This is a genomic window from Nostoc sp. CHAB 5836, assembly GCF_020829445.1.
Taxonomy (GTDB): Bacteria; Cyanobacteriota; Cyanobacteriia; order Cyanobacteriales; family Nostocaceae; genus Nostoc.
On sequence record NZ_JAIVFV010000020.1, the window covers coordinates 1 to 57,671 of the forward strand.

At 42.9% G+C, this 57,671-nt stretch carries 41 protein-coding genes and 3 pseudogenes (1 of these 44 running past the window's edge); 19 read left to right on the forward strand and 25 right to left on the reverse strand.

Annotated features, from left to right (window positions below; translation table 11 throughout):
* From LC605_RS06340 to LC605_RS33265, 4 genes and pseudogenes are all read right to left on the reverse strand, one after another.
* Positions 1-111: pseudogene (locus tag LC605_RS06340) on the reverse strand (hypothetical protein); the annotation flags it as partial.
* A 1,012-nt stretch (positions 112-1,123) separates the two neighbouring features.
* Positions 1,124-2,095 (reverse strand): annotated as a pseudogene (locus tag LC605_RS33260) (filamentous hemagglutinin N-terminal domain-containing protein); the annotation flags it as partial.
* A gap of 51 nt (positions 2,096-2,146) precedes the next feature.
* The gene (locus tag LC605_RS06350; RefSeq protein ID WP_229546755.1) at positions 2,147-3,763 is read right to left on the reverse strand and encodes a ShlB/FhaC/HecB family hemolysin secretion/activation protein; all 1,617 of its coding nucleotides are present in this window, start codon (positions 3,761-3,763) and stop codon (positions 2,147-2,149) included.
* A gap of 919 nt (positions 3,764-4,682) precedes the next feature.
* A complete protein-coding gene (locus tag LC605_RS33265; RefSeq protein ID WP_306426847.1) occupies positions 4,683-7,664 on the reverse strand; it encodes a calcium-binding protein in 2,982 nt (993 codons plus the stop codon).
* 1,035 nt (positions 7,665-8,699) lie between these two features.
* Here LC605_RS33265 and LC605_RS06370 point away from each other — a divergent pair.
* Positions 8,700-8,804: pseudogene (locus LC605_RS06370) on the forward strand (transposase); the annotation flags it as partial.
* A 77-nt stretch (positions 8,805-8,881) separates the two neighbouring features.
* Here LC605_RS06370 and LC605_RS32820 read toward each other — a convergent pair.
* The gene (locus LC605_RS32820) at positions 8,882-9,010 is read right to left on the reverse strand and encodes a hypothetical protein (RefSeq protein ID WP_267868433.1); all 129 of its coding nucleotides are present in this window, start codon (positions 9,008-9,010) and stop codon (positions 8,882-8,884) included.
* A 211-nt stretch (positions 9,011-9,221) separates the two neighbouring features.
* Here LC605_RS32820 and LC605_RS06375 point away from each other — a divergent pair, with 211 nt between their 5' ends.
* Positions 9,222-11,243 carry a tetratricopeptide repeat protein gene (locus LC605_RS06375; protein ID WP_229546718.1) on the forward strand — a complete coding sequence of 674 codons (2,022 nt, stop codon included), beginning with the start codon at positions 9,222-9,224 and terminating at the stop codon, positions 11,241-11,243.
* 100 nt (positions 11,244-11,343) lie between these two features.
* Here LC605_RS06375 and LC605_RS06380 read toward each other — a convergent pair whose 3' ends face one another.
* Positions 11,344-11,862, reverse strand: a complete 519-nt coding sequence (locus LC605_RS06380; RefSeq protein WP_229546719.1) for a COP23 domain-containing protein — start codon at positions 11,860-11,862, stop codon at positions 11,344-11,346.
* A 141-nt stretch (positions 11,863-12,003) separates the two neighbouring features.
* Between LC605_RS06380 and LC605_RS06385 the strand changes: the two genes are divergently transcribed.
* The 3 genes from LC605_RS06385 to LC605_RS06395 all read left to right on the forward strand — a co-directional run bounded on the left by LC605_RS06385 (position 12,004) and on the right by LC605_RS06395 (position 20,171).
* Entirely contained in the window at positions 12,004-14,640 is a 2,637-nt protein-coding gene (locus tag LC605_RS06385; RefSeq protein WP_229546720.1) for an S-layer family protein, read from the forward strand.
* 584 nt (positions 14,641-15,224) lie between these two features.
* The gene (locus LC605_RS06390) at positions 15,225-17,000 is read left to right on the forward strand and encodes a ShlB/FhaC/HecB family hemolysin secretion/activation protein (RefSeq protein ID WP_229546721.1); all 1,776 of its coding nucleotides are present in this window, start codon (positions 15,225-15,227) and stop codon (positions 16,998-17,000) included.
* 477 nt (positions 17,001-17,477) lie between these two features.
* On the forward strand, positions 17,478-20,171 hold the full coding sequence (locus LC605_RS06395) for a CHAT domain-containing protein (RefSeq protein WP_229546722.1): 2,694 nt from the start codon (positions 17,478-17,480) through the stop codon (positions 20,169-20,171).
* A 203-nt stretch (positions 20,172-20,374) separates the two neighbouring features.
* On the opposite strand, the gene fni is transcribed toward LC605_RS06395, so the two are convergent.
* The 3 genes from fni to LC605_RS06410 all read right to left on the reverse strand — a co-directional run bounded on the left by fni (position 20,375) and on the right by LC605_RS06410 (position 24,643).
* On the reverse strand, positions 20,375-21,430 hold the full coding sequence (gene fni / locus LC605_RS06400) for a type 2 isopentenyl-diphosphate Delta-isomerase (protein ID WP_229546757.1): 1,056 nt from the start codon (positions 21,428-21,430) through the stop codon (positions 20,375-20,377).
* Positions 21,431-21,701: 271 nt separating this feature from the next.
* Positions 21,702-24,485 (reverse strand): TIGR02921 family PEP-CTERM protein, encoded by a 2,784-nt coding sequence (locus LC605_RS06405; protein WP_229546723.1) that lies wholly within the window; start codon positions 24,483-24,485, stop codon positions 21,702-21,704.
* Entirely contained in the window at positions 24,482-24,643 is a 162-nt protein-coding gene (locus LC605_RS06410; protein WP_229546724.1) for a hypothetical protein, read from the reverse strand. Before LC605_RS06410 ends, LC605_RS06405 begins: the two co-directional genes overlap by 4 nt.
* A gap of 810 nt (positions 24,644-25,453) precedes the next feature.
* Between LC605_RS06410 and LC605_RS06415 the strand changes: the two genes are divergently transcribed.
* From LC605_RS06415 to LC605_RS06440, 6 genes are all read left to right on the forward strand, one after another.
* On the forward strand, positions 25,454-26,221 hold the full coding sequence (locus tag LC605_RS06415; RefSeq protein ID WP_229546725.1) for a sirohydrochlorin chelatase: 768 nt from the start codon (positions 25,454-25,456) through the stop codon (positions 26,219-26,221).
* Complete coding sequence (cobA, locus tag LC605_RS06420) at positions 26,218-26,997, forward strand: uroporphyrinogen-III C-methyltransferase (RefSeq protein WP_229546726.1); 780 nt, start codon at positions 26,218-26,220, stop codon at positions 26,995-26,997. The genes LC605_RS06415 and cobA overlap by 4 nt, the downstream gene beginning before the upstream one ends.
* A gap of 511 nt (positions 26,998-27,508) precedes the next feature.
* Positions 27,509-27,928 carry a DUF1636 family protein gene (locus LC605_RS06425; protein WP_229546727.1) on the forward strand — a complete coding sequence of 140 codons (420 nt, stop codon included), beginning with the start codon at positions 27,509-27,511 and terminating at the stop codon, positions 27,926-27,928.
* Positions 27,928-28,665, forward strand: coding sequence for a cobalt-precorrin-6A reductase (locus tag LC605_RS06430; RefSeq protein ID WP_229546758.1), 738 nt, complete (start codon positions 27,928-27,930; stop codon positions 28,663-28,665). Before LC605_RS06425 ends, LC605_RS06430 begins: the two co-directional genes overlap by 1 nt.
* Before the next feature lie 724 nt (positions 28,666-29,389).
* Positions 29,390-30,847, forward strand: a complete 1,458-nt coding sequence (locus LC605_RS06435) for a sorbosone dehydrogenase family protein (protein WP_229546728.1) — start codon at positions 29,390-29,392, stop codon at positions 30,845-30,847.
* A 193-nt stretch (positions 30,848-31,040) separates the two neighbouring features.
* Positions 31,041-32,036 (forward strand): 2-dehydropantoate 2-reductase, encoded by a 996-nt coding sequence (locus LC605_RS06440; protein ID WP_229546729.1) that lies wholly within the window; start codon positions 31,041-31,043, stop codon positions 32,034-32,036.
* 56 nt (positions 32,037-32,092) lie between these two features.
* On the opposite strand, the gene LC605_RS06445 is transcribed toward LC605_RS06440, so the two are convergent.
* Positions 32,093-33,364, reverse strand: coding sequence for an ABC transporter permease (locus LC605_RS06445; protein ID WP_229546759.1), 1,272 nt, complete (start codon positions 33,362-33,364; stop codon positions 32,093-32,095).
* A gap of 270 nt (positions 33,365-33,634) precedes the next feature.
* Positions 33,635-35,194 (reverse strand): efflux RND transporter periplasmic adaptor subunit, encoded by a 1,560-nt coding sequence (locus LC605_RS06450; RefSeq protein ID WP_229546760.1) that lies wholly within the window; start codon positions 35,192-35,194, stop codon positions 33,635-33,637.
* A 220-nt stretch (positions 35,195-35,414) separates the two neighbouring features.
* Between LC605_RS06450 and LC605_RS06455 the strand changes: the two genes are divergently transcribed.
* Positions 35,415-36,323 (forward strand): tetratricopeptide repeat protein, encoded by a 909-nt coding sequence (locus tag LC605_RS06455; RefSeq protein ID WP_229546730.1) that lies wholly within the window; start codon positions 35,415-35,417, stop codon positions 36,321-36,323.
* A gap of 287 nt (positions 36,324-36,610) precedes the next feature.
* Here the strand turns inward: LC605_RS06455 and LC605_RS06460 are convergent, their stop codons facing one another.
* The 4 genes from LC605_RS06460 to LC605_RS06475 form a co-directional block, all read right to left on the reverse strand.
* On the reverse strand, positions 36,611-37,825 hold the full coding sequence (locus LC605_RS06460) for an ATP phosphoribosyltransferase regulatory subunit (protein ID WP_229546731.1): 1,215 nt from the start codon (positions 37,823-37,825) through the stop codon (positions 36,611-36,613).
* Complete coding sequence (locus tag LC605_RS06465; protein ID WP_229546732.1) at positions 37,825-38,769, reverse strand: J domain-containing protein; 945 nt, start codon at positions 38,767-38,769, stop codon at positions 37,825-37,827. The genes LC605_RS06460 and LC605_RS06465 overlap by 1 nt, the downstream gene beginning before the upstream one ends.
* 217 nt (positions 38,770-38,986) lie before the next feature.
* The gene (locus tag LC605_RS06470; protein WP_229546733.1) at positions 38,987-39,799 is read right to left on the reverse strand and encodes an inositol monophosphatase family protein; all 813 of its coding nucleotides are present in this window, start codon (positions 39,797-39,799) and stop codon (positions 38,987-38,989) included.
* 297 nt (positions 39,800-40,096) lie between these two features.
* Positions 40,097-40,918: a sulfurtransferase gene (locus tag LC605_RS06475; RefSeq protein ID WP_229546734.1), complete on the reverse strand. Its 822-nt coding sequence runs from the start codon at positions 40,916-40,918 to the stop codon at positions 40,097-40,099.
* 85 nt (positions 40,919-41,003) lie between these two features.
* Between LC605_RS06475 and LC605_RS06480 the strand changes: the two genes are divergently transcribed.
* From LC605_RS06480 to LC605_RS06500, 5 genes are all read left to right on the forward strand, one after another.
* Positions 41,004-41,177, forward strand: coding sequence for a hypothetical protein (locus tag LC605_RS06480; protein WP_229546735.1), 174 nt, complete (start codon positions 41,004-41,006; stop codon positions 41,175-41,177).
* A 318-nt stretch (positions 41,178-41,495) separates the two neighbouring features.
* A complete protein-coding gene (locus LC605_RS06485) occupies positions 41,496-42,716 on the forward strand; it encodes a two-component system response regulator (RefSeq protein ID WP_229546736.1) in 1,221 nt (406 codons plus the stop codon).
* A gap of 387 nt (positions 42,717-43,103) precedes the next feature.
* A complete protein-coding gene (glmU, locus tag LC605_RS06490; protein WP_229546737.1) occupies positions 43,104-44,456 on the forward strand; it encodes a bifunctional UDP-N-acetylglucosamine diphosphorylase/glucosamine-1-phosphate N-acetyltransferase GlmU in 1,353 nt (450 codons plus the stop codon).
* Between the two features lie 47 nt (positions 44,457-44,503).
* Complete coding sequence (locus LC605_RS06495; protein WP_229546738.1) at positions 44,504-44,713, forward strand: type II toxin-antitoxin system HicB family antitoxin; 210 nt, start codon at positions 44,504-44,506, stop codon at positions 44,711-44,713.
* Positions 44,714-45,103: 390 nt separating this feature from the next.
* On the forward strand, positions 45,104-45,526 hold the full coding sequence (locus tag LC605_RS06500; protein ID WP_229546739.1) for a DUF29 family protein: 423 nt from the start codon (positions 45,104-45,106) through the stop codon (positions 45,524-45,526).
* On the opposite strand, the gene LC605_RS06505 is transcribed toward LC605_RS06500, so the two are convergent.
* From LC605_RS06505 to LC605_RS06530, 6 genes are all read right to left on the reverse strand, one after another.
* Positions 45,517-46,470 carry an isoaspartyl peptidase/L-asparaginase gene (locus LC605_RS06505; protein ID WP_229546740.1) on the reverse strand — a complete coding sequence of 318 codons (954 nt, stop codon included), beginning with the start codon at positions 46,468-46,470 and terminating at the stop codon, positions 45,517-45,519. The two genes, LC605_RS06500 and LC605_RS06505, sit on opposite strands and share 10 nt — an antisense overlap.
* A complete protein-coding gene (locus LC605_RS06510) occupies positions 46,470-46,664 on the reverse strand; it encodes a DUF2256 domain-containing protein (RefSeq protein WP_229546741.1) in 195 nt (64 codons plus the stop codon). The genes LC605_RS06505 and LC605_RS06510 overlap by 1 nt, the downstream gene beginning before the upstream one ends.
* Before the next feature lie 475 nt (positions 46,665-47,139).
* Positions 47,140-47,763 carry a hypothetical protein gene (locus tag LC605_RS06515; RefSeq protein ID WP_229546742.1) on the reverse strand — a complete coding sequence of 208 codons (624 nt, stop codon included), beginning with the start codon at positions 47,761-47,763 and terminating at the stop codon, positions 47,140-47,142.
* Between the two features lie 38 nt (positions 47,764-47,801).
* The gene (locus tag LC605_RS06520; RefSeq protein ID WP_229546743.1) at positions 47,802-48,368 is read right to left on the reverse strand and encodes a hypothetical protein; all 567 of its coding nucleotides are present in this window, start codon (positions 48,366-48,368) and stop codon (positions 47,802-47,804) included.
* A 56-nt stretch (positions 48,369-48,424) separates the two neighbouring features.
* A complete protein-coding gene (locus LC605_RS06525; RefSeq protein WP_229546744.1) occupies positions 48,425-48,967 on the reverse strand; it encodes a hypothetical protein in 543 nt (180 codons plus the stop codon).
* 220 nt (positions 48,968-49,187) lie between these two features.
* Complete coding sequence (locus tag LC605_RS06530; RefSeq protein ID WP_229546745.1) at positions 49,188-52,109, reverse strand: GAF domain-containing protein; 2,922 nt, start codon at positions 52,107-52,109, stop codon at positions 49,188-49,190.
* A 371-nt stretch (positions 52,110-52,480) separates the two neighbouring features.
* On the opposite strand from LC605_RS06530, the gene LC605_RS06535 reads away from it, so the two are divergent.
* On the forward strand, positions 52,481-53,626 hold the full coding sequence (locus tag LC605_RS06535) for a quinone-dependent dihydroorotate dehydrogenase (RefSeq protein ID WP_229546761.1): 1,146 nt from the start codon (positions 52,481-52,483) through the stop codon (positions 53,624-53,626).
* 11 nt (positions 53,627-53,637) lie between these two features.
* Here LC605_RS06535 and LC605_RS06540 read toward each other — a convergent pair whose 3' ends face one another.
* Complete coding sequence (locus LC605_RS06540) at positions 53,638-54,366, reverse strand: hypothetical protein (protein WP_229546746.1); 729 nt, start codon at positions 54,364-54,366, stop codon at positions 53,638-53,640.
* Positions 54,367-54,924: 558 nt separating this feature from the next.
* On the opposite strand from LC605_RS06540, the gene LC605_RS06545 reads away from it, so the two are divergent.
* On the forward strand, positions 54,925-55,386 hold the full coding sequence (locus LC605_RS06545; RefSeq protein ID WP_229546747.1) for a hypothetical protein: 462 nt from the start codon (positions 54,925-54,927) through the stop codon (positions 55,384-55,386).
* Between the two features lie 171 nt (positions 55,387-55,557).
* Here the strand turns inward: LC605_RS06545 and LC605_RS06550 are convergent, their stop codons facing one another.
* The 3 genes from LC605_RS06550 to folK form a co-directional block, all read right to left on the reverse strand.
* Positions 55,558-56,367: a prohibitin family protein gene (locus LC605_RS06550; RefSeq protein ID WP_229546748.1), complete on the reverse strand. Its 810-nt coding sequence runs from the start codon at positions 56,365-56,367 to the stop codon at positions 55,558-55,560.
* Positions 56,368-56,943: 576 nt separating this feature from the next.
* Positions 56,944-57,492: an NUDIX hydrolase gene (locus LC605_RS06555; protein WP_229546749.1), complete on the reverse strand. Its 549-nt coding sequence runs from the start codon at positions 57,490-57,492 to the stop codon at positions 56,944-56,946.
* Between the two features lie 67 nt (positions 57,493-57,559).
* Positions 57,560-57,671 carry the final stretch of a 2-amino-4-hydroxy-6-hydroxymethyldihydropteridine diphosphokinase gene (gene folK / locus LC605_RS06560; protein WP_229546750.1) on the reverse strand. Its footprint extends 404 nt past the window's final position, so 112 of the gene's 516 nt are visible here — the last part of the coding sequence; its start codon lies beyond the right edge, outside the window; it ends in the stop codon at positions 57,560-57,562.

Below are 57,671 nucleotides of genomic sequence, written 5' to 3' on the forward strand. Positions count from 1 at the left end.
AAAGCCTTGGTCGATAAACACGCAAGTTAGTTGCTCACCAATGGCTTTATACAGCAAGAAGGCCAAAGTAGAAGAATCCACTCCACCAGACAGCGCCAACAGCACCCTGTTCCACTTGGCTGAATACTGTACTACGGAAATTTTTTTCAGATTCGCCATCTACCAATACGCGATCGCGGGCATTAATGCTGATTTTACCAGCATTTCCCTGTCCTAAAGTACTGGCGCTGAGTTGAGCGCCGTTGGTGATGGCTATACTACCTGCGTTAATCTCAATTCCATCTGATTTACCTACACCCCCCTGTTCCACTTGGCTGAATACTTGACTCAGAAAATTGTTCCCAGATTCGCCATCTAGCAATACGCGATCGCGGGCAGTAATGCTGATTTTACCAGCATCTCCTTCTCCTAAAGTACTGGCGCTAAGTTGAGCGCCGTTAGTAATGGCAACATTACCTGCGTTTGCGTTAATCTCAATTCCACCTGATTTACCTACAGCCTCCTTTCCTACCTGGCTGAGTGCAGAACTGCGAAATCCTAAAGAAGATTCCCCGTCAAACACGACATTATCAGTGGCAGTCACTCGGATTGTACCCGAATTTCCTTTTCCGACAGTATTGGCTTCCAGATAACCGCCATCAGTCACCTCAACGGTACGTGCGTTAATCTCAATTCCACCTGAGTTACCTACAGCCTCCTTTCCTACCTGGCTGAGTGCAGAACTGCGAAATCCTAAAGGAGCTCCGCTAAATACCACCTGATCAGTGGCAGTCACTCGGATTGTACCCGAATTTCCTTTTCCGACAGTATTGGCTTCCAGATAACCGCCATCAGTTACCTCAACGGTACGTGCGTTAATCTCAATTCCACCTGAGTTACCTACAGCATCCTTTCCTAGTTGGTTGAGTGCAGAACTGCGAAATCCGAAAGGAACTCCGCTAAATACCACCTGATCAGTGGCATTTATTTCGATATTTCCCGCCTGAGTTCCAGGTGAACCCAAGCCTGGGTTTATTCCAGCTAATAACTGACTTCCTCCCAAAACATTTACGTTACGACCGTTAATCGCAATACTACCGCCACTCCTATTCTGAACAACTGCTTCCTCAGAGAGTGCAACATTCACCACTGCTTGGTTAGAGAGGGATACATCAGCTCGTTCAACATCATTGGGAAAACTTAAAGAAGCTACTCTTGGGATTCCTTGGGACTCTTGGACATTTAAACCGACTATTCCCGCACCAGTCAATCCTCCTAACTCAATGCGACCCCAAGCTACCTGCGACTTTCCACCATCAAGGATGACATTTCCACCGACCAGCGCCAAAGTGTTCTCCGGGAGTAAGGCAAGAACAGCAGATGATTGATTGACAATGCTTGCTGAATTCTCTCTCAAGCGCAATCCTACAGGAATATTCACTGTCAGCAGTGGCGGGGAAAGGGGGTTTGTGGCGCTAAACTCCAACCCATTATCAAACACTAGGCTATTTGCGGTAGAAGCTACAAAGGAACCTCCCATATCCAAACGGGCATTGGGGCCAAAGACAATTCCATTAGGATTAATGAAAAACAGGTTGGCTGGGCCCAAAACCCCCAGAGTTCTTAGAATATTCGAGGCATTACCTCCTGTCACCCTACTCAAAATATTCGTAATTCCGCCTGGATTTGTAAAATAGGCTCCTTTTTCAACAACATTAAATTCTTTGAAGCTGTGGAATAAGTTGTTTCCTTGAATTGCTCCCCCATTAATCTGGTCAATAGGACTGCCATAAAGAGTGCCTTCTACTACAACTGAACTTTTATCGCCTAGAGTTCCATCAGGTGTAATTTCTGCTTTTGCTGGACAGGGAGCAATACAAGACAATAAAGCCAACACAAAATTCACCCCTATAGATAGCTGACAATTCAGGTCATGTGGAAAAGCTAACACGAAACCTAACCCCCCAGCCCCCTTCCCTACAAGAGTTGGGGGAGAACTCAAAGCCTCTCCCCTTCCAGGGGAGAGGTTTGGAGAGAGGTTTTTGATATGACCTGAATTGTCAGCTATAGATAGAAGTAAAGTATTGGATAGGAGCGATCGCTTGGGATGTTGCATAATTTTTGACTTCTAAACCTTTGTTAATCAGAGATTTTGTGGCAAAAAATTTTAAAAAGGATTCGCAACTATTGAGAAATAAATACCGTCTTCCTGCAAAGTCCTGCCTCTGTCTTGAATATCTGTCAATGGAATGCCATAATCAAGGCGAACATTCAGGCGATCGCCCATTTGCCACTGTAAACCCAATCCCAACCCCAGCAAAGTATTCGGATTTGGGTCTGCATTGCCAGAACTATTCCAACCCACACCAAAATCAATAAACGGCACTACTTGCAAAACTCCTCCGACGTTTTTTAGCCGCAGTACTGGTAATTGTACTTCTGCTGATGCAAAAAAGCCGTTATCTGTCAAGAGAATATCTTGTCGATAACCCCGAACACTACCCAGACCACCCAGCCCAAATTGCTCTAAAGGCACAAGGGCACGGGTTGAGAATTGCAGGTCAGAACGGATCACCAGTAAAGTCTGCGGTGCTAAAAGTCGCACGTATTGTCCTTGCCCCCGCCAAGAAAAAAACCGACTATCAGGAGCCTCATTGTTGACGGTAGCATTGAAAATATCTAAACCCAGGTTAAATTGAGAGCGCAGGCCTAAGGCTTCTTGAAAATTCCGCTGCTGATATTCTTGGAAGAATTGTAAAGCAAAGATGCGGGTTTCTCCCTGTTCATTAGCACCTGCTGACAGGGGAAAACCGCTACCTCGCAGTTGAGATTTGCTTTCTTGTCGTAACGCGGATAGACCCACAGCAAATTCTCTGTTGGGAGATAAGATTAAAGGTTGACGAAAACCTAACTCGAAGTAATTGGAATTACCAATGATATCTAGGCGGTCAAAGGGTGGTTCGACAATTTCAGTACTGGTCAACCCACCTCTAAGGGTAATTGTGCCATTCCTAGGATTAACAGGTATATTGTAGCGCAAGTCAAAGGTGTTGCTACCATCAGTATTGATATATTCCAGATTCAAGCCATCGCCAAAACCGAATAAATTTCCTTCGTTAATGCGGACACCGCGTCGTAAGCTGCCAACACTAGGCGCACGACCATTATCTAGAAAAAATTCTGTATTAAAGGAGTCGGCTTCTACTACCTTGACTGTGAGTAAACTTAATTCCGGACGCGATCCAGCAGACAATTCGGCTGATATATTCTGAATTAGGGGGTCAAGTTGCAATAGTTGCAAAGCTGACAGTAAACGCTTTTGATTTAAGGGTCTAGCGGTGGCAATAGCTAATCGGCTACGGATGTAGTTCGAGTTCAACCGTCGTGTACCCGTCACCGCAATTTCTTCTAGCCCACCTTCAATAATCTGGATTTTGACAACAGATCCCTGTTGAGATAAGGTTTGACCAGCCGGAATCACAGCACCACAATTAATATACCCTGCATCGGTATACAGTTTGGCGATCGCAGCCTCAACTTGTAGTAATTCTACAAAGGTTAGCGATCGCTTAGTAAATTGGGCAGTAACTTTAGTTAACTTTTCGTCGCTAAATGCCGTGTTCCCATCAAACTCAAATTTGCTAACGACGATACTTTCAGGAAGGTCTAAGGGTTCTTCAGAGGAGGGAAATGTTTGAGGAGGAAGTTCAAGGAAAGGTTCTGGTGGTGGCTGTGGGATTGGGATTGGCTGTTTTGGCTTTGAGTCGAGAACCTGAGACAAAATTGGGTCTAATCTTAGTTGCTTCAACTTTGATAAGCCTGTTGTCAGTACAGGAATCCGACGGAATTGATCCTGGTTCGTCAACAGACGAGTTTCTGACAAAGCTAAGGTTTCAATTTTTTCAACAGACTTTCTCTGACTTTTAATAGCCAAGACATCAGCCAAGGCACTACCCTCGTTCAAAGCAACTAACACTCCTAAAATTCTGGCAAATTTTAGAGCTAGTGTTAAATCCCAGAAGCATACACAGCATATTTTCCCCATTTTTATGAAAAAGATGACTATTTTTTAAATCATTCTGCCACCACCATAGTCAGACAAGCAAAGAACTCTAATTTACAGCAATTTATCACCTCTTTAACCCAATACGCTTGGGATAAGACTAAAACCGTTGTCCAGTGGACAGTGTAGAGACGTTGCAATGCAACGTCTCTACAGGCCTATGGTTCTCGAGAAAATCCTTAACCCAACCGTATTGCTCTTTAACCCGGATTTCTCATGAGCGATCAAAAGTTAATACCAATTCTTTGTGAAGTTGCATAGAATTTGACCCCACACGCCGGATGCACAACGAAGGGGAGACCCCAGACGCTCTCTACGAGACGCTAAAAGCGAAGGCAGACTCGCTCTCCGTGGCGCTATGCGCTAGCCTCTACCCTTGGGAGAAGGGGAGAGGCTAGCGCCAACTCTTAGGAGACACTACGTGAACGCGGAGCGTCTCCTAAGAGTTGGCAGAAGACCACACTGGCTCCCGAAAGTCGCCTCACGAAGAGCGAAGAGGGGAAAATCCAGTTCCCTCCCCGAAATCGGGGAGGGTTAGGGTGGGGTTCTTTATTATGCAGCTTCATATTAAATTGGTATAAGTGCTAAAGAAACACCTCACAAACCATACCGCCTGGGGATGGTAGAGCGCTAATCACGATTAAACAACTATAAAATTGTCTTCGGTTAGTGGCAGTCCACTCTTGATTTGTGCAAATTGTACCTGAGTAAACTTGCTTTCACTGCCATCAAGGTCAAAGTATAGCGCACCTGTAGTATCGTCATAGATAAATCTTTGAGCCCTCGTTGTTGCAGATACTCCAAGGGTAAAGTCCGTATCAAAGTTTAAGTCGCCACCAAAATTATCAGCTGATAGCTGAATGAAATCATAAATGGGGCTGAAGTTATAAAGAGTATCAGTGCCTTGATTGTAACTATCGAAAACAAAGATATCAGTACCATCCCCTCCATAAAGGCCGTCATTTCCGTTGCCACCATTGAAAATGTTATTACCTAAAGCCTCAGAAGCACTAATATAATCATTGCCATCGCCACCATTGACTAGGCTATCCCCTGTTGAAGAAACAACCAAGAAATCGTCACCTGTCCCCCCATCTATGGTATCATTACCACCACCACCACCGTAGAGAGAATCGTCGCCACCTCTGCCTACAATATTGTCATCGTAGTCTGTACCACTGACATATAATCGTTCAATATTCTTGTAGCTAACCCGATTCGTGCCTAGGGTAATAGAACCACTGTTATTGATGGAATTGAAAGTCGAAACTATCCCCTCGCCCTCCGCAGCTTGGTAGTTAGAGAACAACAACAAATCGTTACCTGCACCCCCGTCGATGGTATCTTTGCTGCCACTACCGCCGCCCCCGTAGAGGGAATCGTTGCCATTGCTTCCTACAATATTGTCATCGTAGACAGTACCGGAGATATCTAATCTTTCGATATTCTTGTAGCTAACGACATTTGTGCCTATCCTCATTGAGCCAATGTTAGTAGTAGCATTAAAAGTCGAAGTGATTCCCTGGGTACTTTGATAGTTAGACAACCATAACAAATCGTTACCTATACCCCCATCGATGGTATCATTGCCATCTATGCTCCCAGTGATGGTATCATTACCATTGCTCCCCACAATATCGTCATTGTAGACAGTACCATCTATGTTTAATCCTTCGATATTCTTGTAGCTAACCAAAATCGTATCCGCCCTAATCGAGCCTTGATTAGTGATACTATTGAACGTCGAAGTGATTCCCTTGGTAGCATAGATATACGAAACGCTCAACAAATCTTGACCTGTATCCCCATCTACTGTTTGAGTCAGTAAATCAGAGGGAGAAGTATATAGGACGAAAGAGAGAGAATCATCGCCATCCCCTCCATTAAGAGTGTTATTGCCAAAAACTTCATCAGGGCTTCCGGAGTAATCATAGTAGCTAGAGATGGAGAGATTATCATTGCCATCGCCACCATTGAGTAGGTTATCGCCTGTTGAATAATTAGCACTTAAAGTATCGTCACCAGTACCACCGTTGAGGGTGTTATTGCCAGAGGTGGCAAATCCGTATCTGTCACCAGAATTGCTAGAGGTGGAGAGATAATCATTGCCATCGCCAGCATTGAGTAGGTTGTCGCCTGTGGAATAATCAGCACTTAAGGTATCGTCATCAGCACCACCGTTGAGGGTGTTATTGCCAGAAGAGGCATTAGTATATCCCTCGAAGTCGTTGTGATCCCCAGAGGCGGAGAGATTATCATTGCCATCATCTCCATTGAGGATGTTATTACCTGTTGAAGAGCTAACAGTTAATTCATCAGTACCATTACCACCGTTAAGGATATTATCGCTTGTTGAATAATCAAGCCTCAACTCATCGTCACCTTCACCGCCAAAAATCCGATCATTGCCATAACTCGTATCATTGCCACTACTACCCCCAAAGAGATAATCGTTGCCATTAGTTCCTACAATATTGTCATTGTAGGTTGTACCATAGATATCTAATCCTTCGATATTGTTGTAGTTAAGCTCAGTCCTCCCAGCCGTAATCGATCCACTGTTAGTACCAGCATTAAAAGTCGAAGTTATTCCCTCCGTAGCATTGATAAAACTTACTGTTAAAAAATCCTCACCTATCCCTCCATCTACTGTTTGAGTTACTAAGGAAGACGGGGCAATATCTGGGATCATCAAAAAGAAGTCATCGTTGCCATCCTCTCCATTGAGGATGTTATTACCTGTTAAAAATTCAGTACTGAAGGTATCATCACCAGCACCACCATTGAGGGTGTTATTACCTGTTGAATAATTACCACTTAAGGTATCATCACCAGCACCACCATTGAGGATTTTATTCCCTGTTGAATCATCAGCATTTAAGTTATCATTACCACCACCACCAATCAGGGAATCATTCCCCATACCAGCAATCAGGGTATCATCGCCCACACCACCAATCAGAGTATCATTGCCTGCACCACCTCGCAGCAAATCGTTGGCACTCATGCCATCGATACGGTCATTGCCCCCCTGACCATTGATGACATCGCTGAAGCTTTCTAAACCCATAAAGTTGTTGTCGAGGTCATTGAGGAAAATCACCGTGTTCTTGATATCCAGGCTCGTTTGAGTCGAGTCGGCATCTAGGACATTAAAGCTGTTGGTGATGCTAGTTTGCCCTGCAAACAGGATATTGCCGATCGCTGGTCTTGCTTGAGAAACTCCCAGGTTTTTCAAGTTTTCTAATTGGAAGTTTTGCAGGATGACTGTTGTATCATCTGTATCATCTACTGTTTCAAAGCTGATTTCCAAATTGTTACCATTCTGGGTCAGCAGCATATTTCGGGCAGTTAAGTCATAGCTTTGGAATTGGATAGTATCCACTTCGGCAATGACTGCTGCTGAGGGATTGGTATCTTTACCCACTCCACTGAAGTCCGTAATGGTATCTGTGCCGTCACCGGAATTGTAAACAAATATATCCTTGCCATTGCCACCAGTCAGGGTGTCATTGCCCTCGTTACCTGTAATCGTATCGTTACCTGCTTTACCATTAATCGTGTCCGCTAAATTATCACCCACTAGGGTATTATTACCATTGGTTCCAATGATATTTGCCATAACTTTACTTACCTCAATTGATTTTTTCAGTAACTTCACTTTTCAATTTACATTTTGTGCTGTTTTAGGGCACAGAGAATTTGCCGACATTTGACGTTTTCGGCATACTTCATACATCACCATTGAGGCTCAGTAATATTTCTCTCAATACTGCGTAGGTTTTTAATATTTGTAGGTTGGGTTGAGCTCGTGTTTTACCCAACAAACCCCGCTCTTAGGTTGGGTTTCGTTCCTCAAACGCCACGTGCTTCAAGTCGGGGAACCCGCCCAACGCAGTGGCTCCCCAACCTACACATTTTTTATTTTTTTGCCAAAACCTACGCAGTATTGATATTTCTCTAAGACTTACCCCTGGACTGACTTCTATGTAAAAATTCTCTTAGCTGTCTCAAACCATTTAATAACCTTAAAATAACTGTACAGTTAATATCTTACTTAGATGTCTATACTTAAAGAGGCGTCTTTGCATACTCTTCACATAATTTGCCGATAAGTGTATAAATATAACTACTGAGCTTTGTGTGTTCTTCATATTCTTCTATGCGCAGGTCAGGGAACAGGGAAAAAAGCAATAAAGGTGTACTGAGTTTTTTTCAAAAATCAAGTAGGAGTTTTATATATACTAAAAACGGTTTAGGGCTTTACTTTTAAAATCGCTAAGACATAAAACTGAACAAGGTAGGACTAGCCTTTTCAAGGTGAGTAAAAATTTTGGTCAATAAATTCCTCTTTCAGATCTATCCCCGTGTGGAGTGGAACTTCTAGTCAGATAAATTACTCTTAGTCTTCAAGGGCACGGAGAACCACGAGGGAAAAAAGAGATTTTACGAGTCACCTTGAAAGGGGTAGTCCTACAAGGGTATTCTGACGACTCAGGTCTTTATTCTGTTTCGACAAATACAATACTTCACAAGCAACCTGCATAATTTAGATTTAATTATATGTATAGTGAACAGACTTGTTTGAAAACTTGACAGAGTAAGAATATAGCCGACTCTCAGAGAATTAAGGAAATATCTTGTAGAACAAGTAGCAAAAGGAATTCATCATCAACTCAAGTTAATTAAAAGACTAGGATATGGCTTTCGTAACTTTAGCAATTTTCGATTACGCAGCTTATTCAACTGGAATTTTACTATTATAGGACTTACGCAAGTGTCACAAAAAATCAAAGCTTTTAGTTGGGAGCATCTCACCTTTGCAAATATACCTGGCGATTAGAAATCACGGCTATACAGACAAAACCCACCGACCTGGGTTTCAAATTCTTTGAGTTTGCGTAGGCGGACGAAAGTTTGTGTAGCCGCGAATTCCATTGGCCAGATCAAGCGTGTTTTTACACTCATTGAGATGCTCCCCTTTTAGTTTGTAGTGAGGACTTTAGTCCTCACTACAAACTAAAAATAATATGCCAGTTGCGTAAGTCCTATATTAACTATCCATAAAAGTAGCCGAAGAATCCAAAAATGTTACATGAATGATAAAATTGGACTTGGATAACTCAAATAAAAAAATAATCTGTTTTACTTTGATAACTTATATATATTCCCTTTGATTATGAAACTTCTGAAGCCCCTTGGTAAAGTTTTACAACAGGCTGACCTCATTTCATCTGAGCAGCTAGAGATTGCTCTCAAAGAGCAATCTCTAGCTGCTAAGTTGAAGCTTGGTGAAATTCTAGTGTTGCATGGATGGCTTAAACAAGAAACGGCTGATTTTTTCGGAGAGGAGTGGCCGGCTTTAATGGAGCATAAATCAAAACAGCCCTTGGGTATATATTTAGAAGAAGCTGGGCTATTAAATGAATATCAAATCAGAACTATTCTTGCTGAACAACCAGAGAATAAACTTGCCTTTGGCGAATTAGCAGTACTTAAGGGGTGGTTGAAACCTACTACAATTAAGTTTTTTTTGGAGCATTTTGCTTTAGAATCCCAACTGCACCAGCAGGAAGAAGTTTTAAATAATCACAGGTTAGCGCAGACAGGACAATCGCATTTGAAAATGGTATTGCCACAGCAGAACAATTTTCAAATCTCGAACCCCTTTGAACATTCAGCTTTTGCTTTCAATTCGGGAGAGCAGGAATCAGCACAGTTAGAACTGTTTAGCCTTAGTACTATAGAATTATTCAAATTAGATGAAAAAGCTAGTTGTCCGAAAGCTTTGCTGGCAGAAGTACAATTCTGGACAGATGGACAACCGATTCTCAGTGAAAAACTTTATCAATTGCTTGGGGAATCGTCAGATCATATTCCCGCAGGTGCAGAAGCAGCAACAGTGCAACAACTAGTACAAACCTGCTTGATTAACAATTGGGAAACTCAAGTCGCAGCTGAACATTTGCAAGGGATACGTGAAAGCATGATCAACAATCAGCAATGCGATCCGTTATTTTTGTTGGAACTGTACCAGCAAATTTGGCAAGAGGGCGAATCACCAACCAACGACAGTCCAGAACAGGCAGAATTGTTGCATATAGGATTGATAATCCAACAACAAGACAAGCTGAAACTTGGCAATCGCATTTACCAAGCAGTTTTTAATTGCAATTGGGTAAACCTGGAGTTAGAGAAAATACTTTGTGCCTCATTGGCAAATACAACCATCTCACCAACTAATAATTTGAATGTTAGCAATATCATTACTCCACCTAAATCTAAAGTAACTAAACGATTTTTGATATTGCTAGCAATAGCTGTTTTAATGGTCTGTGGTTCTGGCTTGATGTTTTTAGGTTTCAGTGTATTTAGATGGTTACAAGTAGAAATAACTTTCAAACGAGGTAATGTGTTATTGCAGCAAGGAGAGTATCAACAAGCGATTAAAAAATATAACAACCTTTTAAAAGTTGATAGCAACTACTACCAATCTTGGACTAACCGAGGCTATGCACTATCTGGACTCAAAGACTACAAGCAGATGCTAGAATCATGCACTACAGCAACGATCATTAAACCTGAAGCTGTTTATGCCTGGAATTGCAGAGGTGAAGCGCTATATAACCTCAAACAATATGATGAGTCGATCACGGCTTTTGATCAAGCGATTAGACTCAACTCCAAAGATCCTGTGTTCTGGATTAATAAAACTGAAGTACTACTAGTACTCAAGCAAGCAGATGCAGCCCTTACTACTATTAATCAAGCAATTGAGCTTTTAAAACAAATTGGGGAAGTTGAACACAAAGATGCAAATACCAAAGAGTTAGCCATTGCTTTTAGCTATCAAGGTAAGGTTTTATTGCAGAAACAAGAATATGAAGGCTCTCTAAAAGCCTATGAACAGGCCTTAAAATACAATGGTCAATACTTTGTGGCTTTACGGGGTAGAGGGATTGCGCTACAAGGCTTAAAGCGAGATGATCAAGCGATCGCACAATTTTATTTTCTTCTAGATCATCAGCAGCTGAGTGATAGTCAAAAAGTTGAGGTCTGGTACTATTTAGGGTTGAGTCTGTGTAATTTCCAGCAAACCGAAAAAGCGAAGGAGGCTTTCGATCAAGCCTTGAAACTCAAACCCAATTACCAACCCGCAGAACGAGGAAAAGAAACTTGTGACCAAATTACTAATTCGTAATTAAGTAGGTTGGCGCAATTAAAGTTAACTGGCTAAGGCTGTCACTTGTACTGCCCTTCTCTACGAGAGGCTGCGCCAACGACTACGCAGTTCGACTGAGTTAAAATGGCCACCAAAAAGGCTTGGTATCAGTGTACGTACGGCTAAGTGTCCGAGCATCGGAAGGCTGTGCTTGCTTAAAATCCCTACCCAACATTTCGTATAAAGCTTGAGAGGGGTTATCAACTGGTTTAAGAATAAATAAAACCTCAGCGCTGTAATGATTGCAACCGATGCCTCTGCGTTCGACAGCACACACCACAGGTTGATCCTTAAGCTTATCAGCCGTTAAATATTTAGAACTACCCGTATCATAGACAGTCTGTAAACTTTTAGCTGCATTCTGGCAATTTTGGACAGCATTCACCGCCGAGAAATATTTCGGGAGAAAATTCAACATCATGTAATCTTTAGTAGTTCCGTCTTTGGCTAAACTCAAAATCACCATTGGTGTAGTGCCGTTAGTGTTACAAGTTACTTGTACACTGTTAGCTCTACTGGGCGCAGAGACTGCTACTATAGCACCTAGAGCTAATATTGGGGCTGTTCCCATAGTTACCCAAGACTGCCACTTGTTCATATTACTTAACCCGTTTTCTTGACCAAAATTTCGGCTGGAATATAAACTCAATAATAATATCATTTTTAGTTAGATTTACTTAAATTCAACTAAAAAAACATTCAAGTAATTTTCCCGTGGGGTGATTTTCCCCTATGCAAAATGAAACAAGTCCTTCGCCAAATTTTAATTACTAGTAGTGCTTATATCTGCTGTCTAATTGCTTGTCTCCCTGTTGTAGCACAAATTTCTTCAGATGACACACTCCCCGATGGACAAACCGTAGTTTCACCCGGGACGACACCAGGGCTGGATTTTTTAATTACAGGCGGAACACAAGTCGGTAGCAACCTCTTTCATAGCTTTCGAGAATTTTCTGTTCCCACTAGTGGCGAGGCTTTTTTCAGTAACACCCCAGCTTTTAACAACATTAGTAACATCATTAGCCGAGTTACAGGTGGTTCAATTTCTAACATTGATGGCTTAATTAGAGAAAACTACGGTGCTAATTTTATCCTGATTAATCCCAGTGGTATTAACTTTGGTGCTAACGCTCAACTCAATATTGGCGGCTCGTTTTTGGCGAGTACGGCAAGTAGCCTCAAATTTGCTGATGGCGCAGAATTTAGTGCTACCGATTCAACTTCTTCCCCTCGGCTAACGATTAGTGTGCCAGTAGGCTTGCAATTTGGGCAGAATCCGCAAGGGATTCGCGTCCAAGGTCAAGGGCATAATATTAGTCTGGAAAGTGCGATATTCTCACCCTTCACCAGAGGAAACACCGCCGGACTAAAGGTGCAGCCAGGTAATACCCTAGCTTTGGTGGGAGGGGGAATTATTTCCGAGGGGGGAACGCTCACAGCCGAGGGCGGACGCATTGATTTAGGTAGTGTGGCAGGAGGTTTAGTAAGTCTCAATCCCAGTCCTCAAGGCTGGAATTTAGGTTATCAAGGGGTGACAAACTTTCAAGATATTGCCTTATCTCAAAAGGCATTAGCAGATACTAGTGGCCCAGGTAGTGGCTCAATTCAGTTGCAGGGGCGAAACATTTCCATCCGCGATGGCTCGATCGTGTTAATTCAAACCCAAGGAGCGCAATCAGCAGGGGGGATTAACGTCAATGCCTCTGAATCCTTATCCTTAGTGGGCACTACAACAGATGGGCAGATTTCAAGCAACTTATTTGCAGAAACTATCGGCGCTGGTAAAAGTGGAGATATTACCGTTAACACCCCTCGCTTAGTAATTGAGGATGGAGCAGCCATATCTGCGGCCACTTACACAGATGCTCGTGGTGGAAATATTGATATTAAAGCTGGTGATTCTTTACAAGTGTCAGGATTCTCACCATTTAATCCCAGGCGATTCAGTAATATTACGGCAGCAACTTTTGGGGCAGGGAATGCGGGAAGTCTTACAGTGTCAACCCAGCAATTAACTGCGCTTTCCGGAGGGAATATTGCCTCTATAACTGCTGCTACTGGCTCTGGTGGAAATGTAACTGTAAATGCCTCGAAGTTAGTAGAATTGATCGGTGTAACACCATTGGTTTTCACTCCTAGCCAAGTAACTGCTGGTACTGGCGGCCCAGGAAAAGCTGGCAGTGTTACAATTAATACTCAACGCTTGGTGGTCAAAGATGGTGGTAGAGTTGATGCTTCCACCTTAGCCAGCGGCCCTGCTGGTAGCGTCACTATTAACGCTCAAGATCGTGTAGAGGTAAGTGGCAAAGTCCCAGGCTCTGTAAATCCTAGTTTGATCATCTCCTCAGCCAACATAGTTGATCCGTCCTTGCAACAGCTATTAAGAGTGCCTCCAGTGCCCAGTGGAGCTTCTGGAGATGTGACAATTAATACTGGACAACTGCTTGTTAAAGATGGCGCAGAGGTTACAGCGAGAAATGACGGCACTGGGAATGCAGGAACGTTGCGGGTGAATGCTGGCTCTATTTTGGTGGAGAGTCAAGGTGGAATCACGGCGGCTACCAGAGGGGGTCAAGGTGGCAACATTGATTTACGAGTCCAGAATTCCTTACAGGTGTCGGGTGATAGTCAGATATCTAGCGACAATTTTGGTGTAGGAGCCGGTGGAAGATTGACGATTGAAGCGAGTCAGGTGATACTCAACGATCGCGCCTTGTTATCTGCTGCCACCACATCTGGTGAAGGTGGTAACATATCTCTGCAAACGAATTCCTTACTAATGCGCCGTAACAGTCAGATATCTGCCACTGCTAGAGGAAGTGGTAACGGAGGCAATATTAATATTGCTGGCTTTAGTCGGGCGAACTTTGTCACGCTTTTAGAAGGTAGTAAGATTACTGCCGATGCTGTTGAGGGTATGGGAGGAAATATCAGTATCAATACCAGAGGATTCTTTGTGTGTCCAACTTGTCAGATTACTGCTAGTTCGCAACTGGGAATCGCTGGAGAAATCAGCATCATTGCACCAGAGGCCGAAAATAATTTTGAGGTGATCGATTTACCACAAGAAGTAGCTAAACCAGAGCAAGTGGTAGCTCAAGCTTGCCCTGGGACAACAAGTCAGAATAGAAGCGAATTTACCATCACCGGACGTGGAGGATTGCCACCTCGACCGAGTGAACAGCTAAGTAGTGGAGCTTTAATTAGTTTTGAGCCTGTTAATAGCAGTGCTGCTACAGAGGTGAATAATACTTCGCAACTGCCACCTCCAGCTAGAGGTTGGTATGTTAACGCCCAAGGTGTGCTAGTTCTGGCCAGCGAAGCGCCTAATCCGACTCCCTATAGTTCTGGGTTAAGTTCATCTAATTGTCACTAAGTAGAGCGACGCAAATAAAGCTAACTGGCTAAGGCTGTCATTTGTCATTTGTCCTTCGTCATTTGTAAGGGTTTAAGGTGTATTTACGTTTTGTTACATAGTTTGGTTTATTCTTGCCGACTTACTTAAGTCTTTTTTATGAAAAAAGTAAAGGTTCAAAACCGGACTTCGTCCCGCTACGCGCTTTCGTCCGAAAGAGAAGAAAGAGAACAAAGAAATGTTTAACTGAACTGTATTGGGTTATAAGTCAATAGGGTTCACAAAAGGGCTGAAACTTTTTTTTTTACGAACCACAGAGGCGCAGAGAACGCAGGGAGAAGAGAGAAAGAGAAGGAGGAAATGCTTAACCCAAGTGTATTGGGTTATGAGTCTCCTTTTTTAAGGGGGTTGGGGGGATCTTCAAGGAATAAACACCTTAACCGAACCGTATTGCAACGCCATTTGCTTTAAGCCGACGAACCAGTTCAATGCAGTGGCTCCCCCAAGTGTCTGGCTTAATTCAATTACGAATTACGTAGCTTGCTTCTCGCTTCTCAAGGGAGTATTACGAATTATTTTGATCTCACGCACAGCCGCAGAGGAGAATGGAACAAGATCGTAGTCTAAAAATTGCTGGTAGGAAGATTGTGGGCGGGAGGTTAAGTGTTTGGCGACGGAGATTTTTTTTATCTCCTTGGGTTATCCTCATACTCTTGCTCGATCACACAAATTGTGCTTATGCGCAGCCGATTAATCCTGTCACCCCAAAGCCACCAGAACAACCCCCAGCTAATCCCCTACCACCAACAAACGTACCCATCCAAATACCGCCGACAGTACCGCCAACCCCGGAAGAAGCTCTAGATGTTCCAGGTAGTATCACTGTGGAAAAGTTCGAGTTTGTTGGTAATACCGCCTTCAGTCAAGGGGAATTAAACTCTGCGATCGCCAATTTTACCGGACAACCAATTACCTTTGCCGAACTCCTCAAAGCTGCCAATCAAATTACTGACCTGTATGTTCAAAAGGGGTACATTACCTCTGGTGCATACATTCCCAGTCAAGAGTTTCGTTCCGGTATCATCAAAATTCAGGTAGTAGAAGGCAGTTTAGAAGATATTCAAGTCAATGTCATTAAAGGACGGTTGAACTCAGATTATGTCCGCAGTCGCATTGCGATCGCTACTAACAAACCACTGAATATCAACCGCCTCAAAGAAGCTTTGCAACTGCTGCAACTCAATCCCCTAATTGAAAGCTTAGATGCTGAACTTACCGCCGGTACTAGACCGGGTGTCAATTCCCTCGCTGTGACTGTCAAGGGAGCGAGAACTTTTAATACCCAACTCCGGATTAATAATAACCGCAACCCCAGCGTTGGTAGTCTTGAGCGCGGTATCGCTTTCTCGGAAGCTAGCCTTCTGGGAATAGGCGATCGCTTGAGTTTTGCCTACAAAAATACCGATGGTAGCAATAGCTTTGAGGGCGGTTATAGCTTACCGGTGAATCCCCGCAATGGCACTATTGGCTTCAACTATCGGATTACTAACAATCAAATTATTGAACCTCCTTTTAATGATTTGGATATCGAAGTAAATTCTCGTGAGTTGGAATTATCTTTTCGTCAGCCAGTTCTGCAAAAAGCCACTCCAGAAGTCAGCCAAGAACTCACGTTGAGTTTAACCGCAGCTAGGCGGGTAAGTACTTCTTCGATTCAAGGAGTGGATTTTCCCCTGTTTCCTGGGGCTGATAATCAAGGAGAAACGCGGATATCGGAATTGAGTTTCGCCCAAGATTGGCTACAGAGGAGTCGTCAAGAAGTCTTAGCTGCTCGTTCGGAGTTTAATCTGGGGATTGGAGCTTTTAATGCCACGATTAATAACAGCGAACCAGATAGCCGATATTTTCTTTGGCGGGGACAACTGATCTATTTGCGCCTCCTCGGTCAGCCAAAAGGACAAACTGCGATCGCTCCTACTTTGTTGTTGCGTTCTAATGTGCAATTGACCAGTAGCTCTCTGCTTTCCATCCAGCAGTTTAGTCTGGGAGGTCAGGGAACAGTGCGGGGTTATCGCCAAGATGTTTTTCTCAGTGATAATGGCATTTTTGCTTCCGCAGAATTGCGACTACCCGTCGCCCGTTTCCCAGAACTGCAAGGGACTTTACAGGTTACACCATTTATCGATTTTGGTACTGTCTGGAACGCAGATAGCAAAAATCCCGACCCTAATACCCTAGTAGGCTCAGGGTTAGGACTACTTTGGCAAATGGGGGATAGATTCACAGCCCGCCTAGATTGGGGTATTCCTTTAATAAATATTGATAATAGCAAGGACACATGGCAAGAAAACGGTGTGTATTTTCAAATGGAATATAAGTAAGTCGGCACAATTAAAGCTAACTGGCTAAGGCTGTCATTTGTCCTTTGTCATTGCTCATTAGTAAGGGTTTTAAGCTTATTTACGTTTCGTAATATACTTGGTTTCAATACGGTTGGGTTAAGCCGTAAAAATAAATTTGCGTAGGTTGGGTTGAGGAACGAAACCCAACCTACAACGGGCATTTGTTGGGTAACACTAAAGTTCAACCCAACCTACAATTATCCACAAAGCCAAGCGTATTACTCTTAGAGGATGTTTGAAAAGTCTAATTTATTACTAGCCCTGGCACAGGTGCGGCTACACAAACTCTCACCCACCGACCTGGGTTAAAAACCTTTAATTTTCATGATTTCCACGGAGGTGGACGAGAGTTTGTGTAGTAGCGAATTCTATTCGCCCAATACTTTTCAAACATCTTCTCAGACCAAGCTTTCTTTAAACGCGAGAATAAATCTAAAATCTCAAATCCCAAATTGTATGATTTCTAAAAAGTACCGTCGTCTATTAATCTTGATCCTTTCAGCGTTATTGGGACTGTTATCTAGTTTCACTATGCCAGCTTGGTCAAATTTTCCCATACATACGAATGCTACTCCTTTGGCATTAGCAAGGGAAGGTGAACAACGGTATAATGCTGGAGAATTAGAAGCAGCAGCCAAGTTATGGCAAGCGGCGGCTGAGGCTTATCAAAAAATCGGCGATCGCCAGGGAAGGACTAAGAGTCTGATCAACAAATCCCAGGCTTTGCAAGATTTAGGATTGTATCCCAAAGCTTGCAATGCTTTACTCGAAGCTTTTGCGACCAAAAACCCCAACTGTAGCCAAACCGAAATTGAGCAACTCTACCAAACCTTGACTCAAAAGGGTGCTTCCCTGACCTTAACTGAAGCCATAGGCTTGCACAGCCTCGGTGATGTCTTACGCAAACAAGGGTTATTACAAAAGTCGCAAGAAATCTTGCAGTTAAGTCTGTCATCAATTGCGGAATCGCCGGAAAAAAGCTCAGTGCTACTGAGTTTAGGCAACACCGAACGGCTCTTAGGCAACCAAATCCGCGATCGCTGGGACTATGATGCAGTTACAGAAATTATTGATGCTAAATCTTTCTTGGATGCTCTAGCGCCTTACAATCAAGCTATTAATTACTATATCCAAGCAGCAAAGGTAGCATCAGCGCCACCAATGCCGAAAATTCAGGCACAACTTAATCACTTCCAGCTATTACTGGAGATGCAAAGATGGTGGGGTGAACAAACGCAACGCCGGATTGCTTCTTGGTCGAGATTGTCTGAATCTAAATTAATTCAACGGGCAAAAGATTTTGCCTCTGGGTTGGAGTTGCAGTTGAGTCAAGATGCTCAAGCATTGCAAAATCAAATTTTACCTAAGCTAGCCACTCTTACTCCCAGTCGTGCTGCCATCTATGCCCAGATTAACTTTGCTGATTCTTTGATGCAAAGTGGACAAATAAATCATGTTGAACCTTTATTAAAGAATGCACTACAACAGTCACGGTCTCTACAGGATAGACGAATCCAAACCTACGCTCTAGGGTATTTGGGCAAACTTTACCACAAACAAGGGCAGTTAAATCAGGCAACCAAACTGACTCAGCAAGCACTGATGTTAGCTCAAGAACAAAATATCAGTGGTGATGCTAGGGAAATTACTTATCTTTGGCAATCTCAGTTGGGAAGTTTACTGCGGAAACAGGGAGATATCAAAGGAGCGATCGCAGCTTACACCGCCGCCTTTAATACTTTGCAATCCCTACGCAGCGATTTAAACGCCAACAATCAAGATGTCCAGTTTGACTTTCTCCAAGAAGTCAAACCTGTCTATCTAGAATTAGCAGATTTGCTCTTGAAGTCAAAGTTGAGTGACAACGAATTAACTTCGCTAATAGTGTCTAATCCTACCATTAAGCAGGAAAAGTCGGAAACTAAAAACTCTCAAAAACGTCTAGAATTTGCCCGCCAGGTGATAGAATCTCTGCAATTAGCAGAACTGGATAACTTTTTCCAAGACCCCTGTTCTGAAACAGCAAATGTCGCGTTGCAAATTGATAATATTGATTCCAATGCAGCTGTAATTTATCCGATTGTTTTGCCAGATCGCTTAGAAGTCATCCTTTCAGTGTCGGGAAAACCCTTGCAGGAAGTAGTAATTCCGATCAGTGAAAAGGAAGTTAATGAGACTCTAGATCGGCTTTACGATAATTTAGACAACGTTAGTATCAATAACTCGGCACGAAATATTCTCTCAACTTCTAACCCCAATCCCAAAGAATTAAAGGAAAATCTTCAGACGCTTTTACCAATTTTTACAGAAGTTTATAACTGGCTAATTAAACCTTTCGAGATACAGCTAGATCCTAAGCAAATCAAAAGTTTAGTTTTTGTACTAAATGGGAGATTGCAGAGAGTACCAATAGCTGCGCTCTACGATGGACAAAATTATCTCATTGAAAAATATAGCCTTGCCTTGGCTCCGAGCCTACAACTGCTCGCTCCTAAACAATTGGAAAGGAAACAACTTAAGGTCTTAGCTGCTGGAGTTAGCGAGGAAATTAAGATACAAGGAGAATTTTTTGCTGCACTGGTTAATGTTCCCAAGGAATTAGACCAAATTAAACAAACTTTTCCTGCTTCCCAAAAGCTGCTCAATCAAGAGTTTACGGTCAAAACTATTCAAAAACAATTGAAATCAAATTTCCCTGTGATCCATCTAGCCACTCATGGGCTATTTAGTTCTAATCCTTTGAAGAATTTTATTATTACAGGGGATGGGGAAAGTATCAGTATTAAAGAGTTGAGTGCTTTGCTAAGAGAACCAGGCACACCCATAGAATTACTGGTGCTGAGTGCCTGTGAAACTGCCACTGGCGATGAACGAGCCGTCTTAGGCTTGGCAGGAATGGCTGTCCGTTCCGGGGCACGCAGTACCCTTGCCACTCTCTGGCCTGTAGGGGATGCTTCTACCGCCCAATTTATGGGTGAATTTTATCAAGACCTGAAAAAGCCAGGAGGGAAACAAGCAGATGCTCTCAAGAACGCTCAACTATCGCTGTTAGAATCTTTGAAGCTGAATCCACCTTTTCAGGAGTTGCAGAATTTACCACCTCATCCTTATTATTGGGCACCTTATGTTTTAGTCGGAAATTGGCAATAATAAGCTGTCGCGCATCTAATATCATGTGCGGTTGATTACTTACTAAGCCCCAAGAACCCCACCCCCAACCCCTCGCCGCTCTTCGGGCGTGTATACACAAGTCGGCAGACCTCTCCCCAAACCCCTCGCGATCGCAATTATGCCCTGAGTGTGGAGGGCGTTTTGTCTGGGTTGATTGGAGTCATGTTATGTTTGCGACTCATTTAAATCCGTTGCAATGCTCCAGAACTTCTTAGTTCTGCTAAGTTGGTATTGCCAGTACAAAATAAAGCTGTTTCAAGTTCAGCAATCAGAACTTCAACCAACTCATCAACGGCAACTTCCGATTTGACGGCGGCTTCTAAAAAAGGTCGGGCTAAACCTGCTAAATCGGCTCCTAAAGCGATCGCTTTGGCGACATCCAATCCGTTGATTAACCCGCCAGAAGCAATCAAGGGAATTGTCGAAGGTATGGCCCTGATGGAGTTGACACACTCTGCGGTTGGTAAACCCCAATCAGCAAAAGTTTGTCCCAAACGGCGCTGCTTATTGTGTGCAGCGCGTTGGCTTTCCACTTTTGCCCAAGAAGTTCCCCCTGCTCCAGCCACATCAATGGCTGAAACCCCTGCATCAATTAACTTTTGTGCGATCGCCGCAGAAATGCCATTTCCCACTTCTTTGACAACAACGGGAATGGGTAGTTGCTGACAAAGCTGGGTAATTTTACTCAATAGTCCCCGAAAATTTGTATCCCCCCGTGATTGCACACACTCTTGCAGAGGGTTCAAATGCAAAATCAGCGCATCAGCTTCCAAGGAATTTACAAGGTGCAAACAATCATCAAGCCCACATCCATAATTTAGTTGCACAGCCCCTAAGTTTGCTAACAACAGAATGTCAGGAGCAAAGGAGCGCACGGCAAAGGTAGAGGCTAAATGAGGCTGTTCAATGACAATTCGTTGGGAACCAACTCCCATTGCTAATCGGTAGCGTTGAGCAACAGTTGCTAAACGAGTGTTAACTAGCTGCGCCAATTCGGTTCCCCCTGTCATGGAAGAAATTAGCAGGGGAGCGCCGAGATTTTTGCCCAAGAAGGTTGTTTGCACATTAATCTCACTGCGGTTGATTTCAGGCAGACAATCATGAGTAAAGCGATAGCACTCAAATCCACTAGTTACGTGCTGAAACTGGACATCTTCTTCTAAGCAGACACGTAGGTGGTCGGCTTTGCGAGTCTCAATGTCAGTTACAGCATTCACTGATGGTACAGTAGTAGTCATAATGGTTTTTGTTGACGACGGGTTAGCTACTTGATCATTCTTAGCAAAATTATGACCCGTAGCAGCGAGAGAATATTGCATTGCTGTCGTCCAACTTCCACAAAATTTTTACACGTTCCTTTTCTTTTACTAAAGTCATTTCATTTTTTCCTACTTTTCATCATATCCATTTCGTTGTGTAATAGACATCTGGTGAAATTAAATATGCGTTACCCAGAACCCTTGTAGAGACGTAGCAGTGCTACGTCTCTACATTTTTGGAGATGTCTAATTAACGCTGACGCTTCACAAAGATGAATAGGGCGATCGCACTCACACCTAAAAGCCATCCCCCTGATGCTTCCGGGACGCTAACTTTCAAGGGATTAATGGGTTTAGAGAGATTTTCCTTACCATTCTCAACTTTCCGGTCAAAGCGATCGCTTTGGGCTTCTGCTTCTTTGAGTAACTGTCTTTGTTCATCGTTAACTAATACCAACATCGAAGAATAAGGGCTGACAATCTTGTACTTTTTGGCTACAGCGTGAATCGCATCCAAACCTTTGAGGTTGTCTAACTTAATTTTTTTACTCAAACCTAAAATTAATTGTCTGGCCGCTAATGGCAATAAATCATCTTGTTGGTTATTAGTTGCAATTGCTGTATCTAATGTTTGCAGATACCAAGCATAACCATTAACAACACTTACAACAGAGTCACTTAAAACTGATTTAGTAGCAATTCGTTGCAGCACCTCCGAAATATCAACACCAACTCCACCACCACTATCTTGTAATGATTTAATGATGCCATCGTTATAAGCCCCAGGTAATCCACCTAGATGTACCATCCACAAAGGTGCAGGCGTTTCGGGGACGGTTTTCTTGTTCTTCGACAATTCATAACTACCTTCATCACTCAACAGCAAAACGACATCATAAGCTGTATCTCCACGCAAGTTATTAAACTGCGTCAGCATTTCTTGGGGCTGAATTGTGCCGTAAAAGGTGACTTTTTCCGGTTGGAATTGCTGGAGATCATCTAACCGTTTGGGTGTCACTCCAGGAGTTACACTGATATATAAATCTGCATCGTTGTTTGTCAAATCATTATCTGCAAAGCCGTGTTTTTTCAACCATGATAATGTTTGCACCAATTCTTTAATATGTTCCCCCATGCTACGAGAGGTATCGAGAACTACAGCAACTCGCTGGTTTTTGGGTAAGGTATAATCTTGACGAGATAAAGGTTTAGCTAATATTTTGTAGCCTTCCTCTAAATTGACTTCATGCAATACAGGCTGAATTTTTCCACTCGCTGGGATGAATTCTTCTAACCAAGCATCGTTTTTCAAACTGATTTCTTTACCGTTGCGGATACGCTTGGTTTGATTAGTCCAGAATATATTACGTCTTTCCCCTAAATCGGGCATTTCCCAACCCAAGTCTTGTCCCAGCACTTTGTAACTTAACCATAGGTGCATTTCTGTGGGAAGTGGTGGTTGCCCTTCTATTTGTTGTACATTGTTAGGAGGAATAGGAAAAGCCCGTAAGCGATAATGTCTCGGCCCTACTTGTTCCAACAAAGCTGGATCTATAGGTCGTGAACGTCTAACTTGAGAATTATAAACTTTCTGGGCAGCACCGCGACTAGAGACAACAAAAGGAAAACGTTGGTCTAATTTATTAGTATCTCCCAACCATAAGCCAGTAATTACAGCGCTTTCTGGCAAAGAAAAGGAGTAAAAAACTTCCTGGACTTCTCGTGTTTGATTTTTATAAACTTCGTACAATTCCACATCAGCCCAATCACCATGTTCTTGAACTGTGACTTGTTGTGATAACAATAAAACTTTTTTTTCGTTGATATTTAATAAACCTGCTTTAACTTCTTGTTCGTTAAAAGTAGATTGTACTGCGTGACTAACTGCTGTTTTTTCTGCTTTTTGTAGAGGTGTATCAAAAAAATCGGCATAAAGTTTCTCTGCCTTGGCAGAATCTTTCTCATCACCATTATATAAAAATGGCGACATCAGAAAGTTATAAGTTGCTTGCAATCCATCAGCAGCCGATTTATCTAAGCCTAATACATGACGATACATAGCGCTGATGTGGTTATTTTCTTCCTTGCTGCTCAAGTAACGGTAAGAAGATAAATAAGCATTAACTAATCCTGTACGGATTTGTTCTGACTTGCCTACGAGGGTTTGGCGATCGCGATCATTTTTAGGTGTATTAGCTAAGAGTGAAAAAGCTAATACTTGGGGTTGTTGTTGTAAAGATACAAAAGTAACTGCAAAGGCCACAACAACTGCACCAGCACCAGCAAATGTTTTATTTTTACCATGTTCTAAAGCAAAAGCTCTTAAAATTTTTGCTCCCGAATGGACATACATTGCTGTTAATGCTGATGGCATAGCAATAAACAATGTGGCACTAAAACCAAGAATAGCTAGCCAAGTGACAATCAGTAATAACCCGCCCACAAAAGCTGAGTGATATAGTACATCCCATAATGATTTTACCCATGCAAATTTGATGAATTCTTGCAACAGAAATACTGCTAATGGCAAGGCATAAAATAACAACACCGCGCCCGCATAAATGCCAAATACCAGCATTAATGTATGGGCTAACATTTGTACCCATTGCAAACCACTTTTGCGTCGGTCAGCATAACCCCAAAATAATTGTCCAGCAAAAGCAGCTATACATATGCCCGTTGTTATGAGAATTTGGCTACTAGCTGATGTTAGTTCTCGAATCACAAATAACCGCAACAAACACAACACAAATAGCGGTGCTTCTACACCATAAAATAGGCGAATTAGTTGTAAAGGTTGTTTAATAAACCTCCAGCCACCGATAATACTGGAAATTGTGGGAATGGCAATTAAAGTAACTAGAGTCAAGGAAAACTCAGTTGGGATATCACCTGTTAAGGTTGCCTGAAATAATGGCACACCTACGTATGGTAATATCCCCACATAAACTAACATTAAAAATGTCAGGTTCCAGAGCCAAAAAATTCCGTAAAAACTTGTATTCCAAAACAATTTCACAGCTTTACTCCTCATAAAATTGACGTTCCTGCACCCATACCCCAGCTTTGAAAGAATGGAAACGGGGTTTCTAAGTAGGTCGGCGCAATTAAAGCTAACTGACTAAGGCTGTCATTTGTCATTTGTCCTTCGTCATTTACAAGGGTTTTAAGCTTATTTACGTTTCGTAACATATTTATGTTTTTTCGCGCCAACTTACTTAGTACCAGGGCTATTTCATTCTCATCTAGCCCGCCTCAGAATGAATTCTGAGTCTAAGGGACTTCCAAATAAAAATTCTAGTTCCCCCTCTCTCATGTTTGGGACAAGGGGTTAGGGCTATCAAAGTTTTTGCACATTTGGGATGCTCCCTTACGAAGAACTTGCCTACCCATCAATTTAAACTTGGGAGATGTCTAGTATACTTTATGACTTTTAAAACAACCTCTAAAAGAGCTAAGTAAGTCGGCGGACTGTTCGGTGTCGCTTAATTCCTCTATCCCCAGATTTCCTTACTCAGCACCCTATCCCAGTAAGCTGTTCCACATTTAAATTGCGTAACTAGGGCGCTCATGTTGCCCACCCCACAAGAGTTTGATTGAATCTGGTTATGCAATTTAGATGTTTTTTAGCTTAACCATGTCCTGTTGTCCGCCAGTGCATCCGCTCAAAGTCGCGGATGTCCTCTTTTATCCCGAATTTCTGACAAACAATAAAAAATCAATTTACATGACCTGAAGTAAGACTTGACAATTCAGGTCATTTGGAAAGCCGACTTTTCACGGTATGTGGAAAACCTCTCTCTAAATCTCTCTTCCTTTAAGGAGAGAGACTTTGAATTTTCCCCCTTCCCGAAACGAGAAGGGGGTTAGGGGGGATCAACAAGTGCCTAAAATCACAGTCAAATACTTTTAAAACATCCTCTAAGACATTTTTTGATCCATCATCAATTGAAATCTTAAGTAAGATATGAGAATTAGTAACCAAGAGTTCAAGCTTTGCCGATGTCATCTGCCTATCTGCTAGTGTCTCACGGAAGTCGCGATCGCCGCCCAGAAATTGCTATGCAGCAACTAGCAAAGCTGGTATGTAAAAAATTGCCGAAAAACCAGAACTCATCAAATAGCGAACATCTGGTTGGTATCGCTGCTTTAGAAATGAATCCTCAGCCTTTACACGAGCAAATTGTTGAATTTGCTCAGAGCGCTTTTGGTGATGTGTGCGGCGGGCTACGCCTACGCAAAGTGTCTGAAAACGAGAATTACCTCCAAATTTTACCGTTATTTCTGCTACCGGGAGTCCACGTAATGTCAGATATTCCAGCCGAAGTAGCACTAGCACAGCACACTCTTGGTCAAGATATCATGATTGAGTTGCAACCACATTTAGGCTCTCACCCCAAATTAGAGAAATTGCTGGCAAAGCAAATAGCTGCTATTAAAGCAGAAGCATGGATTCTATTAGCTCATGGTAGCCGTCGCCCTCTTTCTCAAGAACCTGTGGAAGCAATGGCGGCGAGTTTGGGAATGGTGAGTGCTTATTGGGCTAATCCTTTGAGTTTAGAATCACGCGTAAAAGAGTTGGTAGCTGCTGGTTATAAAGAAATTGCTATCTTCCCATACTTTTTATTCGCTGGTGGAATAACTGATGCGATCGCTGCCTCAATAGAGGAGCTAAAATTACAATTTTCTGCGGTGAATTTTCAATTGGCGCAGCCATTGGGAGCAAGTGCAGAATTAGTCGAGCTAATTTGGGATTTAACAGATAGATGAGCCGCAGAGAAAAACAGGATAACAAGTATTTGGGAAAGGTTTATTTAGTAGGTGCGGGGCCAGGTGATCCAGGACTAATAACCCTGAAGGCGAAAGGTTTGTTGGAATGTGCAGATGTAGTGATCTATGATGCCTTGGTGAGTCCGGCAATTCTGGCAATGATTAATCCCCAAGCAGAGCAAATTAATGCTGGTAAGCGTGCGGGGAGACATTCGCTGTTGCAAGAAGAAACAACTCAATTGTTGATTGATAAAGCGCAGGATCATCCAATTGTAGTGCGGCTAAAGGGTGGCGACCCGTTTATTTTTGGTCGCGGTGGCGAAGAGATGACAGAGTTAGTCAAAGCTGGAATATCAACAGAAGTTGTGCCAGGTATCACATCGGGGATTGCAGCAGCAGCCTACGCAGGTATTCCTTTAACTCATCGGCTATATAGTTCCTCAGTGACTTTTGTAACTGGTCATGAAGCTAATGCTACGTATAAACCGAGAGTGAATTGGAGTGCGATCGCTCACGGTTCCCAAACCATTGTAATTTATATGGGAATTCACAATCTGCCTTATATTGTCGAACAGTTAATTGCAGCTGGGTTGAGTTTAGAAACGCCCATTGCTTTAGTGCGCTGGGGTACGCGGCCAGAACAAGAAGAATTGATTGGGACATTAGAGACAATTGTCAAACAGGTAGAGCAAACTGGATTTGGTGCGCCTGCGATCGCAGTCATTGGAGAAGTAGTGAATATGCACAGTATTTTGTCTGCTTGTCGTCCAGTTTGATGGTTGACGCAAAGCTTGTTGTTTCGTATCTCTAGCAACCCCATGAGCAAGTGGCATGGATTTAGGGGGATCTAAAATGTTTTTTTACCAACAAGAGGACTTTTCAAACAACCTCTTACGCAAGTGTGACAAAAAATAAAAGCTTTTAGTTTGTAGTCAGGGCTTCAGCCCTGATTTCGAGGACTAAAGTCCTGACTACAAACTCCAAATAATATGCCAGTTGCGTAAATCCTAACCCTTTTATTTACCAAAAATCGCGGATCTCGGCAGTTGCGATCGCACAACATTTCGTATTTTCAGATGACCGTAGTGTATGATCAATAAGGTTATTCGGTTCTGGTGGAAGTCAGCTACCAGAGGTAACTCTTAAAGTTCGGTGCAAATCCGGCCCTTGGGAGCAACCGTGAACCAATTTGAGATTAACGAACTAAGTAATCGAAAATCGCAAATTGAGTGAGTCAGGATGCCCGCCGAAATAAATTGATCATTTCCACATATCTGCGAGGTACAGATGACTACGACTGTAAATATTTTGCCAACCAGTCCCTTGGGTATTGCTGAACATACTTTATTTGTTTGTAAAACCTGTGCCAGCGTTTGGCAAAATGGAAAACCCTTAGGTGAAAGTGGTGGTGAAAAACTTTTACAGCAACTTCAGCAGCTTGCACAGGATTGGGAGTTACGAGATCAATTCGCAATTCAAGAAGTTGAATGCATGAGTGCTTGTAATCATTCTTGTGTAGTCGCCTTTGCTGCCAAAGGCAAATTAACATATTTATTCGGTGATTTAGCCGTTGATGGTAGTGCCTCTGCGGTACTGCAATGTGCTAGTCAATACTATGGCAAAGCAGATGGTTTGCTGCCTTGGTCAGAGCGTCCAGAAGCAATGAAGAAGGGCATTTTAGCAAAGATTCCACCTTTATCTTCATGATGCGCGTTTTGATTCTGGGGGGGACGGGTGATGCAGCAGAACTAGCTGCTAAAGTTACCACTATCCAAGGGTTAGAAGTAATCACGTCCCTAGCTGGCCGCACCCGTGAACCGTCAATACCTTTGGGCGAAGTGCGGGTTGGAGGCTTCGGTGGTGTGGCTGGATTGGCTAGCTATCTACGAGTCATGGAAATCGACTTATTAATTGATGCAACCCATCCTTTTGCTACTCAGATTTCCTTCAATGCGGCAGATGCTGCAACGGAAGTTGGAATACCACGTTTAATGTTAATTCGTCCGCCTTGGGAAAAAGTCAGTGGCGATCGCTGGATTGAAGTTGACAGCGTTCAAGCCGCAGCCGCATCTGTAGCAAACCAGGCACAGCGCGTGTTTTTGACCGTTGGTAGGCAAGAACTCGCCGCTTTTGCTCACCTAGAGGAAATTTGGTTTGTGATGCGGATGATTGACCCTCCTACCGATGATGCTTTAGTGCCACCGGGGATCCTATTGTGCGATCGCGGGCCCTTTACCCTTAATAATGAAAGGCAAATCCTGATTCACAACAAGATTGATACCATTGTGAGTAAAAATAGCGGTGGCGATGCTACAAAGCCTAAGATTATCGCAGCGCGAGAACTGGGCGTGAAGGTTGTGATGATAAATCGTCCAGCCATACCGCCAGGGGCGCAGGTTAGTAATATTGATGCTGCTTTAGCATGGCTATTTAATCGTTGCTAAGATTGAATTATTATAAGATGACTGGCTGAAAACCCTTGATAGACCAATACGCTTGGGTTAAGGCTAAAACTCTGTTACAAAATCAATTTTTTAACGAACTGCCTTCTCTAAGAGCTGACAATTCAGGTCATGTGGAAAAGGTAACACGAAACCTAACCCCCCAGCCCCCTTCCCTACTAGGGAAGGGGGAGAGGACACAGAGAGAAGAAAGAAATGCTTAACCCAAGTGTATTGCTTGATAGACAGGTGCGTAACCACCGAATCTCGTACTTTCGGCGAATATAGAGACGTAGCAGTGCTACGTCTCTACAAAGGTTCTGGGTAACGCATATTTAATTTCACCAGATGTCTATTGACATTATTCTCAAAACTACTCCCTTCCCGCTAGAAAATTATCGATCAATGTAGTATGCTTATAAGAATAGCGTAGTACAATAATTACCTAGATTGTCAACCCCACCTCCCTGGGTAGAAAACGAGTAATGTTTATTTATGTATTTTGATGTAATACAGAATAGATAATCTTTCGGCTGGAAGGGAGTAGAACCGAATCATCAACCTTTTAGGATTCTAAAAATTGAGATTTTTGGTTAACCGAACCGTATTGGCTTAGATCGGACTCAGGTTGTAAGGAATTCCATAATTATGGGAATTGAGGCTAATTTTATTTTATTAATAAGATCAGCCGAGATTGGATAAACTCAAAGCTATTTATGACTGAATCATGAAGAAATCATACATTTTAATTGGTATCTGTATAGCCTTGTTTTTCAACTTGGTGTTTTCTAATATTTCTTCGGCTCAAATTACAAATCCGATTGTTGAAAAGATTAAAAAATCCCAGCTTTCCGTAGGTCTACAAGAAGTGGTGCAAATACCCAAAAGCCTTATAGAGCCAAAGAAAGAGGGAATTGCTAGATTGAATCTGTTAGCCAATGCAGGTGATGGTAGCGGTAGGTTATTCGTCAATGATATGCGTGGCAAACTCTATGTAATTAATAATAATCAAGCCTCAGTTTACTTGGATTTAAAGGCATTAATCTTAGCTTTTAGGAATAAAACCAATCAACAAGGTTTTTCTTATTTTGCCTTCCATCCAGAATTTCGCCAAAATGGAATTTTTTATACTGTACACAGCGAAGAAAAAAATAACTCCCTTCCTGATTTTCCTGTAACTAAAACAATTATTGATCGGGCAGGTAACATCATCCAAAGTTCTCACCATGACGTAGTTCTAGAATGGAAAACTACTAATCCTGCTTCTAATATTTTTTCGGGAAATTTTCGAGAAATTCTCCGGATTGAACAGCCATATGCAGACCATAATGTCGGGCAATTAGGCTTTAATCCTAATACTAAACCTGGAGATGTTGATTATGGAATGTTGTACATTGCTATAGCAGACGGAGGAAGTGATGGCTTTCCTGTCAGCAATACAGATCCTCTAGATAATGGACAAGACCTGAGTGTACCTCTAGGAAAAATTCTGCGTATAGATCCTTTTGGTAACAACAGCGCTAACACCAAGTACGGCATCCCTGAAGATAATCCTTTTGCTTTGGATAACAATCCCAAAACTTTAGGGGAAATTTGGGCTTATGGGTTACGTAATCCCCATCGTTTTAGTTGGGATAGAGGTGGCGAAGGCAAAATGTTAATTGTTGATATCGGTCAAGCTTTGATTGAAGAAATAAATCTTGGGAGCAAAGGTGCTAATTACGGATGGGGGAATCGTGAGGGAACGTGGGTGATAGATGAAAAGAATGAAAATGCTCTATTTCCTTTACCTAAAGATGATGCCAAATATGGTTACACATATCCGGTTGCTCAATATGACCATGATAAACCTGCTGATTGGCAGGGTTCTTATTCAGTTGCGATCGCCGACGGTTATGTTTATAGAGGTAAAGCCATTCCAGAATTAGTCGGTCAGTATATTTTTGCTGATTTTGGCAACGATGGACGCTTTTTTCATGTACCTGTGGATAAACTTGTTAATGGGAAACAAGCAAAGATTAAACAACTTAGACTTTTTGATGGTCAAAAAGAAACTTCTTTTCTAGAAATAGTTGGTAGTAAACGTTCTGATGTCAGGCTTGGGGTAGACGAACAGGGAGAAATTTATGTAACCTCTAAGAGCGATGGTAAGGTGAGAAAAATTGTGCGATCGCGCAAGTTGTAACCTGACTTTTCACGGCATTTGGAAGACCTCTCTCTAAATCTCTCTTCCTTTAAGGAGAGAGACTTTGAATTTCCCCCTTCCCGCCACGAGTTGGGGGTTAGGGGGTTAGGTTTTTGGTAGACTTTTCCACATAACCTGAATTGTCAGAAGTTGTAACAAATGCGGGCGAAGTTCAAGCTTAGTACAGCAGTCAATGAAAATCTGTATTGTTGGTGCGGGTGCCATTGGTGGATATTTAGGGGCAAAATTAGCACTGGCTGGTGAAGCAGTGACGCTGATTGCTCGTGGTTCTCATTTGGAAGCAATTCAAAAAAATGGGCTAAAGTTGTTGATGGCAGACGGTTATAGCCAAATTGCTACTCCATCTTTGGCAACTAGCGATATCCAGGAAGCGGGAACACAAGATGTAGTAATTTTAACTGTGAAGGCTCACAGTGTACCTGCGATCGCCCCTTTTCTACCTGCACTATATGATGCTCACACCATAGTGGTGACAGCCCAAAATGGCGTTCCTTGGTGGTACTTTCGTCAGCACGGCGGTGAGTATGAAGGTACGCGAATTCAATCTGTTGACCCAGATGGGATTATTGAAGCTAGTATCGGTGCCCAACGCGCCATCGGTTGTGTGGTTTACCCGGCAACTGAGATAATTGAACCAGGTGTAATTAAACATATTGAAGGCGATCGCTTTACTCTCGGTGAAATCGACGGTACTAAAACCGAACGCATCCAATTATTAGCAGAGGCTTTAAAACAGGCAGGATTCAAAGCACCAATCCGCAATCAAATTCGCACGGAAATTTGGGTCAAGTTGTGGGGGAATGTGGCGTTTAATCCCATCAGTGCCTTAACTGGTGCTACCTTAGAGGATATTTGTCGCTATCCCCTCACCCGTGAACTAGCGCGGCAAATGATGACTGAAACTCAAGCGATCGCAGAAAATTTGGGTATAAAGTTTGGCATCACTTTGGAGGAGCGAATTAATGGGGCAGAAAACGTTGGTGCCCACAAAACCTCGATGCTACAAGATATTGAAGCCGGACGCGCTATGGAGATAGACGCTATTGTTGGCGCGGTGGCAGAATTGGGAAAACTCACTCAAATTCCCACACCTTATATTGATGCTATATATGCCAGCGTCAAGCTGCTGGAGGCAACCGAACAAAGAAAGTTAGGAGTTTGGAGTTAGGAGTTTGGAGTTAGGAGTTTGGAGTTAGGAGTTTGGAGTTTGGAATTACGAATTATTTAGTAGCTTCTTAAAGCAGTTATTGGATCTAATTTTGATGCGTTGCGTGCTGGAATTACCCCAGCGATTAAGCCAACAGTTAACGAGAGTCCAAAACCAGCAATGATCGACAATAAAGAAATTACAAACGGAAATTTGAATATATTTGCAGCTACAAAGGCTAATAAAATGCCAGTCGCTATCCCAATACATCCGCCGACAATAGAAATCACGATGGCTTCGGCTAAAAATTGATTGAGAATGGCTGAATTAGTCGCTCCTACGGCTTTGCGAATCCCGATTTCTCGCGTCCGCTCGACCACAGAAACTAGCATAATGTTAGCAATACCAATGCCGCCGACGACCAGAGAAATTCCCGCGATCGCTACCACCATGATTGTAAATAAACCCACAACATTAGTGAAGGTGCTAACAATATCAGCTTGATTAGTCAACCGAAAATCATCGGCTTGGGGCGGATAAATATTGTGACGTAGCCGTAAAAGATTGGTGACTTGAAACTGAGCCGCTTCTAACTGCTCCTGATTGGCACCTTTGACTAAAATTCCATTTACAGAAACGCCTACCAGGGCATTGTTTCCCACCAGTCTCTTCGACATAGTAATCAGAGGGATGAAAATCTGGTCATCTCGATCCATCGGCCCCTGAGAACCTTTAGGCTCCATCACCCCAATTACTTCATAAGCCTCTCCCTGAATCCGAATTCTCTTGCCGATGGGATTTACACCCTGTCCAAAGAGCGTGTTTTGGACTGTGGGGCCAAGAATAGCAACCTGTGCGGCAGTATCTAGTTCTTCCTGAGTAAAATATCTCCCTTGCTGGGGGTGGGTATTTCTGACTTCTGGGTAATTCAAATCTGTTCCATAAATAGTTGTTGAGGTGTTCTGTCCTGCATATACAACTTGAGCATTGCGTTGGAGATAAGCAGAAACCATCTGTGCTGATGGTGCTTGTGTAGCGATCGCCTTAGCATCTTCCAAAGTCAACGTGCTACTAGAACCTACACCTTGTCGGACATTCCCGCTTCTTGCTGCACCTGCCAAAATTTGGATGACATCTGTACCCAATGCTTGTATCTGTTGCTCAACCCCCTTTTGTACTCCCTGACCGACAGAAGTAATGGCAATAACTGAAGAAATCCCAATAATCACACCCAACATAGTTAAACCTGTGCGTAATTTGTTACTCCACAGAGTCTCTGCCGCCATTGTCAAGACTTCCAGCAACGGCACTGTCCCGGTATTCTTAGCTTTGTAAAAGCCCTTAAATATCTTAAACATAAGGTTTTATTTAAAACTCAATACAGTTGAGTTAAGCATTTCTTCCTTCTCTTCCTTTGCGTCCTTTGCGTCCTTTGCGGTTCGTTAAAAAAATTGACTTTGACAAAGAGTTAGGGATTTCCAAGAAATAAATTATCCGAGAAAACGAACCACAGAGGCGCAGAGGGCACAGAGAGATGAAGAAGAGAGAGGATTTTTGAATGTTTTTTAATTTGGAAGTCTCCTAAGCCTTAACCCAAGCATATTGATTTAAAACTAACTTTAAGGAGAACCACTGCCTTGAGAACGACCACCACCGCCTGAACGACCTCCTCCTCCCAGACCAGGAAAAACTCCTCCTCGTGGTGTTGATTGCGGACGTGACCCTGGTGGGAAACTGAGCAATACTCTCTCGTCTCCTGTCAATCCAGACTTAATTTCGGTAAAGTTATTCGCGGTAACGCCAGTGTCGATGGGAGTAAACACAGGTTTGTTATCTGCTCCAGCCACAAACACGCCTGTGGCATTTTCTTGACGCACCACTGAGGCCGTTGGCACTACTAGAACATTTTCAACTTTACCGACTTGAAAATCTACTTCCACATTCATCCCAGACCGCAGTAGCCTTTGAGGGTCTAAAAGTGATACTCTCACTTCAAAACTGGTGACGTTTTGCTCTACTATTGCTTGGGCAGCGATTTGGCTCACTTTACCTTCAAAGGTTTTTCCTGGGTAGGCATCTGCTTTAATCGAGACTTTTTGACCAAGGCGGATTTTAGAAATATTTGTTTCTGCTAAATTTGCGACAACTTCATTTGTGGAAGCTAGAGACAAGATTGAAGAAGAAGAAGAAGAAGCTACTTCACTACTGGCGGTTGTGGGTGTGACGAAAGCGCCGGGATCAGCAAACTTTTTTGTTACCACACTATCAAAAGGGGCGCGAATGATCGTGTCATTGATTTGGGCTTGGATGTTTTGCAGCGAGCCGCGAGCAGATGTTACTTGGGCGCGGGCTGCGTCAATATCTTCTTGGCGTGTTCCGGCTTTCAGGAGTGCCAAAGCTTGCTGTCTCTGCTTCACTACAGCTTGTGCTTGCTCAATATCTTCTGGGCGTGATCCGGCTTTTTGCAGAGCGAGTGCTTGCTGTGCTTCATTGACGTTAGCTTGAGCGCTGTCACGATTGGCACGGTTTTGGTTAAGAGTCTGAAGGGAAATACCGCCTGCATTGTAAAGTTGCTGATTACGAACAAAATCATCTTCTGCTTTCCGAAGGGCGGCTTGAGCGCTTTGCAAGCGTGCTTGTGCTTGGGCTATATCTTGAGAGCGATTACCTGCTTGTACTTTTTGCAGATTCGCCTCGGCTTCGTCTAATACTCCTTGAGCTTGAGCAATATCTTGAGGGCGATTACCTGCGATCGCTTTTTGCAAATTCGCCTCGGCTTGTGCCAATTGTCCTTGAGCAGAGGTGAGTTGCCCCCGCAGGTTGGAATCATCCATATAAGCTACAATCTGTCCTTGTTTGACAAGATCTCCCTCCTTTGCCAGCAGTGTTTTCAGGATGCCTGAGTTTTTCGGGCTGAGGTTGATTGACCGTTCAGGCTTCACCGTTCCGTTCGCTGAAACTGTGATTGTTAAACTCTGCCTTTCTACAGGCTTTGTTAGCACCCGGCGGCTGGCTTGTTGACGAGGAGCAACCGTTACTTGGTAATAAACGGCATAGCCAATTCCACCCAAAAGGCAAAGAGCAATTAGCCAAGAGAGCCAATTACCTCTTCCCTTTTTTCTCTTTACCTCTGGAACCAAAACTGATGAATTCACGGTTTCTGATGTATCAATTTTCATATCCATATAAATTCATACATAATGATTATTGATCAAAAAGTTGAAACTGATGTATGACCAAAGTCACCAATTTGTTTAGTTAGGGAGTGAGGTATTGGGTTTGTGGCGGTTTTCTCCAGTTCACCATTCCCCAAGATTGGTAAGATTTTGCTGCCGTCAAGAGCGGAGATCGTTTAAGCTAGCTGAAAGATTCATTGATTAGTGGCTTAAAGGCGGTAATGTGCCTAAATATGTTCGTTTGATTTCTCTTCTAATGGTCTGTAGTTTGTGGAGTATGCCAAAAGCCGCTAACGCGCAGGCATTAATGCCCCATACGCTACAACTGGATGCGACAAAGTTAGAGAAGCAGGGGTTGACCTTGGCACAAGAGGCGGCTCAACTAGCTCAGTTTCAACAGGTTGAATTAGCTTTGCCACGAGCGCGGCTGGCTAGTCAACTGGCTCCTAAAAATGAGAAAGTGTGGTTGCTCTTAGGTGGATTGCAAATACAAACTAAAGACTTTGACGGGGCGATCGCTAGCCTGAAAAAAGGGCAATCTATCAACCCCAAAAATGCTGATATTCTGTTTGCTTTGGGTTCAGTTAATTTTCAGCAGAAAAATTACCAGGGTGCTGTTGTCAATTACCAAGAGGGTTTGAAGTTAAAACCCAATGACCCAGAGGGGTTGTTTGATTTGGGTAATACTTACTATATGATGGGTAAATTGCCAGATGCGATCGCACAGTACGATCAAGCAGTCTCTCAAGATAAAAAATTCTGGCCAGCAATTAACAATATTGGCTTAATCAACTACGAACAGGGTGATATACCTGAAGCTATTAAGCGATGGCAATCTGCTATAACCCTTGATAAACAAGCCGCAGAACCTTTATTAGCCTTGGCAGTCGCACTGTATACTAAAGGCGATGCCTCCGGCGAGCTACGCTTACGCCAACAAGGACTAACCTTGGGAGAAACCGCACTCCGTATCGATTCCCGCTATGCTAATTTGGATTTCCTCAAAGAAAATCTCTGGGGCGATCGCCTACTGTCTGATACGAAAAAATTCCTCGAGTTACCCCGTATTCAAGCAGCCCTACAGCAAAGAGAAAACTCATCATCAGTCCCGGAAAAACAGCCGACTCAATAAAAGTTAGGAGTTAGGAGTTGGGAGTTGGGAGTTAAATATTTCAACTCCTCACTAGACATAGGAGTGAAAAAGAATTGTTTTGACGTAGCATTGCTACGTCTCTACAAGGGTTCTGGGTAACGCATATTTAATTTCACCAGATGTCTACTGATAACTCCTCACTCCAAACTCCAAACTCCTCACTCCAAACTCTCAACTCCTCACTCCAAACTCCAAACTCCTAACTCCCAACTCCCAACTCCCAACTCCCAACTCTCTGTTTGCCCAATGCCCAATCCCCCACTCACTTAACGCAATGATTCAATGCTTGGTGAGCCATCAGCTTTGATCCAAGCAATTTGGGCTATGCCGCGATCGCGTGCATATTGGCGAATAGCGTCTGCATCTCTTCCTCCCAAGTCAATTTCTACCCGCACCAAATCAGTAGAATCTCGGAGTTGTTGCGCGTGGGCAAAGGCGGCGACGTTAGCACTCGGTGTCTCTGATACTACCAACCAATCACTCGCTGGGGTTGTCTGTGGTAATTGCTGAGTAGACAACAATACTTGGTATAATTCTTCGATGTTTAACCCAAAACCAATTCCGGGTATGTTTTCTCCTTGGGGATGATATAGCCCTAAAAGTTGGTCGTAGCGACCACCTCGCCCTAAAACTCTGGCTTGGGATTCGGTATCGTTGACAACTTCAAAGACAATACCCGTGTAGTAATCTATGGTCTGGATGAGGCTAAGGTCAAGGATTAAGGGGAATTTGTTCTCTGATTCTAGTAATTCTACTAGGTATTTGAGGTTATTTACTGCCTCTCGCTGTTCTTCGTCTAGATCTAGGCTATTGACTTTTTGTAACACTTCTGCACTTGACCCGCGCAAATCCATGATGATTCGGGCGCGATCGCGTAGTTTGTCACTTAAGGGTAAATTATCTATAGTAATCCGGTCGAGATGAGCGATCGCACTGCGAACTTGATTTTGTAGATGATCAGGAAAGGCACTCAGGAGCGATCGCGTAATTCCCGCCTCCCCTAAAATTAAATGCCATCCCTGCAAACCCAGTGCTGCCATACAATCTGCTACTAACAGCAGCACTTCTGCATTGGCTAGCAATCCGCCAGCACCTAACAACTCCACCCCAGCTTGATAAAACTCCTGTTGGCGATTGTGTCTACTTTCCCAAGTGCGGCGAAACACATTAGCGTTGTAATACAAGCGTTGCGGATAAGTGGCACCTGCCATCCGAGTGACAACAGTACGAGCAATAGATGCTGTTAATTCTGGACGTAGCCCTAACTCATCATCTTCGTCATTTTGTTGTAGTTGAATCACCATCTGACGCTGGATTGCTTCCCCCGCCATCAGCGTATCCATACGCTCTAAAGTCGAGGTGATAATCATGTGATATCCCCAACGGTGAAACACCTGCTGTAATCTATCTTCAATCCAGCGTTTTTTCTCCACATCCAAGGGCAATAAATCCCTGGCTCCCGCTGCTGGTTGATACACCATTATTTTTTCTTCCCACCAAACAAACCACCGAACAAACCACCACTACCAGATTTATCTGATTGCTTATCTCCATTATTGGCGAATGAAGTCACCTTCTGATCGCTAGGTTGTTGTCCTAAAGCTTTATCTATTTTAGGTTTCCATTGCAATGCCATTTCGTCATTGGGGTCTAATTTTAGAGCGTTGTCGAAGTGGATTTTTGCCATTTTTAGCTGATTTTGCTTCAAATACACCATTGCAATTAAGCTATGGCAGTGACTATTTTTAGGTGCTAGCTTCAGCGCATCCTGCAACTCTACTTTGGCTTGGGCAAATTGGTTTTTGTCAATCAAAGATTGAGCGCGACGAATGTACTGTTCGACAATCGTGTCTTCTTTTGCTAGCGCTGGTACTGGTGGTGTATTTACTTGAGGCTTACCTGATTGGACTTTGGGTTGAGCAGGTGGCGGCGGCGCTGCGGATGCTTTGCTTGCACTGCGCATTAAATAGACTAAATTCAACTCACTAGCTTGGGCAGTAACTTGCAGTGCTTGCTCTAAAGAATCATATTGGGTTTGGGCTAGTTTAGCGATCGCACTTTTATAAAAATGCTCCATATTAGGGGTATCTGCTAACTCTCTAGCCAAGTCGGTGTTTAGAGTTATCGAATTAGACTCTTGTACCAGACGCTTGCCGATTTGCGACAAAATTAGAATATATTCCGCGCGAGTGCGATCGGCAGACAGTTTCTCGTAAGCTGGATTAACCAGCTTTGATAGCAATTCGTTTCCTAGCTGTTTTTGAGCAGCAGTTTGAGTCAAATTACTGTCTGGGTGCAAACGGCGGGCGATTTGCAGATAGCGTTTGCGAATCTCTTTGACATCCACATCAACTGGAACACACAATACTGCGTGATTATCTATGAAATCATATTTAAATAGTCCACGATCTATTTTGAAAGACATATGTAGCTCTTGCACCAAAGGAGCAGTTAGATTCCTTCTAGTTTACTTCGGTTGATCCGTGATTCGTCAGTAGCAAATTGTCATTTGTCATTTGTCGTTTGTCATTTGTCACTTGTACTGAGCGACTTGCTCTGAGCGCAGTCGAACGCGTAGCGTCCCGCTCTTAAGCGAGTCGAAGTATTTGTCGTTTGTTGTCCCGTCACTCCCCCTACTCCCCTCATACCCAGGCTGAAAGTGGCGGAACTTGTGAAAGTTCGCTACTGAGGGAGTCGTGAATATAACCATTTGTAACGAGAATTCTACCTGACTCAATTTTGACAGGACTGCCATCGTAGGCGGTAACTTTGCCTCCGGCTTCTTGTACCAAAATTATCCCGGCGGCAATATCCCAAGGAGAAAGCCCTCGTTCCCAGTAACCATCGACACGTCCACAGGCAACATATGCTAAATCTAACGATGCGGAACCGCTACGCCTGACTCCTTGGGTAAGATGGGTGAGGTGACTAAATTCTGCGTAGTTGTTATCCGAGGTTTCGCGGCGATCGTAGGCAAATCCTGTCACTAGTAGGCTTTTACTCAGTTCAGATGTTACAGAAACCTTGATGGGATGATGGTTACGAGTTGCTCCCAAGCCAGCAGCAGCACGGAATAGCTCCTTGTGGAATGGGTCATAAATTACACCAACTTGGGGAAGACCATTAATTAACAGCCCGATGGAAACGGCAAAAAATGGGTATTGATGAGCGTAGTTGGTTGTGCCATCTAGAGGATCTATTGCCCAAAGGTATTCATTCTCTTGATTCCCTAATTTCCCTGATTCTTCAGCAAGGATGGAGTGTTGGGGAAAGTGATGACGCAAAATTTCTAAAATCAACTCCTCTGAGGCTTTATCAGCAGCAGTGACTAAATCACCAGAGCGTCCTTTTTCAATAATTGCGTCTTCTAACTTACCCAAGTAACCTTGCAAAATAGCACCAGCCGCTAAGGCCGCTTCCGTAGCAATATCTAGAAAAATTTGTAGATTTGTCATTATGTTAGGAGTTATACCATTTCTTTCTGAGGCTGCGCCAAATTCTCTTGGCTTTTTCTTTCTTTACTTTGTGTCCTTCTCTTACGAGACGCTGCGCGAATGCGCCCTTTGCGGTTCGTTGCTCATATAGTTTGGCGGATCTTCATACAGAATAGACATCTGGTGAAATTAAATATGCGTTACCCAGAACCCTTGTAGAGACGTAGCACTGCTACGTCAAAACAATTCTTTTTCACCAGACGTCTCTTGTCGAGACGCGAAATTTCGCGTCTCGACTATCCCTGTTAAGAGGTTGGATTAAAAATAAGAAATCCAATCACTCCAACTACCAGCATAAAGTTTACCCTTGCTAATGCCGGCTAATTCTAAAGAAAGTAAATTCACACAAGCAGTAACACCAGAGCCGCAATATACCAAGATTTCTTTGGCTGTTTCTAACTTTTCCCAGCGACGGCGTTGTTCCTCTTCAGGGAGTAGGTAGCCATTGGAGTCTGTAACTTCTTGCCAAGGATAGTTGACTGCACCGGGAATATGACCTGCAATTTGATCAATTGGCTCTCGTTCACCTCGGTAGCGATCGCTTTCTCTTGAGTCTACCAATACTACCTCGGGGCTATGTTTCCGGTTTTTCACGGCTGTAATATCCACAACCTTTTCTGTTTGCACTTGAGCGACAAACGTACCCATTCGCGGCGGAGGAATAATATTTGTAACAGGATACTCAGCTTTTTGCCATCCAGCAAAGCCTCCATCCAGTACTGCTACTTGCTCATGTCCTAGATAGCGCAATAGCCACCACAGACGAGCCGCAAAGGTAAAGCGCGAATCATCATAAGCTACAATTAGAGTCTTTTGGTAATTTACCCCGATGGCAACCAATTTGTTAGCTATGTCATTGGGGTTAGGTAAAGGATGTCTCCCGCCATGCTTAACTACTGGACTGGAAAGATCCTGATTCAAATCTAGGTAATATGACCCTTTTATATGACTTGTTTGATACTGTTGTTGCCCTAGCTGTGGATCGGCCAGAGAAAAGCGACAATCTACAACCACGACTTGCGGATCTTCTAGATGTTCAAACAGCCAAGCTGGCGAAACAACAAATTGGGGATTGGGCATTGGGCAAACAGAGAGTTAGGAGTTAGGAGTTAGGAGTTAGGAGTTAGGAGTTGGGAGTTGGGAGTTGGGAGTTGGGACTTAGGAGTTGGGAGTTTGGAGTAAAAGTTATTCTTCTCGTGCCCCCTCATCCCCCTCATCCCCCTCATCCCCCTCATCCCCCTCATCCCCTAACCCCATGTTTGGGAGAAGGGGAGACGCTAACGCGTTGGCGCAGCCTAAGAAGAGAAGGCGGTTCGTAAAAAAAACTGACTTTTACTGAGAGTTTTAGTCTTAACCCAAGCGTATTGGCTTTTAATGGTCTGCTTATTTTTGCCAAGCTGTACTAGATTAAAGAATCTCCGTAAAAAACCTGTTTGAACATTTGTAAAAATTCATCATACTGAAAATTATAAGCAAAAAAATTGACAACAATATCCCAATTGTTCGTAACATAAAAATAGATGCTGCGAAAGACTTAGATCGGCAGCTGATCATAATGCATAATCCCTATGGAAACTCTGGCTACAATACAGTCGAATATTAAATTTGCTTTTTAAAGCTAACATGATTAACTTCTGCAATAACTTGGAGTGCCTTTGTGATTGAATGGAAAAACGATACAGCCTTTTCAGAAAAAATTATTAGTGGTTCAAACGCCATTAGCACAGTGAAGAGTATTGATTCAACTCATGCCGTAGGATCGCCAAAAGTGGAGGATTATTCTTTAGACTTATCTCAAAAAGACCTGATCATTGAAGATCGCCAAGCAGTGTCTTCTTGGATGAAAGCCGATCTTAATTGGGGTGATGATTCAATGGTCTCTAGAATACTACAAGCCAAAGATTCTGAAGGCAATGGGTTTGATTTAGATCCGCCGAAGGTTTTAGTAGTTGATGATCATGCGGCCAGTCGCATGACTGCTGTCACCCTCTTGGGGATGGAAGGATACGAAGTAATTGAGGCGGACAGTGGTTCCATTGTTGTCGGATTGGTAACTCAAAAACAACCAGATTTGATTTTGCTGGATGTGATGATGCCAGGAATGGATGGATTTGAAGTGTGCCAATTGCTGAAACAGGATGAGCAGACTAGGCTAATCCCAGTGATTTTTATTACCGCGTTAGATGACAAGCGATCGCGCATTCGCGGAATTGAAGTTGGGGGAGATGATTTTCTCACCAAACCCTTTGATCGTGTGGAACTGGCGGCGCGTCTAAAGTCCTTGGTGCGGCAAAAGCGTCTGAACGAAGATTTAGACCATGCCGAACAAGTACTATTTTCCATTGCCATGTCCATTGAAAGCCGCGATCCCAATACAGGCAACCATTGTGAACGACTGGTAAAACTGGGACAACTTTTTGGTGAATACCTCGACCTCTCACGCTACCAAATTCGAGATATGATGTGGGGTAGTTATCTCCACGATATCGGTAAGGTGGGTATTCCCGATGCAGTGCTGCTGAAAAAAGAGAAACTCACTCCCGAAGATTGGCAAATCATGCAGCAGCACGTTTTGATTGGGGAAAAAATCTGCCAGCCACTACGCAGTATGCGGGGTGTAATTCCGATTATTCGCCATCACCACGAACGCTGGGATGGCTCAGGCTACCCTGATGGACTCAAGGGGGATAATATTCCTTACCTAGCGCAAATATTTCAGCTGATTGATATTTACGATGCCCTAACTAGCGAAAGGCCTTACAAAAGAGCTTTTACTTCAGCAGAAGCACTTTCAGTGATGCAAGAAGAAACTGATTCCGGTTGGCGTAATCCCAAACTAATGCAGCAGTTTGCCGAATTTATTCGCTCCTGTTATTAAATTATTTTAAAACGCACGTATGTTTGTGCTGATGTGTGATGGATAGAGATGAAAACGCTGCTAGAAATATCCTTAGTACAATATTTCATAAATTCGTAGCGAATTCTCTGCGAACCTACCCTACGGGAAGGCGAGGCGCCTATGCGTTTAAATTTCAACCCTCAATTCGCCAGGCTTTTATGCTGCATCTGTACTTAGTCGAGGATTGGGTACGGTAGGGCATACCAAAACCTTTGCACTAGACGCTCTTCCCCCCTTGGGGAGATGAAACCTCTACTCTAGTTGGTGAAAACCTGCTTGAGCAAGTTATGTCTTTGATTCAAGAATCTCAGTTCCTTCAAGGCTGAGAGTGTCAATTATAATTTCACTGATAGCTGATAGCTAATTATGGTAGTTGTAGCAATTCTAGCGGCGGGACGCGGCACACGGATGAAATCACACTTACCCAAGGTTTTACATTCTTTAGGTGGGCGATCGCTTGTCGAGAGAGTTCTCGAAAGTGTAGAACCAGTTTCCCCCTCACGGCGAATCTTGATTGTGGGATATCAGTCCGAGGAAGTGGAAGCCGCCATGCATTCAATTAAGAGTTTGGAGTTTGTCCAACAGACTGTGCAATTAGGGACAGGTCACGCCATCCAACAATTACTTCCTCACTTGGAAGACTACACTGGGGATTTGCTAGTGCTTAACGGTGATTTACCGTTGATACGCACCGAAACCCTGAAGCAGATGTTACAAACTCACACCCGAAATCAAAACGCTGCCACTATCCTCACCTCGCACCTACCCGATCCCACCGGCTACGGGCGCGTTTTTTGTAACGATGAAAATATTGTGCAGCAAATGGTGGAACATAAGGATTGTACTGCTGCTCAAAGAGAAAATCACCGCATTAACGCTGGAGTTTACTGCTTTCGCTGGCAAGATTTGGCAAAGGTGCTGCCCCACCTACAGGCAAACAATGCCCAAAAAGAATACTATCTCACCGATGCCGTCACTCAGGTTGGACAAGTGATGGCAGTGGATGTGGAAGATTACCAAGAAATTCTCGGCATTAACGATCGCCTGCAACTAGCAACAGCATCTGAAATTTTGCAAAGGCGAGTCAAGGAAAAATGGATGCTGGCGGGTGTCACCCTCATCGACCCCACAAGCATCACCATTGATGAAACCGTAGAATTAGAGCCGGATGTAATTATTGAACCCCAAACTCACCTGCGAGGAAATACGGTGATTCAAACCGGAAGTCACATTGGGCCGGGAAGTTTAATTGAAAATAGCCAGTTGAGTGAAAATGTCACGGTACAGTATTCGGTAGTCATAAATAGTACTGTGCAAGCAGGAAGCAGAATTGGCCCCTATGCTCATTTACGCGGTCAGGTACAAGTGGGTGCTGGTTGTCGTGTGGGGAATTTTGTGGAATTGAAAAATACTCAATTAGGCGATCGCACGAATGCAGCACATTTGTCATATATAGGTGATACCGTTGTTGGTAATCAGGTGAATATTGGTGCTGGTACAATTATTGCCAATTATGACGGCGTGAAGAAACATCGTACCAAAATCGGCGATCGCACAAAAACTGGTGCCAATAGCGTTTTAGTGGCTCCACTCACCTTGGGAGATGATGTCTACATCGCAGCTGGTTCTACAGTCACAGAAGATGTGCCTGATGATTCTCTGGCGATCGCTCGTAGTCGTCAGGTGGTGAAACCAGCTTGGCGCAGGAAGAGCCAATAAAGTGATAATGAAATCATCAGATTAGCTGATTCAACTACAGGTAAAAGATGAGAAAAACAAAACAACTTACCGCGATTATTGAGCGTGAACAAAAGGGCTATATATCCCTTTGTCCAGAATTAGATATTGCTAGCCAAGGTGACACCATCGAAGAAGCACGCAGTAATTTGGTTGAAGCATTGGAATTATTTTTTGAGACAGCTGACCCCTCTGAAGTCCAAGATCGGCTAATTACAGAAGTCTTTATTAGGGACTGACAACAAATAAATTACCCAATCTTGTGGGGTGGGCGTCTCGCCATTGGTGTCAACTTAAGCTAGGAATGCTTAACTGTTGCCTACATCACCCGCCTTGAACTAAAGTTCGAGGCTAATAGCTAAAGTCTACTGAAGTAGACTAAAGATTATTGGAAATATTTAGTCTACTTCAGTAGACTTTTGTTATTAGCAAGGAACTTCAGTTCCTTGCGGGACATAACTTCTACGTTAAGTTGACACCAATGGCGTCTCGCCCACCCCACAATAAATAGTTGAGTATTTTTTTATTTGTCAGTCCCTTACACGCCTAGAGGTAAGTGTCGGGTAAGCTGCGCCTTCTTTCGTCGGCTGGGGAAGTGTGTCATTAGAGCAAGACAAACACAATTTAGTATGGAAGAACTGCTAGAACTTAGACAACTTCTAGAACAAGGCAAAATCCATGAAGCGCTGCTTTTGGTGGATGAGTTAGAAGAAATGAGTCTCAGTGACAAAATCAATAAAATTGATAGTTATGGTGTGATTCTTCTCATCCATTTAATTAAACAAAAAGCTGAAAAACGTTCGACTCGCTCTTGGGATGTTTCCATAGAAAATACGGTGCGTGAAATCAACAAAATAAACAAGCGCCGCAAATCCGGTGGTTTTTACTTGAATCAAGCAGAATTAATGGATATTCTACAACAAGGATATCAAGTGGCACTCAAAAGAGCGGCGCTAGAAGCTTTTGAGGGGCGTTATGAAGCCCAAGAATTAGCTGCAATGGTTGACCAGCAGGAAACTTTAGCCGAAGCGCTGAAACTGATTCAACAATAGCCGATCAGTTCGTTGTCATTCCACTCCAAAGTATCACCAATTTTTTCGCCGTCGTGGTAGGCGGCGAGTAAGATTTCGCTGGTTTTTCCCCAAGCGATCGCTCCACTGAAATCTAAGGCGATCGCTCCCAAATCCCGTTTGTTATGGTAGGCTTCGTTAAAAGAGCGCTGCATAGCCTCCTTCAAAGACATCCCATCCGTCACACGCACTACAATTCGTGCAGCTAAACACTCATCAATGATATCTTCGCCAATCCCAGTACAGCTAACACCAGCATTACTAGTAGCGTAATTCCCTGCTGGCATCGCAGAATCACTTACCCTTCCAATCCGCTCAAAACCCTTACCACCAGTAGAAGTGCCAGCAGCTAGCCTACCGTAGGTATCTAAAGCTACTACTCCGATGGTGCCACGTCCAGCATTGCTGGTTTCTATGAGTTCGGGTTCTGCTACCACACCAGCCATTGTGCTTTTAAAATTATCCTGGCGCTCTTGTATCCACTCTTGTAACCGCAAATCAGTTAAAGCGTTATAGCTGGGAATTTGCATTTCCCGCGCCAACTCAGCCGATCCTAAATCCGATAGCACTCGGTCTGGCGAACTTTGTAAAAATTGCGCTAAATCAATGGGATTTTTCACCCGCGAGATATTAATCACACCACTAAACCGCCCTGATGCACCATCCATTAGGGAAGCACTCATGCGGATTTGCCCATCAGATTGCAATACTGAACCAGTACCAGCATTAAAGCGGGGATTATCTTCGAGCATTCGACAACCTTGCACCACCGCCTCTGAGGCAGTTGCTCCTGACAATAACAGAGAATAGACTTCTTCTATTACTGTATGGAGCGATCGGCGCACTGATTCCAATCCTCCCTTACCGTGGAGAGAACTACCAGCCCCCCCATGAATAATTAATTTAGGTTGCACCTGTAACTCCATTAATCCCTTGCGCTATTTGCGTCTGTGTTGCGGTTAGTTTCATTTTGAGCTTCAGAACGGCGACGACGACAACGTTCTGAGCAGTATTTCACATCGTCCCAGCAATCTTGCCACTTTTTACGCCATGTGAAAGGACGTTGACATACCGGACAGATTTTTGTCGGTAGGTCAGATTTAGAAGGAACACGTCCCATATAAATACTGTCTATACGATAATTTGATTTCTGAGAGAGATGGAAAATAATTATAACCAGTTTGCCACGAACGGAGGAAACTTTCGGCGAATAAATGTGTTGTCAATCTATCTAAAGGTAGATTTTATTTCTCTCAGAACTTACGCCCAAGCAACGGAAAAGCGAACCACAGAGAAGCCAGTGCGTTGGGTTGTATCCCTGAGAAGCAAGCTACGCACAGCGTCTTTGACAGGAGAAGCAACTGGCGCGACGCAGAGAACACGAAGGAATAAGAGTTAGAGAGTTTTTTTACGTACTACTGGTCTGTCTCATTGAATATGATGAGTTTGTAGTAAGCACTTCAGTGCTTAAAAATCCAGGACTAAAGTCCTTACTACGAACTTATTTACCCCTGAGAATTAATGCGATAGACCAGTAGCCTAATTCAGAGGGTTATAGTCTGAGAGTAGATGGTCTAAGTATTTACTCAGTTCCATCAAGGCATTAAATTAACATATTTTTCCAATTCAGATACTTTTAATATCTCCTCAGCCTTCTCTATGCCATATACGCTCTTTAAAAAATCGCCCAACCAAGCAATATTAACTTTTTCGATCCCGTCCATATTAAGACATTCTCTAAATATTTTCAAATAGCCGAATATCTGTCTATCTATGTCAGAAAAGTGCTTTGAAAAATTTTGAATGAAATTTTGGGTTCCTGCTAATATTGCATACCTTTCAAAACTGCTCATTAGAGCCCACTTTCCTTGAGGTGAAAAAATCACACTCTCCAATTGATAAGATAAGCCAAAAGCGTTGGTATCAATAGATAGATATGTAGATATCTCCTCAAAAGAAATCCACCAATGCTTGGTCATAGATGAATTGAAATCGACAATATTAACAATAGATAGGTATAAACTTGAATCTCCCATATGTGAGGCAGTACTTATAAGAGCATTAACAACTTCTACATCTGGGGGGAAATACTCATATAAGAGTTTAACTTCTTCAGCATTAGATCCGAATTGAGGTAGCTTAGGATTCTCGTTGAGAAATAATTGTCTCAATTTAGGTTCGGCCTCAGAATAATATTCCTTATCTGTGAGAATACGCATGATTCCAACCTCTATCTAAAAGATCTTTGAGAAACGAACTAACACCCAGTTGTGGAAGCGGGGCAAAAAAGTGGCTTTTTATATGGAAATTTGACTTCTTTTACAAGCGAAAAAACTTGCCCATTGAGTGTGCCAGTGTAATGATTCAGAAGATCGATCGTAGGTTCAGTTTGAGGGGAAGAGCCATATTCTCTTAAGTTTGCGTTGCCTCCGCCTTTTAACTTAGCCGTATATATCCATCCTGCTGTAGGAGTAAATACGGGCGAAGCAACAGAAGATGCTTCGACAACATTACTAAACTCTAACCATGCCAAAGTATATGCTGCATAATGGTCTGGGGATGTGACTTTATAGTAACGAACTGTATTGCTGTACTTGAAGGAAAAGTTGTACAGTAAATTGTCAAGCTGAGGACTGGCAGCGATCAAGTAATTTTGCTTGAACCTTTCCTCAGGAGCAAGCCTTTCATTACTGGGCTTAATAATTCCTCGGTTCAGAAGGCTTGATCCTGTGCCTACGGCTAAACCAATAGTTGCATTACCAAAAATAATTCCACTGACTAAAGCAACTCCAAAATTAAAGGCTCGCGAAAACTGAAATTTCATATCAACCTCAAAAGATTTTTGAACTGTAATAATGTCCCTAAAGCACTTAGAAAAATTTATTCTCCTACAAATTCAATCTGTGTGACTTCCTCATAGCCTGGAATTCCGTGATCTTTAAGTCTTAGTTCGCCAACGGTGCTTTGCTTCTTACCATTGTTTTCCTCTCTTAATTTTAAAACTATGGCTCCACCATTAGGAAGCATAGCTTTAAATCCCTGAGGAGCAGTTATGTCTGGCGCAGGTCTAGGAGTATCGCCATCATACTTAAAAGACTCTTTGTCAGCTATCAAAAAGAACTCTCTAATCGCAGTATTCGCAGCCACCCTTCGTCGATAGATATCAGACATTTCTCCTGGAATTGTAATAATAACTTTTCTGATTGGTTTAGCTTTTGTTGCTTCAGATGTCTTGAAAAGTGCTGTAAGCTCGTCAAGTCCAACATTATTTCCAATTGGACTTTTCGTAGTTGGGGGCATTTGCCCAATTATTGGTTCAGAACCCTGTGTCTGAGCATTTCCTGAATTTTTAACTCCGAAGATGGTCGATATTCCAATACCTAATAGAAAAGCAAAAACTACTGAGCCTTTTAAAAAATTCATTTGCTTACTCCACTTAAAAAGACGACTTGCATGGTAAAACGATACCATAGTGCAAAAACCTAACTATTTATTATACGGAAACTTTCCGTATAACATCCTTATTTAGAGTATTAAACGGAATTTTCTGCATAACTTCCAATGGAACAACGTCCAAAGAAACTGCTTGAACAGGTGCTTAAATTTCAAGCCTAAATTCGCCACGATTTCACGCAAAGCTGCACTAAGAATCATGAGCAACTAACGGCAATAACAAGCGGGTAACTACCCGATTATCTGGTAATTGATAGAAATTCAACTCTCCTCCCAACTCCTGCATAAGGTTTTGGCAGATTAACAAATGTAAGGCTGGTGGTTGGTCGAGGTTGGAGGGAGCAAGCACATCTTTGTGGGTATTTTGATGTAGTTCTGTAAGTAACTGTGGTTCGATCGCACCGTTGTATGTAATCGACAGTTCTAGCAATGTCTGATGGCCAGTTTTTACCTTTGTAAAAAAGTGCTTTGCATCTACGGTTTGAGATGCATCTAAGCGGCGACACCAAATATCAATTTTGCCTCCGGTTTGAGAACGGTTACAGGCACTAACCAATAATTCATGGATAACTAATTCAATTTTGACTATATCACCAGCGATCGCCATTGCAGATTGTGAACTTGAGGTAGGAACGCCTCTAGCAAGGGAAGAATTCTTGAGCGATTCTTGCTCGTCAATCGTTTGTCCCAAACCATGTATACCAATCCACAGCTTTTGTTGTTTAAGTAAATTTTCGATGCGTTCAAGCGATCGCTTCAGTAAACTGGCTATAAGCATAGTTTCACAACTGATATGTAGCTGCCACTGCTCAAGTTTTAGCAATCCACTCATGGAGGTGGTTGTTTGCTCTAACTGGCGCAGCAATAGCTCGTAGCGCATCTGAGTAAGTTCATTAGCAGGAATGCCCAAATCATGTATTTGACTAAGGCATAGTGCTGTTATTCTTTGGATTTCCTCTAGACGACGATGTTTATACCAATTGAGTTGTTGTAATTCCTCTGTTGTGGATTTTAGAAGTCGGGTAATTTGCTTTTCACGACGCCACCAGCCTAATTGAGAAATCAGAGTTGCTGTAGCACTGAGGCTTTGTTCTGACCAGCGACGCTCTTGAGAGTCTGCTAACAACACTACACCTGTGGTTTCATAATCAGCATTAGTACGTAATGCCATCACCAAAATTTGACCTTTGTCTGGAGCATTGAACCATTTCCGGGTTTCTGGGGGTAAATTATTTACCTTCAAAGTCAGGTAACTTTCTGTAGCAAGTGCCCACTGAATTAAGACTTCAGTTTGGATCGGAATAGATGCATCCGAAAAAATTCCAAATTGATTATTGTCAATGACTCCAGGGATAATTTCTGCCCAACTTTCCCCAGGCGACCAGGATAGCAGTACGGCTACGGGACAGCCTAAAATTGATGCTATTTGTTTGAGTGCGGTGCGTTCTAAATGCTTTTTTTTAACCTCGATTTTGCCTTGGGAGGATTGTGTCAGAATGCGTAGGCATTGCTCAAATGCTTGGGAAACTTTTTGTTGTTGCTGGGTGCGGTTGTGCAATTGCCACTGACGAACAATTACACCAATCTGTTGACTGACAATCCACAGCAATTCTTTTTCCACTGTTGTCCAACAGCGATGGGTTTCGTGAGTGATGATCAAAAGTGCTGGTATCTGATCGTGAGTGCATTTACAAACAAGTAGCGATCGCACACCATTTTCTAATAAAAGAGGACGCCAGTTAAACAAGCGTAAATCTTCATTTAAATTCTCAATTTCCACCGCTTGAGTTGAACTTTGCAAAAGCTGCCCATCTAATTCTTTGAGAGTATCAAAGGTAAATGTCAAAGGTTGGCGATTATGGGGCTGATTTTGGTAAATAAATTGATAATTATTTTGCTCTGGGTCATACTGCAACAGCAAAAATCGCGTCGCACCTAGTCGAACTAAAACTCTTTTAGCACAGTTGTGTAAAGTTTCCTGAAGGTCATGTTCGCTATAAATACCTTGAGCAACTTGGCTAGTTAGTTCCACATCCTCTTGAATTTGTTTAACGGTGTTTTCCATACTTTCGGTGGGTGCAGTCAGGGAAATTAAGCCAGCAGCAGCTCGGACAAAATTTTTGTCTGTCTCCGTCCAGATCCGACGTTCATTGCTTTCCAGCGCCAGAAAACCTACTAAGTCCTTTTGCCAGATGATCGGGGCTGCCAGGAGCGATCGCACCTTCAACCGTTCCAGCAATTTTGCCGTAAAATGGCTCTTTAAAGAACTGCGTGCATCACCAATAGAGACAATTTGGTTAGTTGCCAAAGCATAATAAAAGTCGCTTAATTCCTGTACAGTCATTCCCGGTGCTTGCTGACTGCTAGAATTACAATCAACTTTCACCAGATCATTGCTCATCCGACACCAAAAGTAGTGGCCTTCCCGCTCAAACCAGTAAACATTTGTCCGGCTGGGGGAGACAAATTTATGAGTTGCTTGCACCGCTGCTTCAAGTCTTTGATCAAGGTTAGTCAGGGTGCGTAAATTTTCTAGCAATTCTAATAATGGTTCGTCGGTTCTCTTGATTTGCTTGTAGTGCAAATCCATTTCATTTTGACAAAGCACTGCCCCCAGTTCGCCTAAAACCATGATCAAACGTGCTTTTGCTTCCCCTGTAAGTAGGTAGCCCCAGCGTTCTGAACCTAGTAACACCAAGCCTAAGCAACGGTCTTTGTAGCGAATTGGCAAAATAATCGTTCCTTTGATCTGGAATTGTTCTGCAATTTTTCGCCATTCGGCGGCGCGGATTTCGGTTTGTAAATCCGCTACACCCAAAGGATGTTGTTCAATCACTACTTGCTCTAATAAATCCCCAGGACTAAGAACAACTCTTTGCCGTAAAAAGACGGTATCATTACCAGGTGTCATGCCTCCCTTGCCGAACAATATGTGATTCAGGCGATCGTAAAGAGCAATCCAAATCAGTCTGTAGTCAAACTGTTCCTTGAGATAAGAAATAGTAGTTTCAATCAGAACGTCAACATCATCCTCTTCTCTAAGACTCTGGAGGACACGTCCCAAGGAGAGGATGTGCTGTTCGGCGGCTATAGGTTTTTGCGGCTGCCCCATCTGATTTATTGGTTTACATAGGTTGTAATATATAAGATGCCCAGAAAAGCATCTTGAGTAATATTCTCACAGGTCTTTGCTGAAAGTTCTAGGTAACGAGGTTCGTTGAAGTTAAGTAGGTGGGCGCAATTAAAGCTAACTGGCTAAGGCTGTCATTGGTCATTGGTCATTGGTCATTTGTCCTTTGTCATTGGTCATTCGTAAAGATTTTAAGCCTATTTATGTTTCATAACAATAGTTTGATTTTTTCGCGCCAACTTACTTACATTAGACATAGGAGTGAAAAAGAATTGTTTTGACGTAGCACTGCTACGTCTCTACAAGGGTTCTGGGTAACGCATATTTAATTTCACCAGATGTCTATTATTGAAATGGATATTTATCAAGTTGCCATTCGTCCGGTTTTGTTCAATGTCTTAAAAACCGATTCAGAATGGTTACACCAGCAGACGATTCACAGTTTTAGTTGGCTATCCCAGACAGGCGATCGCTCCCCTGCTAATTGGGTAAACCAACGCCTAAAGCAGTCGTTATGTGTGTACGATTCACGGCTAGAACAAAATTTGTTTGGGCTAAACTTCCCAAATCCCATAGGGTTAGCGGCTGGCTTCGACAAGGATGGTGTCGCTGCTGGCATTTGGTCTAACCTGGGTTTTGGCTTTGCAGAACTAGGAACTGTAACTTTTCACGCACAGCCAGGAAATCCCCGTCCCCGTTTGTTTCGATTGCCATTGGACAAAGCTGCTCTTAATCGGATGGGCTTTAATAATCGCGGTGCAGCAGCAATGGCGGCACATTTGGCACAGGAAAGACAGGAGTCAACTCACTCAATACCCATAGGGATAAATTTGGGTAAATCTAAGGTAACTCCGCTAGAAGCAGCCGCACAAGATTATCTCGATAGTTTTCGCTTACTCAAAGATTTGGGAGACTATTTTGTTGTTAATGTCTCTTCTCCCAATACACCAGGGTTGCGATCGCTCCAAGATGCTTCTATGCTCAGTGCCATCTTGGATTTATTACAACAAGAAAATACTGCACAAAAACCACTTTTTGTCAAGATAGCGCCAGATTTGGATTGGGTTGCGATCGCTGACATTATAACTCTTGCTAAAACCTACCAACTGGCGGGAATTATCGCCACGAATACCACCATCAGCCGTGATGGATTAAAAACGCAGGTGATTGACCAAACTGGCAAATCACCCCAGTCAGAGGCTGGCGGAATTAGCGGTGAACCATTACGCGATCGCTCCACTGAGGTAATTCGTTTTATTTGGCAGCAAACCCAAGGACAAATCCCGATTATTGGCGTTGGTGGTATTTTTTCTCCTGAAGATGCTTGGGAGAAAATTATTGCTGGTGCTAGCTTGATTCAGGTTTATACAGGCTGGATTTACGAAGGCCCACTGATGGTACGCCGGATTCTAGCAGGTTTGCTTTCCAAACTAGAACAAAACGGATTAAATTCCATCAACGAAGCTGTAGGTTTACAAACAAAAATTCCCAAATTCTAATTTTGAACTGTTCACCCTTCTTCCTCCACTGGGAAAAACTCCTTAGTTTTTTCCGAGTATGACCAGGCTATACCATCAGGGTCTTTACTGCGACTCCACTCAGAAAACTCTGGATCATTTCGTCGTTTATAAACCGTACTGGAATAAACATTTAGCCGTTTAGCAAGTTCAGATTGGATCAGAGAGCCAAAAACTAACTGTTTTTCCAGCGATCGTTTAGCTTCCTCATGGGTTGGCTGTGGGAGTGATGCAGTTTCTAGTTCTTCCTCCTTTGGGGTTATTGGTGGTGGTGCTAAGAGCGATCGCGCAGTTTTAGTAACTGGTTGAGCAGGAAGTCCTTTAACAGGCTCACTACTGTCAAGAATGTTGCCAAGAATGCTGGCAGTTATAAAGTAATAAGACAGCCCCGAATCTTCGGAGTTCAGTATACTAGCGCCAAATTCCGAGGCTTTACTATCCAAATAGCGTTTTGCTGTTGTTCCAGGAAAATTGCCCTTGATTGCCAAGTCCATTGGCGTAAGTCTGCCTTGATTTTCGCGAACCAACTGATGAAAAATTGGGTTAACTCGATGAGTCCACTGTTGCCATTGATATTCTTGCCAAAGCTTGAAGCCAATTACCAGCAGAATTAGCGCCAGTAAAATTCTCCAAGTGGCAACCAGAAAAATAATCAAAAACGAGATGGGCAAAAGTAGAACGAGAAAAGCCTTGCCGTTACCTTCTATGGGTTTTTCACTCATGCTGATTTTTGCCAAGTGAATTTTAGGAAATAATAATATATTGGCAAAAATTGGCGCACTTTTTTGTATCTTTTGGCAAAGTTGTGGCAAATTTGCCGGCAAAATCTTTATATCAGTAACAGGACTTACGCAAAAACTCTCCGCAACTCTTATTTCTTGGCGTACTTGGCGTACTTCTCCCAGGGGGAGACGCTACGCGATGGCGGTTCGTTTTTTCATGATTTTGCCTAAGTCCTAAGTAAGCGCCATAAGATTACCTATCTCTTCCTTTGCGTTCAACTCTTACGAGACGCTGCGCGAATGCGTCCTTCTCCCAGGGGGAGACGCTACGCGATTGCGGTTCGTTAAAAAAATTTAGGTATTCTTTGAGCGGGAAGGGACTAGGCGTTTCGTAAGCGTCTGCGTTCCACTGACTTATACTGAGCTTTGTCCTTGGCGCAGCCTCTGGTTGAGAAGTAATTTCAGCATCAAAAAGCCAAAATTTAATCACTCCTGTACTAGACTTTGGCTTAGTTTATCTAATAAAATACACTAAACCGATAGGAATAGTGAACTTTTATGGAAAGCGTCCAAAACGTTACTCAAGAGTTGAATCTAACGGAAAATACAACTCTGCAACAGTTGCAACAGTGTACTCCAAAAGAGTTAAAAAAAGACATTTTCAAAAAACTCAGAGGCGGATTTTTTCTGATCCTGGGATATTTGTTATCACCACTATGTTGGTGGAATGACTTACTATTCAATCTGCCAATAGCTTATGGTTTTGGGTATATATGTAGTTTACTTTCCCCAAAATTACTTCTACCTTGTTCAATTATAGGATACTGGCTCTCTAATATTGTCGGAATTCTATTGATGCAATTTGGTTCTAAGGACATTTTCCAAAAAGAACCTCAAGATCATAACCTCAAAAAAGAATTATTCACGGGTCTAATTTCTTCAACAGTTTATACCTTGTTGATTATATTATTAATCCAGTTGAAGATTCTCGATTCTCCCATTTTATTCTCCAAGAGTTAATTGAACTGATCACGTTTCTACAAAGGAATCCGTTCTAGGGTTGCACAGACCAGAGTGATGAAAGAGCAATATAGCAATTGTCAATGATTTACGAACAAAAAGAACCCCGACTTATTGAATAAATCAGGGTTCTGAATTTTTCAGTCGAAGGCAAATCAGCGATCAAAAATCTCAATTTTCATCAAATTTTAAAAATTCACTTAAATTCAACAATTTTGGAGCCTCATTACTTACAATTAATGGTAACTTACCATTCCATTTTTCTATTGCTTGCCTTTGGAGGATTTCTGGAGTTAAACCATCACGTAATAATTTGTGCGCCTCAGCCTCTCCCTTGGCTAGATTAACTTTTGCCTCAGCCTCTTTTGTTGCTTTTAAAGCGATAAACTCTGCTCGTTTTGCTTCTTGTTCAGCAATCTGCTTCGCCTCCACCGCCTCACCAAATCTTTCTGAAAAATGGACATGAACTAGAGAAATATCATCAACTGCAACGTGATAGCTACCCAGTCGCGTAGACAATGCATGATCTACTCCATCTTTGACTTCTCCTCGTTTAGTAATGATTTCTTCAGCAGTATACTTTGCCATTACTGCTTTTAATACTTCTTCAACTGCTGGGTTAATAATCCGCATAACTACATCTTGTTCATCTCCAATTTCTTGAAAAATGACATTTGCTTCCTGGGGAATAATATGCCAGTTGAGAGCTACATCGGCGAAAACATTTTGTAAATCTTTGGAAGAAGCCTCAGCAGAAATTTCTTGTTTTTGGACTCGAATACTCAACTTTTTCACAGTATTGACTACAGGAATAATTAAGTGAAGTCCTTCTCCTAATATCTGGTTTTGTACTTCGCCAAATTTCATCAATACACCACGCTCGCCTGCATTTACAATCACACAAGGCGTGAGTAAGAGAGTTATCAAAAACAAAAGAGCAGTCAGTTTACCGGCACTGTTAAAAGTTGTATTTTTTTTCATTGTGTGAAACATCTATGCTTCTGGCATAGAGACACATATTTAGGAGTTGTGGCAATACTGCGTAGGTTTTGCCCAAAAACCTTAACCCGTGTAGGTTGGGTTGAGGAACGAAACCCAACATTTGGGGGGCTTTGTTGGGTTTCGCAGAGCCTCAACCCAACCTACGATTTTCCAAAACCTACGCAGTATTGGGCTAGGGGGGATCTAAAAGTGCCTAAAGTCACAGTGAAATACTTTTCAAACATTCTCTTATAACTGTTTATTTGAGTAATTTATTTCTTGTCATACCGTTTCTTTGTGAAGCTGCATATATAGCGGTTCTCGCTTGGGTGCAGTACAGTTTTGACCTCACTTCCATTCCTCTCTCCTCTGAGGAGAGAGGAATGGAATCTTACTCCCCAACGCTAGAAGGGAAGGGGCTGGGGGTTAGGTCTGTATTCCATACAATTCGCTATATTTACCCCCCCCGTAGTCATTTAGACATCTGGTGAAATTAAATATGCGTTACCCAGAACCCTTGTAGAGACGTAGCAGTGCTACGTCTCTACGTTCTTTTTCACCAGATGTCTATTGTTATCAAATTAAAAACGGACGCGCCAGAAAAAAGCTAGAAACTGATTTAGCATCTACCGGCTCTCCCTCCAGAATAGCTTTCTCTAATTCTTCAGGAGTCAAAAATACAGTTTCGATATCCTCGTCTCCATCTTGTGGTGGTGGTGTCTCCAGCTTTTCTAAATCTCGCGCCAGAAAAGCATAGATAATTTCATCAGAATAACCTGGGGCTAGGAAAAATTCGCCTAGTTTATCCCATTTTTGGGCACTATAGCCAGTTTCTTCTTCGATTTCACGCTGAATTGTCTCTAAGGGATCTTCATTTGGTTCGACAGTTCCGGCCGGAAATTCTAATATCCGTCCTTGAATTGCAAAACGATATTGGCGCACGAGTACAAGTTTACCTTCTGGTGTCACCGGCACAGCTAATGCACCACCAGGGTGACGAATACATTCCCATTCTCCTTCGGATTTATTCGGCAAACGCAAGCGATTAACTTCAAAATCAAACTTGCGTCCTTTATAAAATAAGCGTTGTTTCAGCAGTTGTGGTAATTCTCTACCTAATGGCATAGTAAAATCTGATTATCTGTGAGAGAGAGGCGAAATCAGCGTTCTTCTGCGTTTAAAGATGGTAATTTTAATTGCCCATCAGTAAATGTACATCAGAACAGTCTACCTCTTTCAGCAGTTCTTTAATAACACACCCTGAGACTGGTTCTATCCAATCTGGGGCAATTTCTGCCAGTGGT

What these genes read in the sequence shown, in the direction of transcription:
- LC605_RS33265 (WP_306426847.1), bottom strand. Translation starts at nt 7,664, where the DNA reads ATGGCAAATATCATTGGAACCAATGGTAATAATACCCTAGTGGGTGAT.
- LC605_RS32820 (WP_267868433.1), bottom strand. Translation starts at nt 9,010, where the DNA reads ATGAGTGTAAAAACACGCTTGATCTGGCCAATGGAATTCGCGGCTACA.
- LC605_RS06375 (WP_229546718.1), top strand. Translation starts at nt 9,222, where the DNA reads ATGAAACTTCTGAAGCCCCTTGGTAAAGTTTTACAACAGGCTGACCTC.
- LC605_RS06380 (WP_229546719.1), bottom strand. Translation starts at nt 11,862, where the DNA reads ATGAACAAGTGGCAGTCTTGGGTAACTATGGGAACAGCCCCAATATTA.
- LC605_RS06385 (WP_229546720.1), top strand. Translation starts at nt 12,004, where the DNA reads ATGAAACAAGTCCTTCGCCAAATTTTAATTACTAGTAGTGCTTATATC.
- LC605_RS06390 (WP_229546721.1), top strand. Translation starts at nt 15,225, where the DNA reads ATGGAACAAGATCGTAGTCTAAAAATTGCTGGTAGGAAGATTGTGGGC.
- LC605_RS06395 (WP_229546722.1), top strand. Translation starts at nt 17,478, where the DNA reads ATGATTTCTAAAAAGTACCGTCGTCTATTAATCTTGATCCTTTCAGCG.
- fni (WP_229546757.1), bottom strand. Translation starts at nt 21,430, where the DNA reads ATGACTACTACTGTACCATCAGTGAATGCTGTAACTGACATTGAGACT.
- LC605_RS06405 (WP_229546723.1), bottom strand. Translation starts at nt 24,485, where the DNA reads ATGAGGAGTAAAGCTGTGAAATTGTTTTGGAATACAAGTTTTTACGGA.
- LC605_RS06410 (WP_229546724.1), bottom strand. Translation starts at nt 24,643, where the DNA reads ATGTTACGAAACGTAAATAAGCTTAAAACCCTTGTAAATGACGAAGGA.
- LC605_RS06415 (WP_229546725.1), top strand. Translation starts at nt 25,454, where the DNA reads ATGTCATCTGCCTATCTGCTAGTGTCTCACGGAAGTCGCGATCGCCGC.
- cobA (WP_229546726.1), top strand. Translation starts at nt 26,218, where the DNA reads ATGAGCCGCAGAGAAAAACAGGATAACAAGTATTTGGGAAAGGTTTAT.
- LC605_RS06425 (WP_229546727.1), top strand. Translation starts at nt 27,509, where the DNA reads ATGACTACGACTGTAAATATTTTGCCAACCAGTCCCTTGGGTATTGCT.
- LC605_RS06430 (WP_229546758.1), top strand. Translation starts at nt 27,928, where the DNA reads ATGCGCGTTTTGATTCTGGGGGGGACGGGTGATGCAGCAGAACTAGCT.
- LC605_RS06435 (WP_229546728.1), top strand. Translation starts at nt 29,390, where the DNA reads ATGAAGAAATCATACATTTTAATTGGTATCTGTATAGCCTTGTTTTTC.
- LC605_RS06440 (WP_229546729.1), top strand. Translation starts at nt 31,041, where the DNA reads ATGAAAATCTGTATTGTTGGTGCGGGTGCCATTGGTGGATATTTAGGG.
- LC605_RS06450 (WP_229546760.1), bottom strand. Translation starts at nt 35,194, where the DNA reads ATGAAAATTGATACATCAGAAACCGTGAATTCATCAGTTTTGGTTCCA.
- LC605_RS06460 (WP_229546731.1), bottom strand. Translation starts at nt 37,825, where the DNA reads ATGGTGTATCAACCAGCAGCGGGAGCCAGGGATTTATTGCCCTTGGAT.
- LC605_RS06465 (WP_229546732.1), bottom strand. Translation starts at nt 38,769, where the DNA reads ATGTCTTTCAAAATAGATCGTGGACTATTTAAATATGATTTCATAGAT.
- LC605_RS06470 (WP_229546733.1), bottom strand. Translation starts at nt 39,799, where the DNA reads ATGACAAATCTACAAATTTTTCTAGATATTGCTACGGAAGCGGCCTTA.
- LC605_RS06475 (WP_229546734.1), bottom strand. Translation starts at nt 40,918, where the DNA reads ATGCCCAATCCCCAATTTGTTGTTTCGCCAGCTTGGCTGTTTGAACAT.
- glmU (WP_229546737.1), top strand. Translation starts at nt 43,104, where the DNA reads ATGGTAGTTGTAGCAATTCTAGCGGCGGGACGCGGCACACGGATGAAA.
- LC605_RS06495 (WP_229546738.1), top strand. Translation starts at nt 44,504, where the DNA reads ATGAGAAAAACAAAACAACTTACCGCGATTATTGAGCGTGAACAAAAG.
- LC605_RS06500 (WP_229546739.1), top strand. Translation starts at nt 45,104, where the DNA reads ATGGAAGAACTGCTAGAACTTAGACAACTTCTAGAACAAGGCAAAATC.
- LC605_RS06505 (WP_229546740.1), bottom strand. Translation starts at nt 46,470, where the DNA reads ATGGAGTTACAGGTGCAACCTAAATTAATTATTCATGGGGGGGCTGGT.
- LC605_RS06510 (WP_229546741.1), bottom strand. Translation starts at nt 46,664, where the DNA reads ATGGGACGTGTTCCTTCTAAATCTGACCTACCGACAAAAATCTGTCCG.
- LC605_RS06515 (WP_229546742.1), bottom strand. Translation starts at nt 47,763, where the DNA reads ATGCGTATTCTCACAGATAAGGAATATTATTCTGAGGCCGAACCTAAA.
- LC605_RS06520 (WP_229546743.1), bottom strand. Translation starts at nt 48,368, where the DNA reads ATGAAATTTCAGTTTTCGCGAGCCTTTAATTTTGGAGTTGCTTTAGTC.
- LC605_RS06525 (WP_229546744.1), bottom strand. Translation starts at nt 48,967, where the DNA reads ATGAATTTTTTAAAAGGCTCAGTAGTTTTTGCTTTTCTATTAGGTATT.
- LC605_RS06530 (WP_229546745.1), bottom strand. Translation starts at nt 52,109, where the DNA reads ATGGGGCAGCCGCAAAAACCTATAGCCGCCGAACAGCACATCCTCTCC.
- LC605_RS06535 (WP_229546761.1), top strand. Translation starts at nt 52,481, where the DNA reads ATGGATATTTATCAAGTTGCCATTCGTCCGGTTTTGTTCAATGTCTTA.
- LC605_RS06540 (WP_229546746.1), bottom strand. Translation starts at nt 54,366, where the DNA reads ATGAGTGAAAAACCCATAGAAGGTAACGGCAAGGCTTTTCTCGTTCTA.
- LC605_RS06545 (WP_229546747.1), top strand. Translation starts at nt 54,925, where the DNA reads ATGGAAAGCGTCCAAAACGTTACTCAAGAGTTGAATCTAACGGAAAAT.
- LC605_RS06550 (WP_229546748.1), bottom strand. Translation starts at nt 56,367, where the DNA reads ATGAAAAAAAATACAACTTTTAACAGTGCCGGTAAACTGACTGCTCTT.
- LC605_RS06555 (WP_229546749.1), bottom strand. Translation starts at nt 57,492, where the DNA reads ATGCCATTAGGTAGAGAATTACCACAACTGCTGAAACAACGCTTATTT.